47 protein-coding genes (1 of these 47 running past the window's edge) are annotated in these 56,736 nt (G+C 72.3%); 15 read left to right on the top strand and 32 right to left on the bottom strand.

Going from position 1 to position 56,736, the window contains the following annotated elements:
• On the top strand, nt 1–786 hold the 3' portion of the coding sequence (gene sbnA, locus ACZ4U1_RS11925) for a 2,3-diaminopropionate biosynthesis protein SbnA (protein WP_467902422.1). Its footprint begins 234 nt before the window's first position; only the last 786 of its 1,020 coding nucleotides appear in the window; the start codon falls outside the window, past its left edge; it ends in the stop codon at nt 784–786.
• A gap of 16 nt (nt 787–802) precedes the next feature.
• On the opposite strand, the gene ACZ4U1_RS11920 is transcribed toward sbnA, so the two are convergent.
• From ACZ4U1_RS11920 to ACZ4U1_RS11880, 9 genes are all read right to left on the bottom strand, one after another.
• Nucleotides 803–1,972 (bottom strand): MFS transporter, encoded by a 1,170-nt coding sequence (locus ACZ4U1_RS11920; RefSeq protein WP_467902420.1) that lies wholly within the window; start codon nt 1,970–1,972, stop codon nt 803–805.
• Nucleotides 1,972–2,475 (bottom strand): GNAT family N-acetyltransferase, encoded by a 504-nt coding sequence (locus ACZ4U1_RS11915; RefSeq protein ID WP_467902418.1) that lies wholly within the window; start codon nt 2,473–2,475, stop codon nt 1,972–1,974. Before ACZ4U1_RS11915 ends, ACZ4U1_RS11920 begins: the two co-directional genes overlap by 1 nt.
• Nucleotides 2,472–3,650 (bottom strand): type III PLP-dependent enzyme, encoded by a 1,179-nt coding sequence (locus tag ACZ4U1_RS11910; RefSeq protein ID WP_467902416.1) that lies wholly within the window; start codon nt 3,648–3,650, stop codon nt 2,472–2,474. The genes ACZ4U1_RS11915 and ACZ4U1_RS11910 overlap by 4 nt, the downstream gene beginning before the upstream one ends.
• Entirely contained in the window at nt 3,647–4,936 is a 1,290-nt protein-coding gene (locus ACZ4U1_RS11905; protein WP_467902414.1) for a DUF6271 family protein, read from the bottom strand. The genes ACZ4U1_RS11910 and ACZ4U1_RS11905 overlap by 4 nt, the downstream gene beginning before the upstream one ends.
• On the bottom strand, nt 4,933–5,964 hold the full coding sequence (locus ACZ4U1_RS11900) for a phytanoyl-CoA dioxygenase family protein (protein WP_467902412.1): 1,032 nt from the start codon (nt 5,962–5,964) through the stop codon (nt 4,933–4,935). The genes ACZ4U1_RS11905 and ACZ4U1_RS11900 overlap by 4 nt, the downstream gene beginning before the upstream one ends.
• A 103-nt stretch (nt 5,965–6,067) precedes the next feature.
• Nucleotides 6,068–7,555 (bottom strand): glycoside hydrolase family 3 protein, encoded by a 1,488-nt coding sequence (locus ACZ4U1_RS11895; protein WP_467902410.1) that lies wholly within the window; start codon nt 7,553–7,555, stop codon nt 6,068–6,070.
• Between the two features lie 6 nt (nt 7,556–7,561).
• A complete protein-coding gene (locus tag ACZ4U1_RS11890; protein WP_467902408.1) occupies nt 7,562–8,392 on the bottom strand; it encodes a carbohydrate ABC transporter permease in 831 nt (276 codons plus the stop codon).
• A complete protein-coding gene (locus tag ACZ4U1_RS11885; protein ID WP_467902406.1) occupies nt 8,389–9,387 on the bottom strand; it encodes a carbohydrate ABC transporter permease in 999 nt (332 codons plus the stop codon). Before ACZ4U1_RS11885 ends, ACZ4U1_RS11890 begins: the two co-directional genes overlap by 4 nt.
• Nucleotides 9,388–9,465: 78 nt before the next feature.
• The gene (locus tag ACZ4U1_RS11880; protein ID WP_467902404.1) at nt 9,466–10,743 is read right to left on the bottom strand and encodes an extracellular solute-binding protein; all 1,278 of its coding nucleotides are present in this window, start codon (nt 10,741–10,743) and stop codon (nt 9,466–9,468) included.
• 302 nt (nt 10,744–11,045) lie between these two features.
• Here ACZ4U1_RS11880 and ACZ4U1_RS11875 point away from each other — a divergent pair, with 302 nt between their 5' ends.
• Nucleotides 11,046–11,870, top strand: coding sequence for a GntR family transcriptional regulator (locus ACZ4U1_RS11875; RefSeq protein WP_467902402.1), 825 nt, complete (start codon nt 11,046–11,048; stop codon nt 11,868–11,870).
• Here ACZ4U1_RS11875 and ACZ4U1_RS11870 read toward each other — a convergent pair.
• The 3 genes from ACZ4U1_RS11870 to ACZ4U1_RS11860 form a co-directional block, all read right to left on the bottom strand.
• Entirely contained in the window at nt 11,857–12,282 is a 426-nt protein-coding gene (locus ACZ4U1_RS11870; protein ID WP_467902400.1) for a DUF6299 family protein, read from the bottom strand. The genes ACZ4U1_RS11875 and ACZ4U1_RS11870 overlap by 14 nt on opposite strands.
• A 137-nt stretch (nt 12,283–12,419) precedes the next feature.
• Entirely contained in the window at nt 12,420–12,818 is a 399-nt protein-coding gene (locus tag ACZ4U1_RS11865; protein ID WP_467902398.1) for a RidA family protein, read from the bottom strand.
• Nucleotides 12,815–13,945 (bottom strand): acyl-CoA dehydrogenase family protein, encoded by a 1,131-nt coding sequence (locus tag ACZ4U1_RS11860; protein ID WP_467902396.1) that lies wholly within the window; start codon nt 13,943–13,945, stop codon nt 12,815–12,817. Before ACZ4U1_RS11860 ends, ACZ4U1_RS11865 begins: the two co-directional genes overlap by 4 nt.
• A gap of 193 nt (nt 13,946–14,138) precedes the next feature.
• Between ACZ4U1_RS11860 and ACZ4U1_RS11855 the strand changes: the two genes are divergently transcribed.
• The gene (locus ACZ4U1_RS11855) at nt 14,139–15,731 is read left to right on the top strand and encodes an AMP-binding protein (protein ID WP_467902394.1); all 1,593 of its coding nucleotides are present in this window, start codon (nt 14,139–14,141) and stop codon (nt 15,729–15,731) included.
• Between the two features lie 15 nt (nt 15,732–15,746).
• Nucleotides 15,747–16,559 (top strand): PaaX family transcriptional regulator, encoded by an 813-nt coding sequence (locus tag ACZ4U1_RS11850; RefSeq protein WP_467902392.1) that lies wholly within the window; start codon nt 15,747–15,749, stop codon nt 16,557–16,559.
• A 27-nt stretch (nt 16,560–16,586) separates the two neighbouring features.
• Here the strand turns inward: ACZ4U1_RS11850 and ACZ4U1_RS11845 are convergent, their stop codons facing one another.
• Nucleotides 16,587–18,851 carry a bifunctional salicylyl-CoA 5-hydroxylase/oxidoreductase gene (locus ACZ4U1_RS11845; protein WP_467902390.1) on the bottom strand — a complete coding sequence of 755 codons (2,265 nt, stop codon included), beginning with the start codon at nt 18,849–18,851 and terminating at the stop codon, nt 16,587–16,589.
• Between the two features lie 6 nt (nt 18,852–18,857).
• The gene (locus ACZ4U1_RS11840; RefSeq protein WP_467902388.1) at nt 18,858–19,685 is read right to left on the bottom strand and encodes an enoyl-CoA hydratase family protein; all 828 of its coding nucleotides are present in this window, start codon (nt 19,683–19,685) and stop codon (nt 18,858–18,860) included.
• A 295-nt stretch (nt 19,686–19,980) separates the two neighbouring features.
• Between ACZ4U1_RS11840 and ACZ4U1_RS11835 the strand changes: the two genes are divergently transcribed.
• Nucleotides 19,981–20,433 (top strand): ATP-binding protein, encoded by a 453-nt coding sequence (locus ACZ4U1_RS11835; protein WP_467902386.1) that lies wholly within the window; start codon nt 19,981–19,983, stop codon nt 20,431–20,433.
• On the opposite strand, the gene ACZ4U1_RS11830 is transcribed toward ACZ4U1_RS11835, so the two are convergent.
• The 4 genes from ACZ4U1_RS11830 to ACZ4U1_RS11815 all read right to left on the bottom strand — a co-directional run bounded on the left by ACZ4U1_RS11830 (nt 20,393) and on the right by ACZ4U1_RS11815 (nt 25,790).
• On the bottom strand, nt 20,393–21,841 hold the full coding sequence (locus tag ACZ4U1_RS11830) for an amino acid permease (protein ID WP_467902384.1): 1,449 nt from the start codon (nt 21,839–21,841) through the stop codon (nt 20,393–20,395). The genes ACZ4U1_RS11835 and ACZ4U1_RS11830 overlap by 41 nt on opposite strands.
• Nucleotides 21,842–21,951: 110 nt before the next feature.
• Nucleotides 21,952–22,974, bottom strand: a complete 1,023-nt coding sequence (gene argF / locus ACZ4U1_RS11825) for an ornithine carbamoyltransferase (protein ID WP_467902382.1) — start codon at nt 22,972–22,974, stop codon at nt 21,952–21,954.
• A 63-nt stretch (nt 22,975–23,037) separates the two neighbouring features.
• The gene (locus tag ACZ4U1_RS11820; RefSeq protein WP_467902380.1) at nt 23,038–24,261 is read right to left on the bottom strand and encodes an arginine deiminase; all 1,224 of its coding nucleotides are present in this window, start codon (nt 24,259–24,261) and stop codon (nt 23,038–23,040) included.
• A gap of 167 nt (nt 24,262–24,428) precedes the next feature.
• Nucleotides 24,429–25,790 (bottom strand): macro domain-containing protein, encoded by a 1,362-nt coding sequence (locus ACZ4U1_RS11815; RefSeq protein WP_467902378.1) that lies wholly within the window; start codon nt 25,788–25,790, stop codon nt 24,429–24,431.
• Between the two features lie 101 nt (nt 25,791–25,891).
• Here ACZ4U1_RS11815 and ACZ4U1_RS11810 point away from each other — a divergent pair, with 101 nt between their 5' ends.
• Nucleotides 25,892–26,806 (top strand): macro domain-containing protein, encoded by a 915-nt coding sequence (locus ACZ4U1_RS11810; RefSeq protein WP_467902376.1) that lies wholly within the window; start codon nt 25,892–25,894, stop codon nt 26,804–26,806.
• Between the two features lie 92 nt (nt 26,807–26,898).
• Here the strand turns inward: ACZ4U1_RS11810 and ACZ4U1_RS11805 are convergent, their stop codons facing one another.
• From ACZ4U1_RS11805 to ACZ4U1_RS11770, 8 genes are all read right to left on the bottom strand, one after another.
• On the bottom strand, nt 26,899–27,651 hold the full coding sequence (locus ACZ4U1_RS11805; RefSeq protein WP_467902375.1) for a TIR domain-containing protein: 753 nt from the start codon (nt 27,649–27,651) through the stop codon (nt 26,899–26,901).
• On the bottom strand, nt 27,648–29,186 hold the full coding sequence (locus ACZ4U1_RS11800; RefSeq protein WP_467902373.1) for a hypothetical protein: 1,539 nt from the start codon (nt 29,184–29,186) through the stop codon (nt 27,648–27,650). The genes ACZ4U1_RS11805 and ACZ4U1_RS11800 overlap by 4 nt, the downstream gene beginning before the upstream one ends.
• Nucleotides 29,187–29,205: 19 nt before the next feature.
• Nucleotides 29,206–29,796 (bottom strand): nuclear transport factor 2-like protein, encoded by a 591-nt coding sequence (locus ACZ4U1_RS11795; RefSeq protein WP_467902371.1) that lies wholly within the window; start codon nt 29,794–29,796, stop codon nt 29,206–29,208.
• 155 nt (nt 29,797–29,951) lie between these two features.
• Nucleotides 29,952–30,491, bottom strand: coding sequence for a DUF5825 family protein (locus tag ACZ4U1_RS11790; protein ID WP_467902369.1), 540 nt, complete (start codon nt 30,489–30,491; stop codon nt 29,952–29,954).
• Nucleotides 30,488–32,335 carry a RiPP maturation radical SAM C-methyltransferase gene (locus tag ACZ4U1_RS11785; protein ID WP_467902367.1) on the bottom strand — a complete coding sequence of 616 codons (1,848 nt, stop codon included), beginning with the start codon at nt 32,333–32,335 and terminating at the stop codon, nt 30,488–30,490. Before ACZ4U1_RS11785 ends, ACZ4U1_RS11790 begins: the two co-directional genes overlap by 4 nt.
• Before the next feature lie 204 nt (nt 32,336–32,539).
• A complete protein-coding gene (locus ACZ4U1_RS11780) occupies nt 32,540–35,083 on the bottom strand; it encodes a polynucleotide kinase-phosphatase (protein WP_467902365.1) in 2,544 nt (847 codons plus the stop codon).
• On the bottom strand, nt 35,080–36,537 hold the full coding sequence (locus ACZ4U1_RS11775; RefSeq protein ID WP_467902364.1) for a 3' terminal RNA ribose 2'-O-methyltransferase Hen1: 1,458 nt from the start codon (nt 36,535–36,537) through the stop codon (nt 35,080–35,082). The genes ACZ4U1_RS11780 and ACZ4U1_RS11775 overlap by 4 nt, the downstream gene beginning before the upstream one ends.
• Nucleotides 36,538–36,615: 78 nt before the next feature.
• A complete protein-coding gene (locus ACZ4U1_RS11770) occupies nt 36,616–37,557 on the bottom strand; it encodes a hypothetical protein (protein WP_467902362.1) in 942 nt (313 codons plus the stop codon).
• 161 nt (nt 37,558–37,718) lie between these two features.
• Between ACZ4U1_RS11770 and ACZ4U1_RS11765 the strand changes: the two genes are divergently transcribed.
• Nucleotides 37,719–38,675: a D-alanyl-D-alanine carboxypeptidase family protein gene (locus tag ACZ4U1_RS11765; protein WP_467902360.1), complete on the top strand. Its 957-nt coding sequence runs from the start codon at nt 37,719–37,721 to the stop codon at nt 38,673–38,675.
• On the opposite strand, the gene ACZ4U1_RS11760 is transcribed toward ACZ4U1_RS11765, so the two are convergent.
• Together ACZ4U1_RS11760 and ACZ4U1_RS11755 are read right to left on the bottom strand one after the other, a co-directional pair.
• Nucleotides 38,651–39,172: a hypothetical protein gene (locus tag ACZ4U1_RS11760; RefSeq protein WP_467902358.1), complete on the bottom strand. Its 522-nt coding sequence runs from the start codon at nt 39,170–39,172 to the stop codon at nt 38,651–38,653. The two genes, ACZ4U1_RS11765 and ACZ4U1_RS11760, sit on opposite strands and share 25 nt — an antisense overlap.
• A gap of 657 nt (nt 39,173–39,829) precedes the next feature.
• Nucleotides 39,830–40,753, bottom strand: a complete 924-nt coding sequence (locus ACZ4U1_RS11755; RefSeq protein ID WP_467902356.1) for an LLM class F420-dependent oxidoreductase — start codon at nt 40,751–40,753, stop codon at nt 39,830–39,832.
• Nucleotides 40,754–40,989: 236 nt separating this feature from the next.
• On the opposite strand from ACZ4U1_RS11755, the gene ACZ4U1_RS11750 reads away from it, so the two are divergent.
• The gene (locus tag ACZ4U1_RS11750) at nt 40,990–41,154 is read left to right on the top strand and encodes a hypothetical protein (RefSeq protein ID WP_467902354.1); all 165 of its coding nucleotides are present in this window, start codon (nt 40,990–40,992) and stop codon (nt 41,152–41,154) included.
• 374 nt (nt 41,155–41,528) lie between these two features.
• Here ACZ4U1_RS11750 and ACZ4U1_RS11745 read toward each other — a convergent pair whose 3' ends face one another.
• From ACZ4U1_RS11745 to ACZ4U1_RS11730, 4 genes are all read right to left on the bottom strand, one after another.
• A complete protein-coding gene (locus ACZ4U1_RS11745) occupies nt 41,529–42,014 on the bottom strand; it encodes a DUF6099 family protein (RefSeq protein WP_467902352.1) in 486 nt (161 codons plus the stop codon).
• A 167-nt stretch (nt 42,015–42,181) separates the two neighbouring features.
• The gene (locus ACZ4U1_RS11740; RefSeq protein WP_467902350.1) at nt 42,182–42,547 is read right to left on the bottom strand and encodes a nucleotide pyrophosphohydrolase; all 366 of its coding nucleotides are present in this window, start codon (nt 42,545–42,547) and stop codon (nt 42,182–42,184) included.
• Nucleotides 42,544–43,740, bottom strand: coding sequence for an AAA family ATPase (locus ACZ4U1_RS11735; RefSeq protein WP_467902348.1), 1,197 nt, complete (start codon nt 43,738–43,740; stop codon nt 42,544–42,546). Before ACZ4U1_RS11735 ends, ACZ4U1_RS11740 begins: the two co-directional genes overlap by 4 nt.
• Before the next feature lie 280 nt (nt 43,741–44,020).
• Entirely contained in the window at nt 44,021–44,410 is a 390-nt protein-coding gene (locus ACZ4U1_RS11730; protein ID WP_189298640.1) for a cell division protein SepF, read from the bottom strand.
• A 280-nt stretch (nt 44,411–44,690) separates the two neighbouring features.
• Between ACZ4U1_RS11730 and ACZ4U1_RS11725 the strand changes: the two genes are divergently transcribed.
• The 7 genes from ACZ4U1_RS11725 to ACZ4U1_RS11695 all read left to right on the top strand — a co-directional run bounded on the left by ACZ4U1_RS11725 (nt 44,691) and on the right by ACZ4U1_RS11695 (nt 56,554).
• On the top strand, nt 44,691–46,415 hold the full coding sequence (locus ACZ4U1_RS11725) for a hypothetical protein (protein ID WP_467902345.1): 1,725 nt from the start codon (nt 44,691–44,693) through the stop codon (nt 46,413–46,415).
• Nucleotides 46,412–46,597, top strand: a complete 186-nt coding sequence (locus tag ACZ4U1_RS11720; RefSeq protein ID WP_467902343.1) for a hypothetical protein — start codon at nt 46,412–46,414, stop codon at nt 46,595–46,597. Before ACZ4U1_RS11725 ends, ACZ4U1_RS11720 begins: the two co-directional genes overlap by 4 nt.
• A 113-nt stretch (nt 46,598–46,710) precedes the next feature.
• Entirely contained in the window at nt 46,711–48,519 is a 1,809-nt protein-coding gene (locus ACZ4U1_RS11715) for a methylmalonyl-CoA mutase family protein (RefSeq protein WP_467902341.1), read from the top strand.
• Complete coding sequence (scpA, locus tag ACZ4U1_RS11710) at nt 48,519–50,693, top strand: methylmalonyl-CoA mutase (RefSeq protein WP_467902339.1); 2,175 nt, start codon at nt 48,519–48,521, stop codon at nt 50,691–50,693. The genes ACZ4U1_RS11715 and scpA overlap by 1 nt, the downstream gene beginning before the upstream one ends.
• 7 nt (nt 50,694–50,700) lie before the next feature.
• Nucleotides 50,701–51,705, top strand: coding sequence for a methylmalonyl Co-A mutase-associated GTPase MeaB (gene meaB, locus ACZ4U1_RS11705; RefSeq protein WP_467902337.1), 1,005 nt, complete (start codon nt 50,701–50,703; stop codon nt 51,703–51,705).
• Between the two features lie 149 nt (nt 51,706–51,854).
• The gene (locus ACZ4U1_RS11700) at nt 51,855–52,223 is read left to right on the top strand and encodes an effector-associated constant component EACC1 (RefSeq protein ID WP_467902335.1); all 369 of its coding nucleotides are present in this window, start codon (nt 51,855–51,857) and stop codon (nt 52,221–52,223) included.
• On the top strand, nt 52,220–56,554 hold the full coding sequence (locus ACZ4U1_RS11695; protein ID WP_467902334.1) for a caspase, EACC1-associated type: 4,335 nt from the start codon (nt 52,220–52,222) through the stop codon (nt 56,552–56,554). The genes ACZ4U1_RS11700 and ACZ4U1_RS11695 overlap by 4 nt, the downstream gene beginning before the upstream one ends.
• The last annotated feature ends 182 nt before the right edge of the window (nt 56,555–56,736 follow it).

Genomic DNA, 56,736 nt, shown 5'->3' with positions numbered 1-56,736 from the left:
ATCGCGGCGAGCAAGGGCTACCGGTTCCTGTGCGTGACCGACTCCCGGTGCAACCTGTCGACCAAGCTGCTGATGGAAGCCCTGGGCAGCCACGTGCACGTGGTGACCGACCTGGACGCCAACGGGGGCTTCCTGGGGACGCGGCTGGAGTACGTCCGCGCGCTGTGCGCGTCCGACGACCGGTACGTGTGGCTGAGCCAGTACACCAACGCGGGGAACTGGCGGGCCCACTTCCGTACGACGGCTCCGGAGATCGCCGGCCACTTCCCGCACCTGGACGTGCTGTTCGTCGGGACGGGCACCGCGGGCACGCTGATGGGCTGCGCCCGCTACTTCCGCGAGTGGCACCGGCCGGTGCGGATCGTCGCCGTGGACAGCGTGGGCTCGGTGGCCTTCGGCGGTACGCCCGGCCGCCGGATGATCCCCGGCCTGGGCATGAGCATGCGTCCCCCGCTGCTCGACGAGTCGTACGTGGACGAGGTGGTCCGGGTGGAGGAGGCGGACACCATCCGCACCTGTCACCGCATGGCCCGCCGCGGTTTCCTGTTCGGCGGCTCCACGGGAACGGTGGTCAGCGCCGCGACGGACTGGCTGGCCCGGCACGGCACCCGCGGCCTCACCGCGGTGGCCATCGCCCCCGACCTCGGCGAGCGCTACCTCGACACCATCTACCAGACCAACTGGCTGCAGGACCTCTACGGCGAACACCTGCTCGACTCCGCCGAGGCCAGCGCGTGGCAGGAGGACTCCGCGTCCCGGGGCCCGGGGGACCGCCGCAGACGGTGACGGCACCGGCCGGGGCTCACCCGACCGGTGCCGGGGTGCGGGCCCGCCACGGGATCCGGAACGCGGTGGCCGTGACGATCAGGGCCGAGGCCGCCACCGTGGCCATGCCCACGGTCAGATCGGCCGCGCCGGCCACGAAACCGATCAGGGCGGGGCCGGCCAGCAGGCCCGTGGTGCCCATCGCGGCGACCAGGGCCAGCGCGTCCGGGCCGTGGCCGGCGGCCGCCACGTACACGCACGGGGTGACGGCGGCCGCGCCGAGGCCGACACAGGCGAAACCGAGCAGCGTGGGGACCACTCCCCCGGCGAGCAGTGCGAGGGCCAGGCCGACGGCGGCCACCGCGCTGCCCGCGCGCACCACGCGCCCGTCGCCCCAGCGGGTGCGCCAGCGGTCCGCGCACAGCCGGGCCAGCAGCATCATCACGGAGACGACCGCGATACCCAGCGGTGCGATAGTCGCGGACGCCTTGACGACGTCCTTCAGGTAGAGCGTCGACCAGTCGTTCATGGCGCCCTCGGTGATCGTGCCGAAGGCCATCGCACAGCCCATGAGAAGGGTCGTGCCGGAGGGCAGGCCGCGCCGGGTGCGCCGCTTCGGCTCGCCCGTACCGGCGGGACGCGCCTCCTCGTGCGGCAGCAGGCCCGGGCGGGCGCCGGCGAGCAGGAGCAGCAACAGGACACCGGCGACGGCGAAGTGGGCCGGGATGGCCCCGGTCACGGTGGTGGCGCCGGAGGCCAGCAGGGCGGCGGCGAGCAGCCCGCCGCTGAAGGTGGCGTGCAGCTGGGACATGGCCGTACGCCCGTGGACGCTCTCCAGCGCGGCGCCCTGCGCGTTCATGGCGACGTTGAGACAGCCGACCGCGACTCCGTCGGCGCACACCACGAGCAGCGCCGACGGGTAGTCCGGTACGACGGCCAGCGCGGCCAGGACGACGATCAGGGCGGCGGCGGAGGCGAGGGACAGCAGCCGGGAGCCGAACCGCCGCATCAGGGCGGCGACCAGCGGGAAGGAGGCCGCCGCTCCGGCCCCGCAGGCCATCAGCAGCAGACCCACCTCGCCGGCGCCCAGGTCCAGCCGGGTCTTCAGCGCGGGCAGCCGGGAGACCCAGGTGCCGTACTGGAAGCCGAGGAAGCAGAACAGTGCCGCGATCGACCACTTGGCGCGCCGGAAGGAGGGTACGGGCATCAGCTCGCCCTCCGCCGGGCGGCGACCGGTGCCGACATGTACACCGCGCCGCTGCCGTAGCCGGCCGGCACCCGCGCCTCGTGGTGGGGGCGGTAGCCGTTGGCCCGCCAGAAGCGCTCCCTGCCGGCGATCGCGATCAGCGACATGGTCGCGAAGCCCCGGGTGCGGGCCACGTCCCCGAGGTGCCGGGCCAGGCGGGTGCCCAGGCCCCGGCGCCGCAGGGGCGCGCTGACGACCAGGTCGTGCAGGTGGAGGTTGGTGGTGTGGTGGGCGACCTGTTCCGGGCGGGCGGGGTCGGGGCAGTGGAACCGCCGGTAGGGCAGGGCGAGGACATAGCCCGCGATCCGGCCGTCGAGGTCGAGGACGAAGCTGGTGCCCGCCGAGGCCCGGGACCGCAGGCCGGCCTCTCCCTCGGTCAGCGGGGTCCCCGCGTACGCCCCGGCCTCCAGGGCCGCGACCTGGGGCCAGTCGGCCTCGGTGATGCCCCGTATGAGGCCTGTCATGTCAGTGCTGTCCTTCCCGGGTGTCCTTCCCGGCCGCGCGTGCACACGCACGGCAGCGGGCGGATGCCGTTGAATCCCTGGGTCGTGTAACTGGTGGCGTAGGCACCGGCGGAGAGGATCCACACCGGGTCGCCGGAGCGGACGGACCGGGGCACCCGCACCGGGTACCGGCCGCCGCCGTAGGCGTCGTCGCTGTCGCAGGTGGGGCCGGCGACGATCGCGGGGACGTACTCCTCCGTCTCCCGGCCGGGGAAGACCAGCGGGTGGGTCACCTGGTCCATCTCGTACAGACCGTTGAATTTGCCGACGCTCAGGTACAGCCAGCGGGTACGCCCGCCGCCCGGCTGCGCCCGTTCGGTCAGCCGGACCACACGGGCGCGGATCACTCCGTGATCGGCGACCAGGTGACGGCCCGGCTCCAGCACGAAGTCGAGGGGGGCGGCGGCCGACGCGTTCAGGCGTTCCATGCCCTCGCGGAGCACGGTGAGGATCTTGTCGAGGGGCGGTTCGAGAGGGGTGCCGTGCCGGTCCTGGTAACCGAGCGCGGGCAGCCCGCCGCCGAGGTTCACATGGTCGGGTACGATCCCCCGCCCGGCCAGCGCCGTCAGCGTCCCGGCGAGCGTGTCGAGGGCCTGCTGCCAGGCCTCGCCGGTCATCTGCTGCGAGCCGACGTGCACGGACAGGCCCGCCGGGGCGAGGCCGGCCGCGCGGGCCGCGTCCAGCACGCGGACGGCGTCGTCGGGTGCGCAGCCGAACTTGCGGTTCAGGCCCCACAGCGCGCCCTCCCCGCTGGTGGCCAGGCGGCAGAAGACCCGGGCGCGGGGCGCGTGCGCGGCGATGGCGGTGACGTCCTCGACGCTGTCGGTGGCGAAGGTGCGGACACCCAGGCGGTGGGCCTCGGCGATGTCGTGGTCCGACTTGACGGTGTTGCCGTAGTGGATGTGGTCGGGGTGGGCACCGGCGCGCAGGGCTTGCTCGATCTCGGCGGGGCTCGCCGCGTCGAATCCCGCTCCGCGCTCGGCCAGGCAGTGCAGGACCTCGTCGACGGGGCAGGCCTTGAGGGCGAAGCGGATGCGGGTTCCGGGCAGCTCGCTGAGCAGGGTGTCGTACTGGTGCTCTATGCCGGTGAGGTCGTAGACGACGCGGTCGGTGGCATGCCCCGTCGGTGCGCTCATGACCGGGCTGCCTTGATCAGTTCCGGCCAGGACTCGGTCAGGTGGGCGAAGTCCTCGATGTCCCTCTCCGCTCGGTCCAGCAGCTCGGCGCGTTCCGGGGCGAGTTGTGCCGCGAAGGACGCGTAGCGCCCGCCCAGTTTGCGGTACGCCGTGTCGATCCGGTCCAGTCGCCAGATGTTCTCGGCGCGGTCCAGGCCGGTGCTCTCCCGGAGGATCTCCACGATCCGGTCGGGCCGGACCCGCTGCCGGGCGTCCAGCAGCCCGGCGCCCTCGGCGGCCATCCGGTCGTAGACGTGGTGGAAGTACAGCATCGACAGCAGGAACTTCACGAACCGTCGCTGGTAGGCCGGGAAGCCGGTGTCGGTGCGGCGTTCGGGGGTGTGGAAGTTCTCGATGTGGCGGTTGTGGAGGATGCCGGGCAGGCCCGCGTCGTGGACGAGGTGGAGGAGGAAGTAGTCGCTGCCGATGGTGTCGGTGGCCGGCGGGAGCGGGATCCGTTCGTACACCGCGCGGTCGAAGGCGATGTTGCACATGTCGACGCGCATCGGGTCGACCACGGTGAGGGTCGAGTGGTCCCCGGTGAAGGGTGCGGTGCCCGCTCCGGTGAACGACTCCTCGACCAGGGCGCGCTTGCGGTCCTCGGGCCAGTCGGCGCGGGCCCAGAGGCTGACCACGTCGTGGTGGACCCCTTCGTCCAGGCGCCGTATCTCCCCGATGTCCACGGAGAGTTCGCCGATGAAGGAGGCTCCCGCGAGGGAGACCGGGCGGTGGGCCAGTGCCGGGGGGAGGTCGGTGCGGGTGACGGCGGCCGAGGCCTCGGCGGCGGGCCGGCCGAGCCACGGCAGCTCGTGGTGGACGGGGAACACCGGGCGTCCGGCGTGGAGTTGGTAGGTGCTGTCGGAGTCGCGGCGGTGCACCGAGTCGCAGCCGAGGGCGGCGGCCAGCAGGAAGGCGCGGTTGGTGCAGGCGCCGTAGGAGACGGCGGGCGGGAGCATGAGGTGCAGCAGGCGCTCGGGGTCGGGCAGGCCCGCCTTCCGGATGGCCCGGCGCAGGAAGTCCCGCTGGGCTTCCTCGTCGAGGTGATGGACGGTCACGCCCCGGTGTGCGGGCAGGGCGGCGATCGCGCGGGTGTGCCCGGCCCGGGCGGCGGCGTCGGCGGAGTCCAGGATCAGCAGCTGGACATCGGCGCCTAAGTGCCCGGCGGCGTACGCGGCTTCGGCGTGCAGGGCGGTGATGGTGGCGGAGCAGGCCCGGTTGGTGGGCAGGGTGAGGCAGACGCGGTTCACCGGGCACCTTCCGCGGCGGCCCAGGAGTCGAGGCCGAGCAGCCTGCGCCCCAGGGCGTTCAGTTCGGCGGGGCCGTAGCGCAGGGCTTCGGGCGTGCGGGCGTCGCCGAGGAGGGTGGCGTTCCAGTCGGGGGTGGCGAGGGTGCGCCAGGAGTCCACGCGGGAGTCGCGCAGGGCCGTGTGCTCCTCCAGCGCGGGCATCATCGACAGGTACTGGACGGCTCGGACAGCGTTGTCGGAGAGGTTGGGTGCCACGCCGTGCGCGAGCAGTCCGTTGAAGATCAGCAGGTCGCCGGCCTGGAGGTCGGGGCGGATCACCGGGAACTCGGCGCGGTCGACGGCGGGCCGGACCGGGTCGCGGCCGGGCGGCTGGGCGACGCGCCACTCCTCGAAGCGGCGGAAGAGTTCGGGTGCGCACTGGAAGCCGCCGAGTTCGGGGCGGGTGTCGGTGAGCGCGATGATGCCCTGGACGCGCTGCGGCAGCACGGCGAGGGTGGTGTCGACGTCCCAGTGCAGCTCGATGTCGAAGCCCTCGTCGGTGGGTTCGATCAGCGAGCGGGAACGGGTGCGGACGTTGGGCGGGTTGAGGTTGAGGCGGTCCAGGGTGACCCACAGTTCGGGGCTGTCCCAGACGTCCACGAAGGCGTCGTGGACGCGCTGCGTCTGCCGGCTGTCCCACAGGAGCTGGTGGTGGTAGGCCTCGACGAAGCCGTAGATGTAGAGGTGCCGGTCGAGTTCGGAGCGGAACTCGGGTTCCTCGTACCAGGTGTCGGGGCGGTCGGGGTCGAGTCCCTGGAACTCCCAGGCGAAGTCCAGCAGGGCCTTGGCCTCGCCGGGGGCGATGGCCTCGCGTACGACGACGTAGCCGTACGTCTGCCAGAAGGTGAAGTCCTCTTCGGTCAGGACCCTGAGCGGCTGGCTCTTCTCGAGGTCGCGCAGGGGGGTCGGGGCGAGGTAGGTCTCGCCGTCGGCGCTGAAGTAGGGGCGGGCGGTCGCCGCGCGGTGGAGGTGGGGGTGGGGCGTCTGCATGCGATTCCTCTGGAACTGGAACACGAGGTCCGGTCGAGGTCCGGGAAAAGAGCAAGATCGAGCGGGCCGCCCGCACCCGCGGGCGGCCGGTGGACCCGTGGGGTCAGCCCGCGACGACGGCCTCGGCCGCCGCCACCCCGCACACGCGGGCGGCGCCGTAGGTGGCGATGTGCAGGGCGCCGCGCGGCGGGGCCTGCGGCAGGCCCATCTCGACCACGACGGTGTCGGGCCGGGCGGCGAGCAGGGCGGAGAGCGCGGAGCGCATCCAGTCGTGCCGGTGCTCGTCGCGGACGACGGCGACGATCCGGCGCCCGCCGGCCGCGGCGAGGACGGCGGCACCGGCGCCCTCGCCGGTGAAGGAGCCGGAGGCGCTGCCGGGCAGCAGCCTTTCCAGCTCGGCGGCGACACCCCAGGGGGTCTGGTCGCCGACGGCGATGTTCGGGGCCGGGTTGAACTGGGCGACGTACAGCGGTTCGGTGACCGGTGCGGCGGCGCCCGCGCGGGTCACGGTCAGCGCGCGGCGGGCCGCGACCAGGCCGATCTCCGGGTCGGCCGGGGTCCTCGCCGCGTCGCCGCGGGCCGCGGCGGTCCAGGCGGCCAGGTCACGCACGCGGGCCGCGGCGTCGGCGAGCCGTTCCTCGGGCAGTTCCCCGGAGCGTACGGCGGCCACGAGGGCGTCCCGGAGCTTCAGCACGGTGCCCTCGTCGCACAGTCCGCCGCCCACGCAGATGGCGTCGGCGCCGGCCGCGATGGCGAGGACCACGCCGTGCTCCAGGCCGTAGGTGCCGGAGATCGCGCGCATCTCCATGCCGTCGGTGACGATCAGGCCCTGGTAGCCGAGTTCGCCGCGCAGCAGTTCGGTGAGGACGCGCCGGGACAGGGTGCCGGGGCGGTCCGGGTCGAGGGCCGGGACGAGGATGTGCGCGCTCATGACGGCCCGGGTGCCGGCGGCGATCGCCGCGCGGAAGGGGGGCAGTTCGCGCTCGTAGAGGGTGTCGGCGTCGACGTCGATGCGGGGTACGGCGTGGTGGGAGTCGACGTTGGTGTCCCCGTGCCCGGGGAAGTGCTTGGTGCAGGCGGCGACGCCGGTGGACTGCAGGCCCTCCACCCAGGCGGCGGTGTGCCGGGCGACCAGGTCGGGGCTCGCGCCGAAGGAGCGGACGCCGATCACGGGGTTGTCCGGGTTGGCGTTGACGTCGGCGGAGGGTGCCCAGTCGAAGGTGACCCCGCAGGCGGCCAGGCGCCGGCCCAGCTCGCGGGAGACGGCCCGGGTGAGGTCGGGGTCGTCCACGGCGCCGAGGGCGTGGTTGCCGGGGAAGGAGGAGCCGGTGCGCACGTCGAGGCGGGTGACGTCGCCGCTCTCCTCGTCGATGGCGACCAGCAGGTCCTCGCGTTCGGCGCGCAGCTGCGTGGTGAGCGCGGTGACCTGGTCCTCGCTGACGACGTTGCGGCCGAACAGGGCGACGGAGGCGAGGCCCTCGCCGAGGCGGCGGCGCACCCAGTCGGGCGCGGTGGTGCCGTCGAATCCAGGCTGCAGTACGGCGAGGGCGTTCCGGGTGAGGGTGTCAGGGCCGGTGGCGATGGTGGTCATCGGGCGTCATCCCTTCACGGCGCCGTCGGTCAGACCGCTGACAGCCTTGCGTTGCAGGAAGATGAAGAGGATCAGGATGGGCAGCGCGAACAGGGACGAGGCGGCCATGGTGGCGCCCCAGTCGTCGCCGAAGGCGGTCTGGAACTGGGACAGCCACAGCGGCAGGGTCTGCTTCTCGACGTCCTTGTTGAGGATCAGGACGAGCGGGAACTCGTTCCAGGCGGTGATGAAGCCGAACAGCGAGGTCGCCATCAGGCCGGGCGCGAGCAGCGGGAAGATCACCTTGACGAAGGCCTGGATGCGGGTGCACCCGTCGACCATCGCCGACTCCTCCAGCTCCTTGGGCACGGCGGCGACGTAGCCGCGCAGGGTCAGGATGGTCAGCGGGAGCACCATCATCGTGTAGAAGACGGTGAGCGGGACCAGGCTGTCCAGCATGTCGTTGTCGCGGACGATCATGTAGATGGCGATGATCATGACCTCCCAGGGGGCCATCTGCGCCAGCATGAAGGTCACGATGAGACCGCGCCGCCCCTTGAACCGCATCCGCGCGAGGGCGAAGGCCGCGAACAGGGCGATGACGAGCGAGAACAGCACCGACAGGGCCGTGACGGTGACGGAGTTGAGGACCAGGGTCCAGAAGTGGTCGGCGTCGACCGCCTTCTTGAAGTGGGCGAGGGTGGCGTCCGTCGGGAACCACACCGGGTCGTCGGCGATGATGTCGCCGGTCGGCTTGAAGGCCGTCGCGAACATCCAGTAGACGGGGAACGCGAAGCCGGCGAAGAGGACGACGGCGGTCGCGTTGGGCCAGATACGGCCGAAGAGCGAGCGCTTCACAGCTCGTCCTCCTCTTGCTTGAGCACCATGCGCAGGTAGTACGAGGTGATGGCGAGCAGGACCAGGATGGTCAGGAAGGAGATCGCCGCGCCGAGCCCGAAGTGCTGGTTGCCGACGCCCTCGACGTAGGCGTAGATCGGCAGGGTCTCGGTGAGGTGGTCGGGGCCGCCCTCGTTCATGGCGAAGATCTGCGCGAACGCCTTGAACACCCAGATGACCTCGAGGAACGTCGTTGCGTACAGGAACGGCCGCAGGAAGGGCAGGGTCACCGAGGTGAAGCTCTTCCACGCGCCGGCGCCGTCCAGGGAGGCGGCCTCGTACAGTTCCCTGGGGATCGTGGTGGTGGCCGCGTAGAGGTTGATCGCCACGAAGGGTATGGACTGCCAGACGATCAGCAGGGTGACCACGGCGAAGGTGGAGAACTGGGTCTCCAGCCAGTTGTGCTCGGCCATCGAGTGCCAGCCGAGCTTGTCCAGGACCCAGTTGACGACGCCGAAGCGCTGCGCGAACAGCCACTGGTAGACGGTGGTGGCCGCGATGACCGGCATGGCCCAGGCGAGGACGAGGCCCACCAGGAGCAGCAGCCGCATCTTCTTGCCGAGGCGGGCCAGCAGCAGCCCGACCAGGGTGCCGATCACCATGATCAGTACGACGTTGGCGGCGGTGAAGACGACGGAGCGCTCGACGACGCGCCAGAAGTCCCCGCCGCTGAGCACCTCCCGGTAGTTGTCGACGCCGTTCCACTCGGTGAGGTGCTGGATGAGCTGGCGCGGGTTGAGGTTCTGGAACGACAGCATGCCGTTCTTGACCAGGGGCCAGCCGAGCAGCACCACGGTGGCCAGCAGCGCGGGCAGCAGGAGCAGGTAGGGGGTGGCGCCTTGGCGCCGGGACGGGGTGCCGGTGGTGCGGCGGTCACCGCGCGGCGGGGCCGGCACCCGGGCCTTGCGGACAGCGGGCTCCCCGGCCGTGTCCGTGCCTTCGGTCTGCACTGACATGAGTTGCCATCTCTTCCGTGGCCGTACGGACGACACAGATGAGCCGGGGGCGCGAGCGCGGCGCCCCCGGCGCGGTCATCAGTTCTGCTGGGCCAGGCGCTTGTTGATCTCGTCCTCGACCTGCTTGGCGGCGTCCGCGGGGGACTTACCGTTCAGCACGGCCGTCATGTACGACTTGATCGGGTTCGGGTTGTTCTCGACCGCACCCCACTCGGGGATCAGCGGGGTGGTGCCACCGACGGCGGCACCCGGAGCGGCGGCCTCGGCGACGGCGTTGCCCTTGAGGTTGGACTCCAGGGACTGCTTGTTCGGGATGACACCGTTGAGCTTGGCCAGCTCGCCCTCGTACTGGTCGGACAGGGCGATCTTCAGGAACTCCTTGGCCAGGGCCTGCTTCTTGCTGCCCTGGGCGACGGCGAGGTTGGAGCCGCCGAGGAAGACGCCCTCGGGCTTGTCGGCGGTCTCGCCCGGGATGGTGAAGTAGCCGAGGTCCTTCTCGATGGACTTGTTGGCCTGCACGGCCGTGCCGGCCTCCCAGCCCATGCCGATGAACGCGCCGGTCTTGCCCTTGGCGAAGACCTCGGCCTGCTGCGGGGTGGCCTCGTCCTTGTCCTTGGGGGCCTTGGAGTAGGAGGCGTACTTCTTGTAGATCTCCATGGCCTTGGCCACCTTGGGGTCGCCGAGGTTGGAGACGTACGTGTCGCCCTGCTTCTTCACCAGGTCGGCGCCCTGTCCGATGGTCAGGCCGTCGAAGAAGTACCAGTTCTGGCCGGGCAGGTAGATCGGCTCGGCGTCGGTCTTCTTGTCGATGGTCTGAAGGTCCTTGAAGAACTCGTCCCGGGTCTTCGGGGTGTCCTTGATGCCGGCCTCGGCCCAGATCTTCTTGTTGTAGATGACCACGCGGTTGGCGAAGTACCAGGGGGCCGCGTACTGCTTGCCGTCGTAGACGGAGGACTGCGAGACCGACGGCGTCCAGTCGGCGCCGATCTCCTCCTTCAGGTCGCTCAGGTCGGCGAGGCCGCCGGTGGCCGCGTAGGCCGGGGTCTGGGTGTTGCCGACCTCCAGCACGTCCGGCGGGGTGGACTCGGAGAGGGCGGTGGTGATCTTCTGCTGGATCCCGTCCCATTTCTGCGTCTCGAACTTCAGCTTCGCGCCGGTCTTCTTCTCGAACGCGGCCGTGACGTCCTTGACCCACTGGTCCGGCGTGGAGCCGTCCATCGCCCAGACCGTCAGGGTCTGGCCCTTGAAGCTGTCCGGTCCCGCGTTCTTGCCCTCGTCGCCGTCGTCGCCGCCGCACGCCGACACGGAGACCATCATGCCCGCGATCACGATCGCGGCCGCAAGCTTGCGCTTCACGCCACCCTCCTCAGGGATGCCTCTAACCCCCCACGCCCTCGGCGGTGACCTGCGTACGACGCTGTTGCACGTAGGGCTCGGGACCTGGCCACTAATGGTGTAGACCAGTACGGTGGAGCTTGGCCTAGACCTTTTGGAGTGTCAAGGGTGGTTCGGAAAGCCGGTCCCGGCCGTTACGAGAAAGTCACCGGAGCGCGTCCGTCCGCATTACGTCCGTTTCGCCCGGACCGTTCAGTTGGACTAGACCATACGGGAGTTGGTCGCTATAACGGGAGACCGTCGACACAGCCGGGAAGGCAGGCATGACCACCGACGTCAGCAGCGCCCAGCCGCACAGGGGGGCGTCCGGCCGCACCGCGCGCGTGCCGAAGTACTACCGGATCAAACAGCAGCTGCTCACCATGGCCGAGGCGCTGCAGCCCGGTTCGGCCATGCCCGCGGAACGCCTGCTCGCCGTCCGGTTCGACACCTCGCGGACCACCGTCCGGCAGGCGCTCCAGGAACTCGTCGGCGAGGGCCGGCTCGACCGGATCCAGGGCAAGGGCACCTTCGTCGCCCAGCCCAAGCTGTACCGCACCCTTCAACTCACCTCCCACACCGAGGACATGCGCGCGCAGGGACTTACGCCCGCCTCGCAGATGCTGGACATCGGGGAGGTGCCCGCGGACGAGAAGCTGGCGGGCCTGCTCGGCATCGGGATCGGCGAGAAGGTGCTGCGCATCGAGCGGCTGCGGCTGGCCAGCGGCGACCCGATGGCCATCGAGACGACCCACCTGTCCGTACGCCGCTTCCCCGGCCTGCGCCGGTCCCTCGCCACGTACCCCTCGCTCTACACGGCGCTCGCCGAGGTGTACGGCGTCCATCTCGCCGAGGCCGACGAGACGATCGAGACCTCGCTGTCCACCCCGCGCGAGGCGCAGTTGCTCGCCACCGACGTGGGCCTGCCGATGCTGCTGCTGTCCCGGCACTCACGGGACGCGCAGGGCACCCCGGTGGAGTGGGTCCGCTCGGTGTACCGGGGCTCCCGCTACAAGTTCGTGGCCGCCCTGCGCCGGCCGGGCACCCGGATGGTCCGGCGGAGAGCGGCCCCGCCGGACCGGGACGGGCTCGGCGTCACTCCTGCGTGAGCGTGATGTCCTGGTTGCTCACCGCGTGGAAGGCGGGCAGCAGGATGATGCCCGAGGAGCGCAGCTCCGTGAGGGTGGCCTCCACATGCGCCGCCCCCGCCTTCACCGCCTCCCCCGAGACCTTGCCGGTGTTCTCCCAGCGGTGCTCGGCGCCGTCGCAGCGGGCGGCGCCGCCCCCGATGCCGTGCTTGAGGCGGGCGTCGCCCTGGCTGAGCGAGGAGCTGACGAACACCGGTCCGCTGCCGCCGGTGCAGCGGTAGGTGCCGGAGAGCGTCACCGTGCCGTCGGGCGCGATCCGGCCGACCGGGTCGACGGTGATCAGCTCGGTGGGGTCGGCGCAGGCCGGGGCGACGGCGGCGCACAGCAGGGCCGCGGCGCCGAGGGCCGAGGCGACGACGGGGCGTACGGGCATGGGGTTCCTCCCGGGTCCAGGGGTTCGAGGGCTTCCACTGGTACCGGGCGGCCGGGCACGCGGGCGTGACCGTCACCCCATCGGTGGCGCGTCATGAAACCGAACGGGCCAGGTCACGCGGGGTGCGGCAGCAGAATCTAGGGCAGTACGGCGAACCCGTCCAGTTCCACCAGCGCCCGCTCGTCCCACAGCCGCACGACCTCCATGACGGCCATCGCGGGGTAGTCGCGGCCCGCCGACTCCTGCCAGATCCGGCCCAGTTGCCGTGCGTGGGCGCGGTACGCGGCGACGTCGGTGGCGTAGACGGTGACCCGGGCGAGGTCCGCGGGGGTGCCGCCGGCCGCGCGCAGGGCGGTGAGGAGGTTGCCGAGGGCCCGCTCGAACTGCTCGGGCAGCGTCTCGCCGGTGATCTTGCCGTCGGTGTCGAGGGCGGTCTGGCCCGCGAGGAAGACCACGCGGGAGCCGGCCGCGACCACGGCGTGCGTGAAGCCCGTGGGCGGGGACAGCTCGGGCGGGTTGACGCGCTCGGTCGTCACCGGTCCTCCTTCTGGGCCGTGGCGTACAACTCCTTGGCGATGATGCCCCGTTGGACCTCGCTGGCGCCCTCGTAGATGCGGGGCGCGCGCACCTCGCGGTAGAGGTGTTCGAGGAGGTGGCCGCGGCGCAGGGCGCGGGCGCCGTGCAGCTGGACGGCGGTGTCGACGACGTACTGCGCGGTCTCCGTGGCGAGCAGCTTGGCCATCGCGGCGCGCCGGGGGACGTCGGGGGCTCCCGCGTCGTACGCCGCAGCCGCCGCGTAGACCATCAGCCGGGCCGCCTCGGTGCGCAGGGCCATCTCGGCGACCTGGTGGGACACCGCCTGAAGGTCCATCAGCCTGCCGTGGAAAGCCTCGCGCCGACTGGTGTGGCCGACGGTGGCGTCCAGCGCGGCCTGGGCCATGCCGACCGCGAAGGCGCCGACGCTGGGACGGAAGAGGTTGAGGGTGCCCATGGCGACGGCGAAGCCGCGGTCGGGCTCGCCGAGCAGGTCGGCGGGGGTGACGGGCACGGCGTCGAAGTCGAGGGCGCCGATGGGGTGCGGCGAGATCATCTCCAGTGGGCTGCCGGTGAGTCCGGGCCGGTCGGCGGGGACCAGGAAGGCGGTCACACCGCGGGCCCCGGCGCCGGGTGTGGTGCGGGCGAAGACGGTGTAGAAGTCGGCCTCGGGGGCGTTGGAGATCCAGCACTTGGCGCCGGTGAGCCGCCAGCCGTCGCCGTCGGGCTCGGCGGCGAGGGACAGTGCCGCCGCGTCCGACCCGGCGCCGGGCTCGCTCAGCGCGAAGGCGGCGACCGCGCCGCCGTCGGCGACCCGGGGCAGCCAGCGTTCGCGCTGCTCCGGGGTGCCGTGGGCGTGCACCGGGTGGGCGCCCAGGCCCTGCAGGGCGAGGGCGGTCTCGGCCTCTGTACAGGCCTGCGCGAGGGACTCCCGCATCAGGCACAGGTCCAGCGCACCGGAGTCGAAGAGCCGCGCGAGCAGGCCCAGTCGGCCGAGTTCGGCGAGGAGCGGCCGGTTGACACGGCCGGGTGCGCCGCGCTCGGCGAGCGGGCGCAGGCGTTCGGCGGCCAGCTCGCGCAGCTCGGCGCACCAGGCGGTCTGCTCCGGGCCGAGTGAGAATGCGGACACAGCCGTCCTCCCTCCGGGGGCACCTCCGGGGCGGGTCCCCCCTTGCCTTCCCTACCCGCCCACCGACGTTATCGCGCACAGTTGACTGCCGTCACCAACACGATACGCTCGATGCGCGAGCCCACCAGGAAGCCCGTTCGGACATCCGTCCCGGACGTCCCGGACCTCTGTCACGGCAAGGGGGCGGACCGCCATGCATCTCTCGGCCCACGTGGACACGTTCGCGCGCGACCATCTGCCCCCGCCGCACGAGTGGCCCGAGCTGCGGTTCGACCTGCCGGAGCTGCGGTACCCCGACCGGCTGAACTGCGCCGCGGAGCTCCTCGACCACGCCGATGCCGCCCGCCCGGTGTTCCGCACCCCGGACGGTCCCGTCTGGACGTACGGCGAACTGCGCGCCCGGGTCGACCGGATCGCGCACGTGCTCACCGGCTCCCTGGGCGTGGTCCCGGGCAACCGGGTGCTGCTGCGCGGCCCCACCACGCCCTGGCTCGCCGCCTGCTGGCTGGCGGTGCTGAAGGCGGGCGCGGTCGCGGTCACCGTGCTCGCCCAGCAGCGCCCGCACGAGCTGGCGACCATGTGCGAGATGGCCCGGGTGGGGCACGCGCTGTGCGACATCCGGGCGGTGGACGACCTGGCGAAGGCCGCGATACCCGGGCTGCGCATCACGACGTACGGCGGTGACACACCTGACGACCTCCTGCACCGCCCGGCGCCCGCCGGCCCCTACCCGGCGGTGGACACCGCGTCCGACGACGTCGCCCTGATCGCGTTCACCTCCGGCACCACGGGTCGCCCGAAAGGGTGCATGCACTTCCACCGGGATGTGCTGGCAACAGCCGACACCTTCTCGCGGCATGTGTTGCGCCCCCATGGGGACGATGTGTTCGCCGGCAGTCCCCCGCTCGGCTTCACCTTCGGCCTCGGCGGACTGGTGATCTTCCCGATGCGGGCCGGGGCCAGCACGCTCCTCCTGGAACACGCGGGCCCCCGGCAGCTGCTCCCCGCGATCGCCGAGCACCGCGTCTCGGTCCTCTTCACCGCACCGACCGCCTACCGCGCCATGCTGGACGATCTGGACGGGTACGACATCTCGGCCCTCAGGCGCTGTGTGTCGGCCGGCGAGAACCTGCCCGCGGCCACCTGGCGGGCCTGGCACGACCGCACCGGCCTCGGCATCATCAACGGCATCGGCGCGACCGAGCTGCTGCACATCTTCATCTCCGCCGCCGACGAGCACATACGGCCCGGAAGCACGGGCCTGCCGGTGCCGGGCTGGCAGGCCCGTGTCCAGGACGCCGACGGCAAGCCGGTGCCCGACGGCGAGCCCGGCCTGCTCGCCGTACGCGGCCCGGTCGGCTGCCGCTACCTCGCCGATCCGCGGCAGCGGGAGTACGTCCAGGGCGGCTGGAACATCACCGGCGACACCTACGTCCGCGACGCCGACGGCTACTTCCGCTACGTGGCCCGCGCCGACGACATGATCATCTCGGCCGGGTACAACATCGCGGGCCCGGAGGTGGAGGAGGCGCTGCTGCGCCACCCGGACGTGGCCGAGACGGCGGTCGTCGGCCGGCCCGACGAGACCCGGGGCCAGATCGCGGTGGCCTACACGGTGCTGCGCGCCGGGGCCCGGCCCGACCCGGAGGCGCTGCGCGCGTTCCTCACCCGTGAGCTGGCCCCGTACAAGTGCCCGCGCGCCTTCGTCTTCCTCGACGCGCTGCCGCGGACCGCCACCGGCAAGCTCCAGCGGTTCCGGCTGCGCACCGAAGGTGACCAGCAGTGATGCCGACGACCTAAAATGATCAACGTGTCCGAGCAGCACGCCCCCAGGTCCCTCATCGTCACGCTCTACGGCGCGTACGGCCGCTTCATGCCCGGCCCGGTGCCCGTCGCCGAGCTGATCCGGCTCCTGGCCGCGGTCGGGGTGGACGCGCCCTCCGTACGCTCCTCGGTGTCCCGGCTCAAACGGCGCGGGCTGCTGCTGCCGGCCCGCACGGGGTCCGGCGCGGCCGGGTACGAACTCTCCGCCGAGGCACGCCAGTTGCTGGACGACGGCGACCGGCGCATCTACGCGGGCTCGCCCGTGGCCGACGAGGGCTGGGTGCTCGCGGTGTTCTCGGTCCCCGAGTCGGAGCGGCAGAAGCGGCACGTGCTGCGCTCCCGGCTGGCCGGCCTGGGCTTCGGCACGGCGGCCCCGGGGGTGTGGATCGCCCCGGCCCGCCTGTACGAGGAGACGGAGCACACCCTGCGCCGGCTGCGCCTGGATCCGTACGTCGACTTCTTCCGCGGCGAGCACCTGGGCTTCGCGGCCACGGCCGAGGCGGTGGCCCGCTGGTGGGACCTGGCGGCGATCGCCAAGGAGCACGAGCGCTTCCTGGACGTGCACGCGCCGGTCCTGCACGCCTGGGAGCAGCGCACCGACACCCCGCCCGAGGAGGCCTACCACGACTACCTCCTCGCCCTGGACTCCTGGCGCCACCTCCCCTACACCGACCCGGGCCTGCCCACCCACCTGCTGCCCCCCGGCTGGCCCGGCGTCCGCTCGGCGGAGGTCTTCCGGGGCCTGCACGAGCGGCTGCGCGAGGCGGGCGCCCGGTTCGCGGGGCTGTGACGCCCCTGACCGGCGGGACGGCGGGCCTCAGCCGCTGAGGGAGAGCCGGGGCTTGGGGGCGTCGGTGCGTCCGGTCCGCGGCGGCCGGCTGCCCGCGCGGTAGGGCGCGGGCCAGAGCGCGCCCGGGCCCTCGTAGCCCTGCTCGGCCGCCGCGTGCAGGGTCCAGTGCGGGTCGTACAGGTGCGGCCGGGCCAGCGCGCACAGGTCCGTACGGCCGGCGAGGATCAGCGAGTTGACGTCGTCCCAGGAGGAGATCGCGCCGACCGCGATCACCGGGACGCGGACCTCGTGCCGTATCCGGTCGGCGAACGGCGTCTGGTACGACCGCCCGAACTCCGGTTGCTCCTCGGCCACCACCTGCCCGGTGGAGACGTCGATGGCGTCGGCGCCGTGCGCGACGAAGGCGCGGGCGATCTCGACGGCGTCCTCGGCACTCGTCCCGCCCTCCGCCCAGTCGGTGGCCGAGATCCGCACGGTCATCGGCCGCTCGACCGGCCACACCCCGCGTACGGCGTCGAAGACCTCCAGCGGGAAGCGCAGGCGCCGCTCCAGCGAGCCGCCGTAGGCGTCGGTGCGCCGGTTGGTGAGCGGGGAGAGGAAGCCGGAGAGCAGGTAGCCGTGGGCGCAGTGCAGTTCGAGCAGGTCGAAGCCGGCCCGGGCGGCCCGCCAGGCCGCGGCCGCGAACTGCTCGCGGATGTCGGTGAGCTGGGCGCGGGAGAGTTCACGCGGGATCTGGCTGCCCGGCCTGTACGGCAGCGGTGAGGCGGCGACGAGGGGCCAGTTGCCGGTGGGCAGCGGCTCGTCGATGCCCTCCCACATCAGTTTCGTGGAGCCCTTGCGGCCGGAGTGCCCGAGCTGGACGCCGATCGCGGTGCCCGGAGCCTGCCGGTGCACGAAGTCGGTGACGCGCCGCCACGCCTCGGCCTGCCGGCCGGTGTAGAGGCCGGCGCAGCCGGGGGTGATGCGGCCCTGCTCGCTGACGCACACCATCTCGGTCATCACCAGGCCCGCCCCGCCGAGGGCGCGGGCGCCCAGGTGGACGAGGTGGAAGTCGCCGGGGACGCCGTCGGTGGCGGAGTACATGTCCATCGGCGACACGACGACCCGGTTGCGCAGGGTCAGTCCGCGCAGCCGGAACGGCGTGAACATCGGGGGCGTGCCGGGCGGGCAGCCGAACTCGCGCTCCACGGCCTCGGTGAAGCGGGCGTCGCGCAGCCGCAGGTTGCCGTGGGTGACGCGGCGGCTGCGGGTGAGCAGGTTGAAGGCGAACTGGCGGGGCGGCTGGCGGAGGTACAGCCGCAGGTTCTCGAACCACTCCAGGCTGGCGCGGGCGGCCCGCTGGGTCGAGGCGACGACGGGCTTGCGTTCTTCCTCGTAGGCCGCCAACGCGCTGGGTATGTCCGGCTGTTCGCGCAGGCAGGCGGCGAGGGCGAGGGCGTCCTCCACGGCGAGCTTGGTGCCGGAGCCGATGGAGAAGTGGGCGGTGTGGGCGGCGTCGCCGAGGAGGACGACGTTGCCGTGCGACCAGCGGTCGCTGACCACCGTGCGGAAGGTGGTCCAGACCGAGTTGTTCGAGCGCAGGGGGCGGCCGCGGAGCGCCTCGGAGAAGACCTTGGCACAGCGTTCTATCGACTCCTGCGGGGTGACGTCGTATCCCGCCGCCCGCCAGACCTCCTCGCGCATCTCGATGATCACCGTGGAGGCGTCGGCCGCGTAGGGGTAGCCGTGCAGTTGCATCACGCCGTGCTCGGTCTCGGCGATCTCGAAGCGGAAGGCGTCGAAGGCGAAGTCGGCGGCGAGCCAGATATAGCGGCAGTGGTGTGTGGCCACATGGGGGCGGAAGACATTGGCGTGGCTCTCTCGGGTGGTGCTGTGCACACCGTCGGCGGCGACGACCAGATCGTGGTCCGCCGCGAGCCGGCCGAGGTCCGGCGCCTCGGTGGAGAACCGCAGCTCCACGCCGAGGGAGCGGCAGCGTTCGTGCAGGATGGCCAGGAGCCGGTGCCGGCCCAGCGCGGCGAAACCGTGTCCGCCGGAGCGGTGCCGTACGCCCCGGTGCACTATGTCGATGTCGTCCCAGCGGACGAAGTCCCGCTGGAGAGCCTCGTAGACGACGGGATCGGCGTGTTCGATGCCGCCGAGGGTCTCGTCGGACAGGACCACGCCGAAGCCGAAGGTCTCGTCGGGGGCGTTGCGTTCCCAGACGGTGATCTCCCTGGCGGGGTCGAGCCGTTTCAGCAGGGCGGCGGCGTAGAGCCCGCCGGGACCGCCGCCGATGATCGCCACGCGCATGGTCCGTCACCTGCCCCGCCACTTCGGCGGGCGCTTCTCCGTGAAGGCCGCGTGGAACTCGGCGTAGTCCTCGCCGTTCATCAGCAGGGCCTGGGTGGAGGCGTCCAGTTCCACCGAGGCCGCCAGGGGCATGTCCAGTTCGGCCGTGAGCAGGGCCTTCGTCTGGGCGTGGGCCAGGGCCGGGCCCTCGGCCAGGCGGTGGGCCAGTTCGGCAGCGGCCTCGTCGGCCCGGCCCTCCTGCGCCAGCTCGCTGATCAGGCCGATGCGCTCGGCCTCGGGGGCCCGGACCGGGTCGCCGAGCATGAGCAGGCGGGTGGCGTGGCCGAGGCCGACCACCCGGGGCAGCAGATAGGCCGCGCCCATGTCGCCGCCGGACAGGCCGACCCGGGTGAAGAGGAAGGCGAAGCGGGCCGAGGGGTCCGCGATCCGGAAGTCGGCCGCCAGGGCGAGGACGGCGCCGGCGCCCGCGGCCACCCCGTGCACCGCGGCGATCACCGGGAACGGGCACTCCCGGATCGCCCGGACGACCTGGCCGGTCATCCGGTTGAAGTCGAGCAGCTGGGCGGTGTCCATGGCCAGCGTGGCGCCGATGATCTCGTCGACGTCGCCGCCGGAGCAGAAGCCGCGGCCCTCGCCGGCCAGCACCAGGGCGCGTACCGCGCGCTCCCGGGACAGTTCGGCGAGCAGGTCCCGCAGGTCGGCGTAGGCACCGAAGGTGAGGGCGTTGAGTTTCTCGGGCCGGGCGAGGGTGACGGTGGCCACCCCGTCGGCGATCCGGACCCGCAGGTGCTCCCAGTCGGCGGTGCGGGCGGCGGAACCGGTGAAGGGACTCATGACGTGCGGCCTCCTAGCGCGGCGGTGCCGTACGTTGCACTGTCCCACGAAGTTATCACTTGTTTGTGACTGTCGTCACGGGTGCGCGACAGAGGGGCGTTGATCGTCCGGCTTCCGTCGCCTCGGTCACCGGTTGTCGACAGCGGGGTAACAGTGGGCCGGGAAGGGCGAGGCGGACCCTCCGGCTGGGTAGGCCGCCGGTACCGGGACGGGGGGTCCCGGGCGCAGCCCGCCGCCGGTCCGCGGTGGCCGGGCCCGTACCATTCCTACAGTCGAAAGCAGGACAGCCTGCTCCATGAACGGACTCGCCTTGCACGAACGCCCCGCCGAATCGGCCTCCTGGCGCATCGCGCTGCCGCACACCACCGCGGCGGTGCCGGTGGCGCGTGCCCTGGTGCGCACGGCTCTCACCGAGGTGGAGCACGCGGCCGACTGCGACACGGCGGAGCTGCTGACCGCCGAGCTGGTGGCGAACGCGGTGGAGCACACCGCCGGGCGCGGCCCGATCGAGCTGGTGGTGGAGCTGGCGCCGACCGGCTGCCAGGTGGAGGTGCACGACCCGGACCCGGCGCCGCCCGGCCATCTGACCCGGCCGGTGATCGAGGAGCCCGACGTCTGGCAGGAGGGCGGGCGCGGTCTGCTGCTGATCCGCGCCCTCAGCTCCTCCTGCGGTCACCGCCCCACCCCGTCGGGCAAGGCGGTGTGGTTCAGACTGCCTGCGGTTCCCGCTCAGCGGCGGCCGGCGTGACCTCGTCCGGCGCGGCCGTGGCGAGCGTGGAGTGCCGGCGGCCGTAGGCGCCGTAGACCAGCAGGCCCACCGCGAGGAACACGGCGAACTGCACCCAGGTCTGCCAGCCCGTCTCGTACATCAGGTACAGGCAGAAGGCGACGCCGAGCAGCGGGGCCACCGGGTAGAGCGGCACCCGGAAGCTGCGGGCGAGGCCCGGTTCGCGGCGGCGCAGGGCGATCACCGCGATGTTGACGACGGCCATGATGGCCAGCGTGCCGATGGTGCACAGGTTCATCACGGCGTCGAGGGAGGCGAAGGCCGCCGGGACCGCGAAGACGACCGCCACGATCAGCGTGCCGGCGACCGGCGTGGACGTCCGCGGGGAGACCTTCTCGAAGACGCGCGGGATCAGGCCGTCCCGGGACATCGACATCAGGATGCGGGTCTGGCCGTACATCACCGCGAGGACGACCGAGGCGATGGCGACGACCGCGCCGAAGGCGATGACACCGCCGCCGACGGCCGAGCCGGTGACCTCGTTGACCACGTACGACAGGGCGGCGGGGCGGCCGGCGACCTGGTCGCCGCCGATGGCGCCGATCGCGGCGAGCGCGACCGCGCAGTACAGCAGGGTGACCAGGCCCATGCAGACGAGGATCGCGACCGGGATGTCCCGGCGCGGGTTCTTCGCCTCCTCGCCGGCGGTGGTGATCGCGTCGAAGCCGATGTAGGAGAAGAACGCGGCGGTGGTGCCCGCGCCGATGCCGCCGAGTCCGGCCGGGGAGAACGGGGTGAGGTTGCCGTCCTTGAAGGCGCTGTAGCCGATGACGCAGAAGGCGAGCAGGATCGCCAGCTTCACGGCGGCCATGGCGGCCGTGGCCCGGGCGCTCTCGCGCACCCCGCGCACCAGCAGCACGGAGGCCATGGCGATGACGAGCACGGCGGGCAGGTTGACGACACCGCCGTCGCCGGGGCCCACGGACAGGGCGGCCGGGAGCTGGAGGCCGGTGAGGCTGTGCAGCAGCTCGTTGACGTACTCGCTCCAGCCGACCGCGACGGCCGAGATGGAGATGCCGTACTCCAGCAGCAGGCACCAGCCGACGAGGAAGGCGGTGGACTCGCCGAGGCCGGCGTAGGCGAAGGAGTACGAGGAACCGGAGACCGGGATCGCGCCGCCCAGCTCGGCGAAGGAGAGGGCGGTGAAGACGCAGGTGATCGCGGCGAGGACGAAGGAGACGACGACGGCCGGTCCGGCCTGGGCGACGGAGTCGGAGAGGCCGACGAAGATGCCGGTGCCGACGATGGCGCCGACGCCGAAGCAGATGAGCTGGAAGAGGCCCATGGTGCGCTTCAGGCCGTGTCCCTCGCGGTCGGCTCCGGATTCGGCGACGAGCAGGTGCGGGGACTTGATGCGGGGAGCGGGCATGCGGGTGGTGCTCGTTTCTGGTGGTGCGGGCGCCCGTCGTAGGGGCGCGGCGGCGGCCACGGAAGGGGTGGTTCCGGACCGCCGGTCAGGATAAGGCCTGGTGAGGCGGGTCAGGCAAGGCTTTCCCGGGCGAGTGTGGCCACCAGCACCGCCTTGATGGTGTGCAGGCGGTTCTCGGCCTCGTCGAAGACGACGGAGTGGGCGGACTCGAAGACCTCGTCCGTCACCTCCAGCGAGGTGAGGCCGTGGGTCTCGTGGATCTGCCGGCCCACGGTGGTGCCGAGGTCGTGGAAGGCCGGCAGGCAGTGCAGGAACTTCACGTCCGGGTTGCCGGTGGCGCGCAGGACGTCCATGGTCACGGCGTAGGGGGTCAGGGCCGCGATCCGCTCGTCCCACACCTCCATCGGCTCGCCCATGGAGACCCAGACGTCGGTGGCGACGAAGTCGGCGCCCGCGACGCCCTCGGCGACGTCGTCGGTGAGCGTGACGCGGGCGCCGCTGGAGGCGGCGAGCGCCTGGGCGCGGTCGACGATCTCCGGGGCGGGCCAGTAGGTCTTCGGGGCGACGATCCGTACGTCCATGCCGAGCAGGGCGCCGGTGACCAGGTAGGAGTTGCCCATGTTGAAGCGGGCGTCGCCGAGGTAGGCGAAGGAGATCTTCCGCAGCGGCTTGGTGCTGTGCTCGGTCATGGTGAGCACGTCGGCGAGCATCTGGGTGGGGTGCCAGTCGTCGGTGAGGCCGTTGTAGACGGGCACGCCGGCGTGCGCGGCCAGCTCCTCGACCTTGGCCTGGCTGTCGCCGCGGTACTCGATGGCGTCGAACATCCGGCCGAGCACGCGGGCGGTGTCCTTGACCGACTCCTTGTGCCCGATCTGCGAGCCGACGGGGTCGAGGTAGGTGGTGTGGGCGCCCTGGTCGGCCGCGGCGACCTCGAACGCGCAGCGGGTGCGCGTCGAGGTCTTCTCGAAGACCAGCGCGATGTTCCTGCCCCGCAGGTACCGGGTCTCGGTCCCGGCCTTCTTGGCGGCCTTCAGCTCGGCGGCCAGCTCGACCAGGCCGCGGAACTCCTCCTCGGTGAAGTCCAGCTCCTTGAGGAAGTGGCGGCCGGCGAGGGCGGTCGGGACTGTCGCCATGGCGGGGCGCTCCAGAGGTCTGACTACAGGGGACGGTGGAAGTCTATACGACCCTTAACATTTCTATACAGCGTCTCGCTGGACGGGACAGCTCATGCACCGCGGACCGCCCCGGCCCCGGCCCAGCTCGCTGCCCGGGATCTCGATCACCTCGATGCCCTGCTTGCGCAGATGCGTGTTGGTGGTGGAGTTCCGCTCGTAGGCGACGACGACACCGGGCTCGACGGCAAGGACGTTACAGCCGTCGTCCCACTGCTCGCGTTCGGCCGCGTGCACGTCCTGGGTGGCGGTCAGCACCCGGATCTCGCCCAGGCCGAGCGCGGCGGCGATCGCGCGGTGCATGTGCTCCGGGGGGTGGTCGGTGACCTTCAGCTCGCGCTCGCCGACACCCGGTTCGATGGTGTACGAGCGGAGCATGCCGAGGCCCGCGTACTGGGTGAAGGTGTCGCCGTCGACCATGGTCATCACCGTGTCGAGATGCATGAGGGCACGTCGCTTGGGCATGTCGAGCGCGACGATCGTGCGTGCCGAGCCGGCCGCGAACAGCTTGTGCGCCAGCATCTCCACGGCCTGCGGGGTGGTGCGCTCGCTCATGCCGATCAGCACGGCGCCGTTGCCGATCACCAGGACGTCACCGCCCTCGATGGTGGAGGGGTAGTCGGCCTGTCCCCGGGACCAGACGTGGAACGTTTCGTCACGGAACAGCGGGTGGTGGCGGTAGATCGCCTCGAAGTGGACGGTCTCCCGCTGCCGGGCGGGCCAGCGCATGGCGTTGATGGAGACGCCGTCGTAGATCCACGCCGAGGTGTCACGGGTGAACAGGTGGTTGGGCAGCGGGCGGAGCAGGAAGTCGTCCAGCTCCATGACGTGGAAGCGGACCGAGGTCGGTTCCGCGTGGGCGGCCAGGAACTCCCGCTTGGTCATGCCGCCCACCAGGGCCTCGGCCAGCTCCCCCGGGGTCATCCGGTCGAAGGCGGCGCGCAGGTGGTCGGTGGCGAGGGGACCGTACTCCTTCTCGTCGAAGACCCGGTCCAGGACCAGGGTGCGGGCCTCGGGGAGCGCCAGGGCCTCGGCGAGCAGGTCCCCGAAGAGGTGGACCTCGACCCCGCGGTCGCGCAGTACGTCGGCGAACCCGTCGTGCTCGGCGCGCGCCCGGCGCACCCAGAGCACGTCGTCGAAGAGCAGGGCGTCCTTGTTGCTGGGGGTGAGCCTTTTGAGCTCAAGATCCGGCCGGTGCAGGATGACGCGGCGCAGCCGCCCGGCCTCGGAGTCGACATGGAATCCCATGCCTCCATCCTGACCACCGGGGCCGGGCTTCACCCGCCGCTCGGCGGTTTCCGCGCCCCCGAGTTCTCGTACTCCTGACGGCGATCACGTGCACCGGAAGCGTTCCGGAAGCGGGCGGAGGCTGTCGGCGGAAGCGGCCGCGGGTCTTTGCTGGGGGCGTGAACAGATCAACCGATGCCGGTCGGCGGCAGTGCCGGCCGCCGCTCGTCCACCCGCCGCAGGAAGGCCTCGACCGCCGCCAGGTCGGTCCGCTCCAGTTCGTCGGCGCGGATGACGACGCGCAGCTCGGGGCAGACGGCGGGATCCTGGCCGAGGCTCCGGGTGAAGGTCTCCACGATCAGCAGCAGCAGCTGGGTGCGGTCGAGTTCGACCAGGCGGGACAGGCCCGCGCCGATCAGCGGTATCGCCACCGGTTTGAACAGTCCGTGCCGGGCGACCGACGGCCACAGGCGTTCCAGGCTCAGCCGCAGGTCCGCCGGGGCGGACCGGGCCCGCAGGTCGTTGCCCAGCCGGGAGTAGGCGAGGGCGAAGACCCGGCGTTTGCCGACGGGGACCGCCACCGCCGTACCGATCGGATAGCGGGTGCGCCGGCCGCGCCGCTTCGCCCGGACGCTCTCCGTGGCCAGCGGGGTGACGTCCTTCAGCCCGCGGCGCAGGGCGGCGTCCAGCAGCCGGTGCCGGGCGTCGAAGAGGCGGTCGACCAGCTGGCCCTGCACACTCTCCCGGCTGATCACGACGTCGTCGGTGAAGGTGTCGAAGGTGTCGGAGAAGCCCACGACCAGGTTGGCGTCCTCCTGGTCGAACAGGTCGCCGCGCAGCACGACGACGTCCACCCGCAGCCCGCGCAGGGTGTGGCGCAGCAGTTCGTCGCCGTGCCGCTCGCGCAGCCGGGCGTTCAGCCGGGCCAGGGTGGCGGCGGCCTCGGGGTCGTCGGGCCGTTCCCGGGCCGTCTGCTCGGCCACCGGAAGGGCGAGGTCGTAGCGGCCCAGCGCGGTGTGGCCGGCGATCAGTTCGCGCAGCGCGGTCTCCCTGAGCCGGTTCAGCCGCCGCACCGGTGCGCTCGCGAACTCCTCGTCCTGCGCCTCGGCCAGCGGCCGGCCGCGCCAGAGCCGCAGGGCGTCCGTGAGCAGCCGGACGGCCGAGGCCGGTGCCGCGTGCAGCGCGTCGCCCACCAGGCGGGTGAACTCGGCGCTGTCCAGTTCCTCCTCGGACAGGTCCAGCCGGTAGGTGCTCTCCGCCCCGCGCGCGGTCGGAAGCTGTCCGGTGCGGACGATCCGGGTGCCGTGGCCCGGCCCGGCCCGGTCGAAGGCGCGCCGCAGCTCCAGGATGCGCTTCTGCACCTCGTTGCGGTTGCGCAGGTCCTGGTGGGGCAGTTCCACGGTGTGCTGCCAGACGTCCCGGTACAGCCGGCGCGCGGTCACGGCCTCGCCCTCGGCGGCGACCAGGCGGACCAGGAGACGCGCCGTGAGCGGGGTGAGGCGTACCGGAGTGCCGTTCACGTCCAGCCGGACCGGACCCAGGACGCTCACGCGGACGCACGGTGGCCGGGTCTGCACGCGCCTCGCCCCCTCCGCCGCGTGACGTCCCGTCATCTGTGCGGTCAGCGTACCAAGGTGCCCTGGAGGGAAGCATGCGGTTGACCGGCCCGCGCCCGTCCTCCCGTGCCGCCCGGCGCCGGCTCCCGCGGTCGTGGCGCGGGCGGCGGGTGTTCACGGGCAGTGTGCTGGCGGCCTTCGGCGGGGTGTCGGCCGTCGTGCAGTTCGCCGGCCAGCTGTTCCCGGGCGTCGTGTCCCGGCCCGGGCCGGTGCTGGCCGCTTCGGTGGCCCTGTGCCTGGCCTGGGGGCTGGTCCGGGCGCGTCCGCAGGCCGCCGTGCGGCAGGAGTTCGGGCGCCCCGGCATGACGGTGGTGGTCGAGGAGGGTGACCTGTTCGAGCAGCCCGGGCATCTGGTGGTGGGGTTCACCGACACCTTCGACACCCTCGTGGACGACGGTGTCGTCATCAACGACGGCAGTGTGCAGGGGCAGTTGCTCGCCCGCCGGTACGCGGGGGACGCCGGCCGGCTGGACGCGGAGCTGGCCGCGGCGCTGGAAGGGGTGGCTCCGGTGGCGTGGGAGAGCCCGCGGGACAAGCCGCGGGGCAAGCGGGCGCGGTATCCGATCGGGACGGTCGCCGTCCTCGGCACCCGGCCCGACCTGGTCTTCGGCGTCGCCTACAGCCGGATGGGCAACGACTGCGTCGCCTCGTCCGGGGTCGAGGACCTCTGGCTGGGCCTCGGCCGGCTGTGGGACGCGGTCCGCCGGCACGGCCAGCTGGAGCGCCTCACCATGCCGCTCACCGGTGCGGGGCTCGCCCGGCTGCACGACCTGGACGAGGACAGCCTGCTGCGGCTGATCCTGCTGTCGTTCGTCGTGCACTCCTGGGAGCGGCGGGTCTGCCGCGAGCTGCGGGTGCTGATCCGTCCCGGTGACCTGGGGCGGATCGACCTGCCGGAGACCGGCGCGTTCCTGGCCGGCCTGGCGGCGGGCGCCCGGCGCCACACCTGACCCCGCCACCGGCGGTACGCCGCTGAGCGGTACGGGCCCCTCCCCCGGCCGTGGACGACCACCGGGCCCGTACCGCGGTTCAGCGGGGCGCTTCAGCGGGCCGGCGGTGTTCCCCGTCCGCCGCGGCCGTACGCGGACAGATGGCGGTACGGCCAGGTCTGGAGCCAGTCGGAGCGGGTGTCGTCCACCGTGCAGCCCGCCAGCCTCAGCCGTTGGGCGATCTTGCGCAGGGCGGTCTCCGAGCCGTCGAACTTGATGACGTTCCTGCCCGCGATGTCGGCGATGGGCCGCAGCGCGCCGACCTCCACCATCAGCGTGCGCTCCGGGTAGGCCATCAGCACCATGCCCAGCTCGATCAGCACGTTCGGCCGGGGCTGCCCGGTCGGCTCGGTCTCGTACGGCTGCTCGGCCGCGCCGTGCAGGTCCGGGTGGAGGTGGGCGAGGTCGTCCGGGGTGAGCAGCACGAGGGCCGCCTGGGCCTGCTCGGGGGCCTTCGCGACGACCTCGCCGAGGAAGGGTGCCGTCTTGCCGGTGGCCCGGACCAGGTCCTCCCACTCCAGCGGGCGCAGATCGAGCAGGCGCAGCAGGTCGAACATCTTCACCCGCACCTCCTCGTCCCGGCCGTGGACGACGAAGACGTTGCGGCGGCGGTCCGCGGAGGGGCCGGAGGGGTCCGGGTCCTGGTGGGCGCGGCCGGCGGGGGCGGGGGCGGGACGGCCGCCGTAGAAGGTCTGCGTGCCCGAGTTGGTGGTGTTGTTGTCGCCGGTGACGAAGCTGTTGTTGCTCCCGAAGTCGTTCCGGCGGCCGTAGTCGCTGCTGTTGCCGCCCGTGGGTGTGTGCGTCATGCGGATCCCGTCCCCTTGGCGCCGTCGGAGCCGCCGAAGTGGTTCTGCGTGCCCGAGTTGGTGGTGTTGTTGTTGCCGTGCACGAAGCTGTTGTTGTGCCCGTAGTTGTTGAGGATGTTCATCTGGCGGGCCTCGTGCTCCGTCAGGTCCACGTTGTGCTCGTACAGGAAGTCACGGACGATCTGCAGGAGTTGGCGCTCCACGATCTGGGTGTACTTGATCGTGTCCGTCTCCTGGAAGAAGTGGTGGAAGGTGGCGCTGGTCGCCATCTCCCGCACGCTGGTGACGGCCCCCCGGTTCAGCATGGCGTCCGCGTAGCGGCCCAGGCCGAACTCGCTGCTGTCGGCGGGCTGCGGCACCCGGATCCGGTCCTTGCGCCAGGGCAGCAGCTCGGACAGCTGGGAGCCGGCCTTGCCGCGCAGGGGCCGCGTCGCGGACCCGGACGCGCCCCTCAGGGTGTGCCAGGCGAGCTTGAGCAGCAGTCCGCCGTCCAGGGCGGCGGGAAGCCGGTCCACGAGCCGGAAGCTCTTCTTGATCGGCGCCAGGACGTACGAGTAGAACTCGGTGTGCAGGGTGTTGCCCTTGAGGTCGAAGCCCACGAACGCCGTGGTGACCAGTTCCTGGTCCCAGGATCCGACCCGGATGCACAGGTACGACCGTCCCGCGTCGTAGGCGTCCTCCCGGTCGCCGTCGAGCTGGTCCAGGGTCGGCTCCGTCACCCCGCGGAGCGTCGTGACGGCCGTGCTGAAGGTGCTCTCCTCGACGGCGAGCCCGTCGATCCTCTCCTCCGGCCGGGTCTGGTCGCGCAGCCGGGCGGCCATGTGGTCGGCGACGTAGTCGGTCATCTCCTCGACGGTGAAGGGGATGACCTCCTTCCGCTTCGGCTCCAGGCCGTTCGTGCCGGGGGCCGTGGGCGCGCCCGGCGCACGCTGTCCGTCGAACACGGTGAGCGGCGCACCGATCAGCAGTTCGGCGTTGGCCCAGCGGCGCACCTGATTGCCCGCGCCCACGAAGGGTTTGTAGCCGCCGTAGCGGACCACGGTGCCGTCGGAGGCCTGCTCCCGCTTGATCTTGCTCACGAGGCCGGGCGTCAGCTCGGGGTGCTCGGGGTACGCGCCGTCGAACCCGCGCGTCCCGTCCGGGCTGCCGGTGCCCGGCCGCAGCCGGCTGACCAGCAGCTGGAGGGTGACGAGGCGCCGGAAGTACGCGGTGGCCCACAGCAGCCACAGCAGCACGAGCGCCGCCGTGAACCCGTTCAGGAAGCCGACGGCCGTGAGCACGTAGGTGAGGACCACGCCCGCCGCGAGGACGGCCAGCCGCACGCGCTGCAGCCGGCGCGCCGCCAGGGCGTGCGCGAGCACGGGGACCGCGTCGTACCCGTACGACGGTGCGACCACCCGGTACCGGCGGGTCAGCAGCTCGCGGATGACGGCGGCGCGGTACACCGGGTCGAAGTAGGTGCCGGCGCACAGCAGCCGGGTGGCGTCGCTCGCGGCGTTCGGCGGAGCGGTGACGGTGACGGTGTCGGTCGACATGGTGGTTGCTCCGCTCTGCTCAGCCGGCCGGGGTCATCGAGGCCTGGGTGATGGTCCCGTCGACCACGGTGTACCGGCCGCTGTACGACTTCTGCGTGCCGTCGGTCTGGACGGCGAGGAGGTTCACCGCGACCGTGTCGCCGTCGACCGAGGTGATGGTGACGTCGTCCCGCTCGGTGGTGGCGAAGCCCGCCGCGAACGAGCCGTAGGACGCGTCGAGGTTCTTGCCGCCCAGTTCCCAGGCCTTGTCGTAGTCGCGCCGGTTGATCGCGTCGAAGAACGCGGTCACCGTGTCGGCGGGACCGGACGTGCCGTACGTCGTCTCCCCGGTGGTCTCCGTCCCGTACGAGGGGTACGCGTCCGTGGACTCCGTCCCGTACGACGGGTACACCGACGGGTACGTGTCCGGCGTCTCCGTGCCGAAGGGGGGCGCCGAGGGCATCGTGCCGTACCCCGGCGGGATGCCGTCGCTGTCGTCGTCCGAGGCCAGGTGGGACACGACGGCTATGAGCAGGATCAGCAGAAGGGGGATGCCGGCGATGAGCAGTGCGTGCGTGCGCTCCTGTCCGCCGGCGGGTAACAGGCTCGGCGGCTCGTAGGTGCCGTTCATGGTTCCTCGCAACTCCCAGCAGACCGCCGGGGTCTCGCTTGTGCCGTCGGTATGACGACAGTCACTCTGCCCGACATCCGTCGGCCGGGAGCTGGTTTCGCGCTTCCGATGCGCTTCCGATCCCGCCGGGGCCCGGCCGTGCCCGCCGGGCGGGCTCAGATCGCGGTGCAGGGCACGGGCCACCGCCGGATGCGCGGGGGCAGGGTCACCGCCCAGCCGCCGCCGGCGAGGACCAGCCGCTCGGCGGTGAGCAGCGCGAGCGCCTCCCGCTCGACCGGGTCCAGCGCGGCCACGGGGGTCGGCTCCAGGAGCCGGAGGAACGTGCCGAGCAGGCCGGGGTGGTCCAGGGTGAGCCGGACGGCCGTGCCCGGCTGCCTGCGGTCCAGGACGGTGACGAAGTCCGGGCCGCGCCGGTGGTAGAGGGCGCCGTGGGTGTGGTCCGTCCGCCAGGCCGCCAGCGTGCCGGGGTCCGCGGGGAGTTCGGCGGGCGGCGGCAGATGGCGCAGGACGGCGGGGTCGTACGACGGTGTGCCGGTCGCCCGCCAGCTCACGCGCAGGCCGTGGCTCTGGCACTCGCGCAGGAACCGCACCGCTTCCGCCGTCGCGCGCCCCGCCCCGCTCAGGTCCAGGGGTACGGCGGCCTCGACCCGGCGCCCGGTGCGCCGGTGCGGCACGCTGCCGGGCAGCCCGCTCATCCGGCCCCCTCGGGCAGCCGGACCGGCTCGCCCCAGGTCGGCAGGGACACACAGGTGGCGCCGTCACGGAACAACAGGCCCAGCTCGACGGCGTGGTGGACCCAGGACTCCAGGGCCTGGACCGGCACCTCGTGGCCGTCGGCGGTCAGCAGCCGGTGCAGGGCGGGCACGGTCCGGCCGTCCTCCAGGTGGCGCAGGGCAGCGGCCCGCCAGCCGGTGAAGCGGTGGGTGGCGGGGGGACGGCCGTGCCGGCGGTCGTGCACCAGCAGTTCGGCGCCGTCCTCCTCGAACAGCAGCCGGGAGTCCGCGTGCCCGGCCCGCCAGGCGGCCACCGCCTCCCGCAGCCGCCGCTCCACCGCGCCGCCGATCCCCGCGGGCTCGGTGTCGAACAGGTAGACGAGGTCGGCTAGTTCGTCCTCGGGGAGGTCGTAGACGTGCTGGTACATCGCGGCCGGGCGGCGCTTGCCGAAGCCGAGGTCCGGGTCGGTGAAGTGCGGGCTGAACCGCTCCAGCTGGATGCGGTGGGCGCCGCTCGGCGGCTGGAGGTGGACCAGCGCCGGGAGCTGGTCGATGACCGGCGTGTAGTCGTCGGCGCTCTCGCCGGGGAAGCCGTAGAGCAGGTTCCAGGAGCAGGTCAGGGCGTGGTTCTCGCACTCGCGCAGGGTGCGCACGTTACGGGCCCCGGTGACGCCCTTGTCCATGAGGTCCAGGACGCGGCTGCCCAGGCTCTCGATGCCGGGCTGGATGTGCACGGTGCCGGACTCGCCGAGGAGTCGGAGCTGGGCGGGGGTGAGGTTGGACTTGACCTCGTAGTGCAGCCGCAGGTCCCAGCCGCTGGCCGCCACGCGGGGCAGGAAGTCGCGGAAGTAGGCCATGTCGATGATGTTGTCGACGGTGACCACGTCGAGGATGCGGTGGCGGCGCACCAGCCGGTCGATCTCCGTCCACAGCCGCTCCCCCGGTTTGGCGCGGAAGGTCATGGCGGAACCGTTGAGCCCGCAGAAGGTGCAGTGGTGCTTCTCGCCCCACCAGCAGCCCCGGGCGCCCTCCACGACCAGCTTCGGGTGGATGTACTCCTGGACCGGGGAGGCGTCCAGGGCGGCCTGCCACTGGTCGTAGTCGGGCGAGGGGATGTCGGCCGGTGCCACCGTTCGCCGGGTTTCCGTGTTGGCCCGTGACACCGGGCCGTCCCACCAGCACAGGCCGGGGACGTCCGCGGGTGCGGTGCCGGCGTCCAGGTGGTGCAACAGGGCCGGAAAGGCGTACTCGGCCTCACCACGGACCACGTGGTCCACGAAGGGGTGGTTGCGGTGCAGGGCGTGGCCCATGGGGCCGTCGCAGTTGCTGCCGCCGAACACGACCGTCAGCCGCGGGCTTCTCCGTTTGAGTGCGCGGGCCAGGGCGAGGGAGGGGACGTTCTGCATGAAGGTGGTGGTGAACCCGACCACGTCCGGTTCGGCCGCCAGGATCTCGGTGGCGCAGGCGTCGATGAAGGGGGCCGCGTACGGGCGCATGGCCAGGGCGGTGCCGATGAAGACGCCCCGGTCGGCCGCGTAGTCCTTCAACCGGGCCGTGCCCCAGCCGGGGTCGTCGTACAGGGCGCCGGAGAAGACCCAGTCGCCGAGGCCGTGGAAGATCGCGTCGCTGCCGACCTCCACGCAGTCGCCGGGCCGCAGCCGGCCGCCGGAGTGCTCCAGCAGGAACTCCGCCCAGCGCAGCGAGCCGTGGAACTCGGTGACCTCGTCACCGGGGCGGGCCCGCCGTACGATCCGGTGGAGCAGGCCCAGTTGCAGCGAGGGCAGGTCGAGGGGGTGCCACGGCATCGTGACCAGGTGGACGCGCATGCTCAGCGGGTCGGCCGCTTCTCCAGGATCGCCGGCCGGCGGGTGGTGCTCCGCTGGTCCTCCCGGACCACGACCTTCTTGATCTCCACGCCCCACCACTCCCCTCACGGCATGCGAACACCCTTGTGCCGCACGGCTGTCCACCATATGGACAGGTGTGTGTGCGGCACAAGGGTGTCCTGTGACGGCGGGGCGGGGCCGGGGTCACAGACGCGGGTCGACCGGCTCCGACTCCAGCGCCAGCACCCCGAACACCGCCTCGTGCACCCGCCACAGCGGCTCCCCGTCGGCGAGCCGGTCCAGGGCCTCCAGGCCGAGGGCGTACTCGCGCAGCGCCAGGGAGCGCTTGTGGTTCAGGAACCGCCTGCGCAGCCGGGCGAGGTTGTCCGGCCGGGTGTACTCGGGACCGTAGATGATCCGCAGGTACTCGCGGCCCCGGCACTTGATGCCGGGCTGCACCAGCCGGCCCTCCGGGCCCCGGACCAGCGCGCCGAGCGGCTTGACGACCATGCCCTCGCCGCCCCGGCCGGTCATCTCCAGCCACCAGTCGACGCCCGCGCGGACCGACTCCGGGTCGCCGGTGTCGACGTACAGCCGCCGGGTGGTCTGCAGAAGTCCGGTGCCGTCGTGCTCCACCAGCCGGTCGATCAGGGCCAGTTGCTCGTCGTGCGGCAGCGCGGCGAGGCTGCGGCCCTGGACCGCCAGCAGCTGGAAGGGGGCCAGCCGGACCCCGTCCAGGCCCTCGGTGGTCCAGCAGTAGCGGCGGTAGGCGGCGGTGAACGCGGCGGCGTCGGCGGCGCGTTCCCGCTGCCGGTCGAGCAGGTCGCCGACGTCCGTGCCCCGTGCCGCGGCGGCCTCCAGGGCGGCCAGCGCGCCCGGGAACACCGCGCCGGAGGCGGCGCCGACGGCCGCGTACTGGCCGCGCAGCAGCCCCTGGGCCTTCAGCGACCACGGCATCAGCTCGGCGTCCAGCAGCAGCCAGTCGGTGCCGAGTTCGTCCCACAGTCCGGCGTCGGTGATCGCCGAGCGCAGCCGGCCGAGGATCTCCTCGGTGACCTGCCGGTCGTCGAAGAACGGCCGTCCGGTACGGGTGTACAGCGAGCCCGTGGGCCCGTCGACGCCGAAGCGCTTCCGTGCCGTCTCCGCGTCCCGGCACACCAGGGCCACCGCCCGGGAACCCATGTGCTTCTCCTCGCACACCACCCGCGCGACCCCGTCCCGCGCGTACTGCGCGAAGGCCTCCTCCGGGTGCTCCAGGTACCCCTCCACCTGCGAGGTCGCCGTGGGCGCCATGGTCGGCGGCAGGTACGGCAGCAGGCGCGGGTCGGTCGCGAAGCGGCTCATGACCTCCAGGGCCGCCGCCGCGTTCTCCTCCCGGACCGCCACCATGCCCGCGTGCCGGGTCTCCACCGCCCGTCGGCCGTGCACGTCCGCCAGGTCCAGCGGCCGGCCGTCGTGCCCGCCGGGCGCCTCGGTGCGCAGCGGCTTCGCCGGCTCGTACCAGACCCGCTCGGCCGGTACGTCGACCAGCTCCCGCTCGGGCCAGCGCAGCGCGGTCAGCTTGCCGCCGAAGACGGCACCGGTGTCCAGGCAGATGGTGTTGTTCAGCCATGTGGCCTCGGGTACGGGTGTGTGGCCGTAGACCACCGCGGCCCGGCCCCGGTAGTCCTCCGCCCACGGGTAGCGCACCGGCAGCCCGAACTCGTCGGTCTCGCCGGTGGTGTCGCCGTACAGGGCGTGCGAGCGGACCCGGCCGGAGGTGCGGCCGTGGTACTTCTCGGGCAGGCCGGCGTGGCAGACCACGAGCCGGCCGCCGTCCAGGACGTAGTGGCTGACCAGCCCGTCCAGGAACTGCCGGACCTCGGCCTTGAACTCCTCGCTCTCCCCCTCCATCTGCGCGATGGTCTCGGCGAGCCCGTGGGTGTGCTGGACCTTGCGGCCCTTGAGGTACCGGCCGTACTTGTTCTCGTGGTTGCCGGGGACGCACAGGGCGTTGCCGGACTTCACCATCGACATCACCCGGCGCAGTACGCCGGGGCTGTCCGGGCCGCGGTCGACCAGGTCGCCGACGAACACGGCGGTACGGCCCTCGGGGTGCACCCCGTCGGCGTAGCCCAGCTCGGCCAGCAGCGCCTCCAGTTCGGCGGAGCAGCCGTGGATGTCGCCGATGATGTCGAAGGGGCCGGTGAGGTGGGTCAGGTCGTTGAAGCGCTTCTCGGTGACGACGGTGGCGTGCTCGGCCTCCTCGACCCCGCGCAGCACGTGCACCTTGCGGAAGCCCTCACGCTCCAGGTGGCGCAGCGAGCGGCGCAGTTCGCGGATGTGCCGCTGGATGACCCGGCGGGGCATGTCCGCCCGGTCGGTACGGGCCGCGTTCCGCTCGGCGCACACCTCCTCCGGCATGTCCAGCACGATGGCGATGGGCAGCACGTCGTACTTCTTCGCCAGTTCGATCAGCTGCCGCCGGCTGTCCTGCTGCACGCTGGTGGCGTCCACGACGGTACGGCGGCCGGCGGCCAGCCGCTTGCCGGCGATGTAGTGCAGGACGTCGAAGGCGTCCCGGGTCGCGCTCTGGTCGTTCTCGTCGTCGGAGACCAGGCCGCGGCAGAAGTCGGAGGAGATCACCTCGGTGGGCTTGAAGTGCCGCCGGGCGAAGGTGGACTTGCCGGAGCCGGAGGCACCGACGAGGACGACGAGGGAGAGGTCGGTGACGGGGAGGACCCGCCCCTTGTGCTGTGTCCCGGTCATGCCGCCTTCGCCTCCTTCTCGGTCCTGATCGTGAATGTCGCCATCTGGGTGGGCGGGCCCACCTCGGGGTCCTCCGGGCCGACGGGGGTGAAGGCGACCTCGTACCCGTGCCGTTCGGCGACCGTCGCCGCCCAGGTGCGGAACTCCTCGCGCGTCCACTCGAAGCGGTGGTCGCCGTGCCGGACATGGCCGGCGGGCAGGCTCTCCCAGCGGACGTTGTACTCGACGTTCGGGGTGGTCACGACGACCGTGCGCGGACGCGCGTGCCCGAACACGGCGTACTCCAGTGCGGGCAGCCGGGGCAGGTCGAGGTGCTCGATGACCTCGCTGAGCACGGCGGCGTCGTAGCCCTTGAGCCGGTTGTCGGTGTAGGCGAGGGAGCCCTGGACGAGCTTGACGCGCGAGGCCTGCCGTTCGCCCATGCGGTCCAGCTTCAGCCGCCGGGAGGCGATGGTCAGGGCGCGCATCGACACGTCGACACCGACGATCTCGGTGAACCGCACGTCCTTGAGCAGCGCCTGCACCAGCTGGCCCTGCCCGCAGCCGAGGTCGAGGACCCGCGCGGCACCACAGGCCCGCAGCGCCTCGGTGACGGCCTCCCGGCGCTGCACGGCGAGCGGGGCCGGCTTCTCCTCCGTCTCGGTCTCGGCCTCGACGGCGTTGTCGATGTCCTCGACCTCGCTGTCGTCGGCCTCCGCGAGCCGCACCAGCTCCAGCCGCTCCCTCGCCTGCCGGGTCAGCGACCAGCGGCGCGAGAGGTAGCGGCTGGTGATCAGCTTCTGCTCCGGGTGCTCGGGCAGCCAGCCCTCGCCGGCCCGCAGCAGCTTGTCGACCTCGTCGGCGGCGACCCAGTAGTGCTTGGCGTCGTCCAGCACCGGCAGCAGCACGTACAGGTGGCGCAGTGCCTCGGCGAGGGTCAGCCGGTCCGACTCCAGCAGGAGCCGGACGTACCGCGAGTCGCCCCACTCCGGGAACGCGGTGTCGAGCGGCACGGGGTCGGCGGTGACCGTCCAGCCGAGCGGTTCGAAGAGTCGTCGTACGAGGTCCGGGCCGCCTCGGGCGGGCAGTGCGGGGACCTCGACGCGCAGCGGCAGCGGGGCGGCGGCCCGCTCCGGGCGGGCGTTGCACACCCCGCGCAGGGCACTGGAGAACACGCCGCTCAGCGCCACCGCGAGCAGCGAGGAGGCCGCGTAGGGGCGGTCGTTGACGTACTGCGCGAGGGCCGCGTCCGGGGCGCCGCCGCGGCCCTTGCCCCGGCGGACCAGCGCGACCGTGTCGATCTCCAGCAGCAGGGCGGCCGTGCAGCGCTCGGCGTCCGCCTCGGGGTAGAAGACGTGCGCCGTGCCGTACGAGGTGGAGAACGCCTGTGCTTTCCCGGGGTGCTTGTGCAGCAGGTACCCCAGGTCGGTGGCCGGGTTCGCGGCCGTACCGGTGGTGGAGATCGTCAGGAACATGCTGTCGAGTCTCCTGGGTCCCGGACCCCCTGACCACCGGTTTTCCGCGGACCACCGGCTTTCCGCGGGACTCGTCGCTCAGGAGTGGTCGTCGACGATCTTCCGGGCGTTCGCCATGGCCCGCTCGTCGGCGGCCCGCCGTTCCTCCAGGGCCTTCTTGTTCTTGGTGACGGCCGTCTTCTGCGCGCGGCTCTCGACGGCGTGCACGGCCTGGATGTAGCGGGTGTCGAGTTTGCACCGCGCGTCCGCGGCGGCGGTCTTCTTCTCCTTCGCCGACGGCTGGTCGCCGCGGAACCAGTCGCTGTCCGTGGACGCCTCGTCGGGGTCGGGGTAGCGGAAGCCCTTCTCCTTCATGCAGTCCGACCACTCGCGGTCGGCCTTCTTCCAGGCGGGGTCCTTCCTCGCCTCCTTGTGCGCCTGGTACCAGTACTGGGCGGCGAGCGAGTAGTAGCCGCTGAGCTGTATGCCGCCGACCTTCGTGGGCTTGGGCTCGGGGCCGTAGATCTTCCGGAGCGCCTCGCCCATGCAGCCCTTCTTCGGGATGGGGTTGCCGTGCGCCCGGTGGCTCTCGCCGGACTCGAAGGAGCCGGTGAGGGCCGCGTACTGGTCGGCCGGCCACTCCATCGGCTGGCTGTCGGACTCGTCCCGCCGGGCGTTGTGGTAGCCGTGCTCGGCCGCGAGGTCCGGATCGTCCACCCCGTACGGGCTGTCGTCGCCGACCCTGCTGCTGCTCGCGAGGGTGCCCTGCCGGACCGGGTAGGTCGACTCGACACTCGTGATGCTGAGCGTCTTGAAGCCGGTGAACCCGAGCCGGACCATGCACTGCTTGGCGAGGATCCACTGCGCGGTGCCGGTGGCCTTTCCGCCACGGGACTCCGCGTCCGGTATGTAGGCGCTCAGCGGGAACGACTTCATGGTGTTGAGGCGGCGGGCCTCGTCGTCGGGGTCGTCGCCGCCGACGACCTGGCATGCGGACACGGCGAGCAGGCCGGTGAGAGCGAGGGGGAGGATTTTACGCACGCGGTCATACGACCAGCCGGGGATCATGCGCGCTGTGATGGAAGCCATAGTTCCGGCACATGGTGTTCACAGAAGGGTCATGTGATCTCCGTTATGGCCCCACGGGCCCGGACCTGATGGAGTGAGCCCCCGTCAACTGACCACTGACTGAAGGGGGAAGCATGACCAACGGCCAGAGCTTCGGGGTACGCCGGAGAGCCGCCGTCGCGGTGGCGGCCGGAGCCGTCCTCGGCGCGGGCGTCCTCGCGACCGCTCCCGCCCAGGCGGCCACGGCACCGTCCGCCGTCTCCGCCCCGCGCTCCGCCGCGGCGGCGCCGCAGGTGCCGGCCCAGGGCGCGTACGCCATGAACGCGGCCACCGGCAAGCAGCTGTTCGGCAAGGCGCCGGACGGACGGCTGCGGACCGGCTCCACCACGAAGATCATGACGGCTCTGGTGGTGCTGTCGCAGCGCGACGTGGACCTGAAGAAGAAGGTCAAGATCAAGAGGGAGTACACCGACTACGTCATCGATCCGGTGACGCACGTCCAGCGTTACTCCAGCGCGAGCCTGCTCCTCGGCGACTCGATGTCGGTGGGCGACCTGCTGTACGGCCTGCTGCTCCCGTCGGGCTGCGACGCGGCCTACGCGCTGGCGGACACCTACGGCACGGGCTCGACGACGGCCCAGCGCACCAAGTCGTTCATCGGCAAGATGAACAGCAAGGCGCGTGAACTGGGCCTGAAGAACACCCACTTCGATTCCTTCGACGGGGTGTCCAACGGGAAGAACTACTCCTCGCCGCGGGACCTGGCCAAGCTGGCCCAGGTCGCGCTGAAGAACAAGACGTTCAAGAAGGTCGTCGGCACCAAGGTCTACGACGACATGAAGTCGTACCGGCCCGGCGGCGGCACGCACGCCATGAAGCCGTGGAACAACTCCAACAAGCTCCTGTCCTCGTACCGGGGCGCGATCGGCGTGAAGACCGGCTCCGGGCCGGAGGCGAAGTTCTGCCTGGTGTTCGCCGCGACGCGCGGTTCCAAGACGGTCGTGGGGACCCTCCTCGCGGACACCTCACCGGACCAGCGCTTCAAGGACGCGACGAAGATCCTCGACTACGGCTTCAGCCGGCTCGGCTGACCGGGGTGGGCACCGGCCGCTGTGCCCCGGCGGCGTTCGGACATCGCTCCGGCCGTCACGCCGAGCAGCACGGCGGCCAGGCCCAGGACCACGACGGACGTGTTCAGCCAGAAGTAGACGGGGCTGCTCGGGTGGGTGCTGCCGTCGGCGAGGACACAGTCGAAACGGAGCGGCACGAAGGAGCCCCGCTGGCCGACGAGCACGCCGGGCGGGAAGTCGTCGCGGCACTCGTGGGCCGGTGTGGAATCGGCGCCGGAAGACGACTCGTGCACGGAGAGCCCGACCGCTCCGGCGCCCAGCAGGTAGAGCATCACGGCGGCCCAGCCCGCCATCCACGCCGACCAGCGCACCAGGTCGAGCCGCCAGTCCGGGCGCCGGCCCGGCAGGGCCACGGACAGGATCTTGACGATCAGGGCGATCACCCAGACGGGAATCGCGAGCCATACCGGGATGCTGAGCAGCGCCAGGAAGGAGCCGAGCGGGGAATCGTCGTCCATCGTGCGATCCCAGCAGGACCGCCCGGCCGGGGCCGTGGCGGAAGCCACAGTTCCAGTCACAGCCTCGTCACGGCCGGGCGGGTGGGTCGCGGGGTGGTTGGGCCTTGGGCGGGTGGGGCGCCGGGGGGGAGATGGGCCTTGGGCGGCTGAGTCGCCGAGTGGTTGGGTGGTGAGTCGCCGGGTGGTTGGGCGGTGAGTCGCCGGGCGGTTGGGCGGTCGGTCGCCGGGCGGATGAGCCGTCAAGCGGATGGGCCACCGGGCGGACGGGCGGCCGACCATCAGACGGATGCCCCACCAGGCAGATGGGCCACCGGTCCTCCCGGCGGATGAGCCGTCAAGCAGATGAGCCACCAGGCGGACGGGCGGCCGACCATCAGACGGATGCCCCACCAGGCAGATGGACCACCGATCCGCCCGGCGGATGAGCCGTCAAGCAGATGAGCCACCAGGCGGACGGGCGGACGACCATCAGACGGCTGCGCCACCAGGCAGATGGACCACCGGTCCGCCCGGCGGATGAGCCGTCAAGCAGATGAGCCACCGGGCGGACAGGCAGCCCGACCGTCAGACGGATGTGCCGCCGGGCGGACGGGCGGACGACCGTCAGGCGGGTGGTCCCCGGGCCGGCGGGCGTCAAGCGGTCGGGGCGCCGGGTGGTTACGACAGCTGTGACTGGACCTGGGCGGAGATCAGCTCCAGGTGGTCCAGGTCTCCGAGGTCCAGGATCTGGAGGTAGATCCGCCGGGAACCGATCTCGGCGTACCGGCCGATCTTGTCGACGACCTCCGCCGGGGAACCGGCCAGCCCGTTGGCCTTCAGCTCGTCCACCTCACGGCCGATCGCGGCGGCGCGCCGGGCCACCTCCTGGTCGTCCTTGCCGACGCAGACGACGAGCGCGTTGGAGTACGTCAGCTCGTCCGCGTCACGGCCCGCCTCCACCGCCGCGTCCCGCACCCGGCCGAACTGCCGCGCGCTGTCCTCGACCGAGGCGAACGGGATGTTGAACTCGTCGGCGTACCGGGCGGCCAGCCGCGGGGTACGGGTCGCGCCGTGGCCGCCGATGAGCACCGGGACCTTCTTCTGGGCGGGCTTGGGCAGCGCAGGCGAGTCGGTGAGGTCGTAGTAGGTGCCGTGGAAGTCGAAGGTCTTGCCGACCTCGGTCGCCCACAGCCCGGTGACGATCGCGAGCTGCTCCTCCAGCCGCGCGAACTTCTCCTTCGGGAACGGGATGCCGTACGCCTTGTGCTCCTCCTCGAACCAGCCCGCGCCGAGGCCGAGTTCGACCCGGCCGCCGGACATCTGGTCGACCTGGGCGACCTGGATGGCGAGCACGCCGGGCAGGCGGAAGGTGCCGGCGGTCATCAGGGTGCCGAGGCGGATGCGCTTGGTCTCCCGGGCCAGGCCGGCCAGGGTGATCCAGGCGTCCGTGGGGCCGGGCAGCCCGTCGACGCTGCCCATCCGGAGGTAATGGTCCGAGCGGAAGAAGGCGTCGAACCCGAGGTCCTCGGTGGCCTTCGCCACGGTGAGCAGGGTGTCGTAGGTAGCCCCCTGCTGGGGCTCGGTGAAGATTCGAAGGTCCATACACCTATCCTGCACGGCGCCGGCCGCGTCAACCGCTCCGGTACCGCCCGGCACGGGCTTGCCCGGTCGGGTGAAATTCGTCCACCGTGCGCGCGGGGCTCGCTCCGGGCCAGTGACCGGCCCCGGCGGTGATCGTTGGGCCGTCGGAGCCGGACCGTCCGGCGCCCGCGCCGGACGGTGTCCGCCGTCGCGCGTCACCGCGCCGGCCCGGCCGGGCCGGGGGCGAGGAGGCCGTCATGTCCGAAGAGTCCGTTGCCCAGCAGGGAGGCACCGCCGGCCGGCCGAAGGGGTTGCTGGAGCAGATGGAGGAGCTGATGGCGGCACTGAACGCGGACCTGTCGGCCCTGGCGGACCTGCAGGCGGGGGCGGCGGCGCGGGGGGCGGCCGACGAGACGGACTGACACCGTGGGGCCGGGCGGAGACGCCCCTGGGGGCGGCCGGTTCGTGGGCGGTCAGGGTGTCGGGCTGCGGGCTGCGCTCGGCGGGCCGCCCGCGCCACCGGGTGACCGACGGGTGGCCGCTGGGTGGATGCCGGGTGGCCGCCGATGAGGGTGCGCGGCGGTCGCCGGCGGGCGGGCGGATGGCCACGGGCACGCTCACACACTGAGTGATCCGGGCGGTCGGGCGGCGGCACCGTCAGATGGCGGGGCGGGCGGTCGGGCGGTCAGCACGCCCAGCCCGCACGCGCACGCGCACGCGAGCTGTCGGTGCCACCGCACCCGCCTCTCACATCCGCGCCGCTTCAGCTGTCGCTCGCTCGCGGAGGAGCCGCCCTTCACACCCCGGAGGGGCTGTCCTGGGCGTCCTCCGATAACACCTCCTCCCGGGCCGCCAGTTTGCGCAGCATCTCCAGGACGCGGTCGCGGGACTCGTCGGCCGCGTCGATGGCCTCCATGCACTGCCAGTACGTCGTCTCGTCGGCCGCGGAGCTGGCCATGCCGACCAGGGCTATGCCGACCTCGCCGAGCAGGCCGCCGAGGCAGAGCAGGGTCTCGCGGGCGTCGTCCAGCCGGGTGAGCTGAGCGGCACGCAGGTCGCCTGGGTCGAGTTCGGGCGGGTCCAGGACCCCGCAGCCCCGGCCCGCCAGCTCGGTCAGCCCCAGCGCCTCGCCCCGCAGCTCCGGCGGGCCGGAGACCGCGAGCCGGCTCCCGATCGCCTGTGCCAGGGCCTGTGCCTGCCAGACCTCCGCCATCATCTCCGCCGTGTCGACGCCGCACGCCAGGGCCCGCCTGCTCGTGAGGATGAGCCGTACCGCATCCATGCGATGCCCCCGTCCCTCCGCCGCGCCATCTCGCACGGCCGCCTGAACTCCCTTGTCCACTACCCAGAGTGAGGGTCGATGGGGCGAAAAGCCAGAGGAAGACGGAAATCTGTGGACAACAATTCGGATTCGACGGCCGATTTGACCACGGAGAGTAATAACGGAGTTCAGCACTCCGGCTGTTGCTCCCCACCTCGGCCCTCCGCGCCCGGAAGCGGGAACCGGCGTTCGTTGCGGTCGATCTTGGCGGCCAGGGCGGCCAGCGGGTCGATGCCGAGGACCTCGCAGAGCTGGAGCAGGTAGGCCAGGACGTCGGCGACCTCGTCGGTGACGCGGTGCGCGGTGCCGGGGTCGTCCATCACCCGGGCGGACTCCTCCGGCGTCAGCCACTGGAAGATCTCGACCAGTTCGGAGGCCTCCACCGAGAGGGCGGCGACGAGGTTCTTGGGCGTGTGGTAGGGCTGCCAGTTCCGCGCGGCGGCGAACTCGGCCAGCCGGCGCTGGAGTCGGGCCAGGTCGGGGTGTTCCGTCACGGGTCCAGGTGTACCACCGTGACGCCCGGGGTCCCGGCGGCCCATGAGGCGTCCTGCACCGCGGCCACGCAGCGGATGTGTCCGCGCTCGCCCATCCGGGCGGCCGTCCGCAGCAGCTCCAGGCGCTGACGGGGATCGAGGCCGCGGTCGAAGCCGTCGGCGAGGACGGTGAGGGTCCGCAGGGCGTCGGGCACCTCGCCCGGGGCGTCGAGGTCCAGCACGCCCGGACCGGTCAGCAGCACCAGCGTCAGCGCGAGGTAGCGCAGCTCGCCGTCGCCGAGCCGGGCGAGTTCGGTACGGAAGCCGTCGCCGCGGTCGAGCAGCGCCCGTACCGTGCCGTCGGCCAGCGGCTCGGCGACCAGGTCGGTCACCGGGCCGGCGCAGCCCGCGTGCAGCGCCTCGACCAGCAGACCGTGCCGCCGGCCGCACTCGGCGCGCGTGCGCCACAGGACGTCGGCGAGGTTGTCGCAGCCGGGCAGCAGGCGGCCGGAGCCGGTGGGCACGGGGACGCGCATGTACTCGGGGCGGGGGTCGCAGGGGAAGACGGAGCGCAGGGCGACGACCATCTGCTCGGCCGCGGCGAGCACATGGCGCTGGCCGTCCGTCTTGCCGGCCACCCGCAGCGGGAGCAGGGCCGTACCGAGGCGGTCGTCGGGGAGCGGGGCGCGGGTCACGGGGGCGGAGCCGGCGGTGTGCCAGGCGGCCTGGACGGTCCGGCGGCCGGGGTCGCGCAGTGCGGTCTCCAGCAGGACGACACCGCGCGCGGTCAGCCGCTCGCCCACGATCCGCAGGTCCGGTTCGGCCTGTACGGCGATGTCGAGCCGGACCGGGCCCTCGGCGCCGTCGGCCGTGCAGCCGATGCGGAAGCCCCGCCGCCGTTCGGCGTCGGGACGGGCGCGCTCGGGCACGCGGGCGAGGGGGTCCGGGAACGCCTCGACGAGGGAGGCGCCGCCGCCGAGCCGGGCCAGCGCCTCGTAGGCGGCGAGCGCGGTCGTCTTGCCGGATCCGCTGGGCCCCGCGAACACCGTGACCGGCCCCAGCGGGAACCCGGCCCGCCGGTGCCCGGCGAAGGCCGACAGCCGCAGCTCGGTGATCCGCGACCGGATATCGGGAGGCGGACGGAACTGCGCGGGAACGGTGCCGACAGACGCGTCGGCCTCCGGCGGCTCAGCGGACACGGAGGACACGGCCATAACGCCGGACGCTAGGCCTCCGCGCGCACGACAAACCGTTTCACCGGCGGGACGTTCCTACGATCGGGGGACGTCCGGGTCACCCCGTGGACCGACCCCACCGCACAAGCGCCCCTCCCGATGGCACCGAGGGCAGCGGCCGTATGCCGGACTCGCGGGGTCCGGCGCGGGACCAGCGGCCGTACGCCGGACTCGCCGGGGCCTGTCGGCACGCGACGGAACGCGCCGAGAGCGGAGCGCCGGCACCTGAACGCAACCGGCAGCCACACCGCCCGCGCCGTCATCCTCCCGAGATCCCCGCCCCCTCCATCAAGCCGCTGACCTCCGTGCCGGGCGGGGTGAGGAGGAAGACGTTGCGGTCCACGCGGTGCATCCCGCTGCCCAGGCCGAAGACGACGCCGGTGCTGAAGTCGAGGACGCGCTTGGCGACGTCGCCCTCCGCGCCGGAGAGGTCCAGCAGGACCGGCACTCCGGCCATCAGGGTCTCGGCGACCTCGCGGGCGTCCGCGAAGACGTTGACGCGCAGGACCACGAACCGGCGCCGGGTCTCGGTCTCGGCGTCGGGCAGCGAGCGGTGGTTCACCGCGGACGGCCAGGCGTCCCGGCCCCGCAGCGGCACGACCTGGGCGAGCCCTTCCCACTGTTCATCGGTGACGTCGTAACGGCTCACCGGCTCCCCCCGACCTGACTCGCACTCAATCCCTGCACCAGCCAATTCTTACGCCAAGTCACCCGTTCGGCCCAACAACGACACGGTCCGCGACCGGGGCGGACGGGCCTCCCGGGGATGAGACGGGAGCATATATCCGGTATTCGGCTGGTTCTTACCGGGCTCATACCCGACTCTTCACCGGCCTCCCTGCCCCGCTCACCCGTCACCGTTAGCGTCCCGTGCCGTGCACTTGGCAGAAACACAGCAGGTGACACCCGGTCGGCGGACATCGTCGGCGGTGTCCGCCGCCCCGGGGGCCCGTGCGGAGGTGCCGGACGGCCCCGCGCACTGGCACCGCGTGCTGACGCTCCTCGCCGACGTGAGCCTGTTCATCGGCACCCGGTCGGTGTGGACCCAGGCGGCCACGCACCGGCTGGTCCTCGCGGGGGTCATCTCGGTCTGCTACGCCGTGATCCTGGCGACCGGCGTGCTCGCGCTCACGGTCCGCCGGACCCGCTCGCTGGCCCGCCTGGACCTGGTGGTGCTGGCGACCGCGGTCACCCTCACCCTGTGCGCCTGGGCGCTGAACCACGCCGGCGGCGACGAGGCGGCCCTCACCGCCCAGGCCGCGCGGGAACTCGTCGCCGGCCACCCGGTGTACGGGCAGCCGTGGCCCTGGCTGTTCCACGCCAAGGGCGTCGCGCTGACGCCGACCATGGACGGCGGGTACGACTTCACGTACGGCTATCCCCCGCTGGCCCCGCTGCTCACCGCCCCGCTGCTGTGGCTGGGCCACGGGGGCGCCCCGGCGACGGCGGCGGCGACGGGCGCGCTGGTCGTGGGCGCGGTGGTGCTGTGGCGGCTGCTGCCGGTGCCGTGGCGCTCTGCGGCGACGATGGTCTGCCTGGGCTTCGGCTTCCTGCCGATGTACGCCCGGCAGGGCTATCCCGCGATCATCGGCCTGGCGCTGCTGATGCCGGTGGTGGTGCGCTGGCCCCGGCTGGGCGCGCGCGGCCGGCTGGGCGCGGCCGGGGTCGCGCGGGCCGCGTGCCTGGGCGCCGCGTGCGCCGCCCAGCAACTGCCGTGGTTCGTCACGCCCTTCCTGCTGGCCGGGATCTACTCGGTGCGGCGCGGCGAGCTGGGCGGGCGGGCGGCGGCGCGGGTGACCTCGCGGATCGCGGGGGTCGCGGTGCTGACCTGGTCGCTGGTCAACGTGTACGTCGCGGTGCGCGCGCCCGGGCCCTGGCTGCGGGGCATCGCCCTGCCGCTGACCCAGGGCGCGGTGCCGCACGGCCAGGGCCTGGTGGACGTCTCGCTGTACTTCACCCACGGCAGCGACCGGCTGGACTGGTACGGCCACGCCGGCGTGCTGCTCGCCGCCGCGCTGCCGGCGGTGTTCACGCTGTTCGTCCGGCGGCTCGGGCCGGCCGCGACCGTGCTGCCGTGGTGCGCCTTCTATCTGGCGACGCGGTCCCAGGACGGCTACTACCTGATGATGACCCCGCTGTGGCTGGCGTCGGCGGTCACCGCGCCGCTGCCGGAGTTCGCCCACGCCTGGCAGCCGCGCCCCCGCCCGCTGACCGGCCCGCGCCGCCGGCCGGCGCTGGCCGCGACCGTCGTGGCGCTGGTGACGCCCGCGCTGGTGAGCGCGGTCCTGGCGGCGTCGGGGACCCCGCCGCTGCGGATGGACGTCACGGCGGCCCGGCACTCCTCGGCGCGGACCCTGACCCGGCTGACCCTGCGGGTCGCCAACACGGGCGGTGTCGCGCTGACCCCGCACTACATGCTCACCACCGGCCAGGGCATGAGCCGGTACTGGTCGCTGGTACGTGGCCCGGCCACGCTTGCCGCGCACAGCACGGCCACCGTCGAGCTCCGGGCGCCCTCGGGCGCCTTCACGGTGCCCGTGAAGAGGGGCACCCGGCTGCGGCTGCGCGCCTTCACCGGGAGCCCGCAGACGCTGTCCACCCGGGACGTGCGACGGGCGGAACTGGGTCTCCAGGGTCAGCGCGCCGGCGCGTGAGGCGGTCGGTACCGCGCGCGGCGAAGGTGATCCCCGGGGTACAAAAAGGGACAACAGGTAGACGCGAGACCTCGGCGCGGCTCGCCGGCACCGTCCGCCAGGCCCTCGCCGACTCCATGGGTCCCGAGCAGCGCGCGGCCTGGTACGCCCTCGTACCGGACCTGGAGGGCGAGGCCCGCTGAGCCTCCGGACGGGCTCCCCGGTACCGGAGCGGCACAGGTCACAACCGCAAGAAGAGAAACCTCACAGCCTCCGCTGCGCCTAGGCTTCAGCGGCCTGCCCTAGCATCCGACCCATGACGGTCCTGCCTGACGACGGGCTCTCACTGGCCGCCGAGTTCCCTGACGCGACACATGAGCAGTGGCAACGCCTGGTCGAGGGCGTACTGCGCAAGTCGGGCAAGGAACTTACCGGCGCGGCAGCTGAGGACGCCCTGTCCACGACGCTGGAGGACGGGCTGCGCACCCGGCCCCTGTACACCGCGCGCGACGGCGCGCCCGACCCCGGCCTGCCGGGCTTCGCCCCCTTCGTGCGGGGCAGCCGCCCGGAGGGCACCATCACGAACGGCTGGGACGTACGGCAGCGGCACACGGCACTCGCCGACGGCACGGACGGCGCCGTGCTCGCCGACCTGGAGAACGGCGGCACCTCCCTCTGGCTGGTGCTGGGCGAGGGCGGCATCCCCGTCTCCGAGCTGGGCCGCGCCCTCGACGGCGTCTACCTCGACCTGGCGCCCGTCGTCCTCGACGCCGGCCGCGACACCGAGCAGGCCGCCGAGGCCCTGCTGCGGCTGTACGCCGAGAAGGGCGTGGACGCGCGGTCCGTACGCGGCAACCTGGGCGGCGACCCGCTCGGGTACGAGGCCCGCACCGGCACCCCGCTCGGCTTCGCGCCGTACGCCGCGCTGGCCGCGCGGTGCGCCGAGGGGTACCCGGGGCTGCGCGCGCTGACCGTGGACGCGCTGCCGTACCACGAGGCGGGCGGCTCGGCCGCGCAGGAGCTGGGCGCCGCGCTGGCCACCGGCGTGGCCTACCTGCGGGAGCTGACCGAGGCCGGGCTGACGGTCGAACAGGCCGCCGGACAGCTGGAGTTCCGCTACGCCGCCACCGCCGACCAGTTCCTCACCATCGCCAAGCTGCGGGCGGCCCGCCGGCTGTGGGCCCGGGTCACCGAGGTCTGCGGATCGCCCGGTGCGCAGGTGCAGCACGTGGTGACCTCGCCGGTGATGATGAGCCGCCGCGACCCGTGGGTGAACATGCTCCGCACGACGGTCGCGACGCTCGCCGCGGGGGTGGGCGGCGCCGACTCGGTGACCGTGCTGCCCTTCGACCACGCGCTCGGGCTGCCCGACGCGTTCGCCCGGCGGATCGCCCGCAACACCTCGACCATCCTGATCGAGGAGTCCCACCTGGCCCGGGTCATCGACCCGGCGGGCGGCTCCTGGTACGTCGAGCGGCTGACGGCCGAACTCGCCGAGGCGGCCTGGCAGTTCTTCCGGTCCATCGAGCGGGACGGCGGCCAGGCGGCCGTCCTGCGCTCGGGCCGGCTGCGCACCGATCTCGCGACGACCTGGGCGGAGCGCTCCAAGCGGCTCGCCAAGCGGCGTGAACCCATCACCGGGGTCAGCGAGTTCCCGCTGCTGGCCGAGAAGCCGGTGGAGCGCGAGGCGGCGCCCGAGCCGCCGTCCGGCGGTCTGCCGCGCGTACGCCGCGACGAGGCGTACGAGGAGCTGCGCGCCCGCTCCGACGCCCATCTGGCGGCGACCGGCGCCCGGCCCCGGATCTTCCTCGCCACGATCGGCTCCGCCGCCGAGTACACCGCCCGCGCGACCTTCGCCGCGAACCTCTTCCAGGCCGGCGGCATCGAACCGGTCACCGAGGGCGGTTTCGAGGACAGCGGCGCGACGGAGGCCGTGCTGTGCTCCAGCGACGCGCTCTACGCCGAACAGGCCGAGGAGACCGCGAAGTCGCTGCGCGCGGCCGGTGCCCGGCATGTGTTCCTGGCGGGCCGGGGCGACTACTCCGGCATCGACTCGTACGTCTTCGCGGGCTGTGACGCCGTGGATGTGCTGTCCGCGACCCTCGACCGCATGGGAGTGTCCTGATGGGAATCCCCGACTTCTCCGGCATCGAGCTGGGGACCCCGGTCGCCGACGCCACCGACGGCGAGTGGCGTGCGGCCCTGAAGCGGGCCACCGGCGGCGCCGAGCCGCTGTGGGAGACCCCGGAGGGCATCGGGGTCAAGCCGCTGTACACCGGCCGTGACCTGGAGGGCCTGGACTTCCTGGGCACCTACCCGGGGATCGCGCCGTACCTGCGCGGCCCGTACCCGACGATGTACGTCAACCAGCCCTGGACGATCCGCCAGTACGCGGGCTTCTCCACCGCCGAGGAGTCCAACGCGTTCTACCGGCGCAACCTGGCGGCGGGCCAGAAGGGCCTGTCGGTCGCCTTCGACCTGCCCACCCACCGGGGCTACGACAGCGACCACCCGCGGGTGACCGGTGACGTCGGCATGGCGGGCGTGGCCATCGACTCGATCTACGACATGCGGCAGCTGTTCGACGGGATCCCGCTGGACAAGATGACCGTGTCGATGACGATGAACGGCGCCGTGCTGCCGGTGCTGGCGCTGTACATCGTGGCGGCGGAGGAACAGGGCGTACCGCCCGAGAAGCTGGCCGGGACCATTCAGAACGACATTCTGAAGGAGTTCATGGTCCGCAACACCTACATCTATCCGCCGAAGCCGTCGATGCGGATCATCTCCGACATCTTCGCGTACACCTCGCAGCGGATGCCCCGCTACAACTCCATCTCCATCTCCGGCTACCACATCCAGGAGGCCGGAGCCACGGCCGACCTGGAGCTGGCGTACACGCTCGCGGACGGCGTGGAGTACATCCGGGCGGGCCGCGAGGCGGGCCTGGACGTGGACGCGTTCGCGCCCCGGCTGTCGTTCTTCTGGGCGATCGGCATGAACTTCTTCATGGAGGTCGCCAAGCTGCGCGCGGCCCGCCTGCTGTGGGCGAAGCTGGTGAAGCAGTTCGACCCGAAGAACACCAAGTCGCTGTCGCTGCGCACACATTCGCAGACCTCGGGCTGGTCGCTGACCGCGCAGGACGTGTTCAACAACGTCACGCGCACCTGTGTGGAGGCGATGGCGGCGACCCAGGGCCACACCCAGTCGCTGCACACCAACGCCCTCGACGAGGCCCTGGCCCTGCCGACCGACTTCTCGGCGCGCATCGCCCGCAACACCCAGCTGCTCATCCAGCAGGAGTCGGGCACCACCCGGGTCATCGACCCGTGGGGCGGCAGCGCCTACGTGGAGCGGCTCACCTACGACCTCGCCCGCAAGGCCTGGCAGCACATCCAGGAGGTCGAGCAGGCGGGCGGCATGGCACAGGCCATCGACGCCGGCATCCCCAAGCTGCGCGTGGAGGAGGCGGCGGCCCGCACCCAGGCCCGCATCGACTCCGGCCGGCAGCCGGTGATCGGCGTGAACAAGTACCGGGTCGAGACCGACGAGGCGATCGAGGTCCTCAAGGTCGACAACTCCTCCGTGCGCGCCCAGCAGATCGAGAAGCTGCGGCGGCTGCGCGAGGAGCGGGACGAGGTCGCGTGCCGGGACGCGCTGGACGCACTGACCCGGGCCGCCGACGGCAACGACAACCTGCTGGAGCTGGCCGTGCGCGCGGCCCGCGCCAAGGCGACCGTCGGCGAGATCTCCGACGCCCTGGAGAAGGTGTACGGGCGGCACGCGAGCCAGATCCGTACGATTTCCGGCGTGTACCGCAACGAAGCAGGCCAGTCCCCGTCCGTGGACCGCACCCGGGCCCTGGTGGACGCGTTCGAGGAGGCCGAGGGGCGCCGGCCGCGCATCCTGGTCGCCAAGATGGGCCAGGACGGCCACGACCGCGGCCAGAAGGTGATCGCGACCGCCTTCGCCGACCTCGGCTTCGACGTCGACGTCGGCCCGCTGTTCCAGACGCCGGAGGAGGTCGCCCGGCAGGCGGTCGAGGCGGACGTCCACGTGGTCGGCGTGTCCTCGCTGGCCGCCGGTCACCTCACCCTCGTCCCGGCGCTGCGCGAGAAGCTCGCCGAGGAGGGCCGCGAGGACATCATGATCGTGGTCGGCGGGGTGATCCCGCCGCAGGACGTGCCGACCCTGCTGGAGATGGGCGCCACGGCCGTGTTCCCGCCCGGGACGGTGATCCCGGACGCGGCGTACGACCTGGTGCGGCGGCTGTCGGCCGACCTCGGCCACGAGCTGTAGGGCCGCGATGGCCCCGATCGATCTCGACACGTATGTGAAGGGTGTGCTGGACGGGAAACGGGCCCTGGTGGCCCGCGCCATCACGCTCGTCGAGTCCACCCGGCCTCAGCACCGGGCGCTGGCGCAGCAGTTGCTCACCGAGCTGCTGCCGCACAGCGGCCGGGCGCGGCGGATCGGCATCAGCGGGGTGCCCGGCGTCGGCAAGTCGACATTCATCGACGCGTTCGGCACGATGCTGACCTCGCTGGGCCACCGGGTGGCGGTCCTCGCCGTCGACCCCTCCTCCACCCGCACGGGCGGCTCCATCCTCGGCGACAAGACGCGGATGGAGCGCCTGGCGGTCGACCCGGCGGCCTTCGTCCGGCCCTCCCCCAGCGCGGGCACGCTGGGCGGGGTCGCGAAGGCCACCCGGGAGTCGATGGTGGTGATGGAGGCGGCGGGTTACGACGTGATCCTCGTGGAGACCGTCGGCGTCGGCCAGTCCGAGACGACGGTCGCCGAGATGGTCGACTCCTTCCTGCTGCTGACACTGGCCCGCACCGGCGACCAGTTGCAGGGCATCAAGAAGGGCGTGCTGGAGCTGGCCGACGTGATCGCCGTCAACAAGGCCGACGGCCCGCACGAGCGCGACGCCCGTGCCGCCGCCCGCGAGTTGGCGGGCGCGCTGCGCCTGATGCACGGCAAGGACGCGTTCTGGACTCCGCCGGTGCTGCACTGCAGCGCCCGCGAGTCGACCGGCCTCGACACGGTGTGGGAGCGCCTCGAACAGCACCGGTTGCTGCTCGACTCCACCGGCCGGCTCGCCGCCAAGCGCCGCGACCAGCAGGTCGGCTGGACCTGGGCGATGGTCCGCGACGAACTCCTCGGCCGCCTGCACTCCGACCCCGCGGTCCGCGCGACCGCCCCGGACCTCGAACAGCAGGTCAGGGACGGCCGCCTGACGGCGACGCTGGCGGCGGAACGGATCCTGGCGGCGTTCGAGGGCCGTACGCCGCCCGCGTCCGGCAGCTGAGCGGGTCGGGCCCGCCGCGTCGGTGGACGTGGCGGGCCTGTCGCGGGGGCGGTGGTCCTGAGCGGGTTTGGCGCAAACTGCTCCTGGTGACCGCTGCCATGGTTAAGATCCCGGAAGTTGACGCACAGTCATAGTCCGGGGGGCGGGGAATGAGGATTCGCATTCTGGCGGACGGCGACGAGGAGTCGCTCGTGGACCTCCAGTCATGGCTGTCGGCCGATCCGGGTACGGCCCGACTGGGCGTCGCCACGGTCTCGGGCGACGGTCCCACGATGAATGCGCTGGAGGCACTGGACATCGTCCTGGGACATGGGGTGGACATGGCCAACTTCGCCCTCGCCTACGCGTCATGGCGTTCCGTCAAGCGTGATGAGCAGTCCGCCCCGGCCGACGGTGGGGCGGGAGCGCGCATCCTGGTGCACGGGGACAGCACGGTGGACATCGGCCACCTCACCCCCGAGGAACTGGCCGACCTGCTGCGCCGCCTGAACGGCACCGGCACGGGGACGGACGCGTGACGCCGGACGCCGGCCGTTCCCGTGCGGTCGTCTTCGGCGTCCACGACTTCCGCGACCTGCCCCGGCTGGAGGGTGTCCGCCACAACGTGCCCGCCCTGCGGGAGCTGCTCACCAGCGCCGACGTCGGGGGGCTGGCGGAAGGGGACTGCACCGTCGTACCGCACGACGGGACGCCGCAGCAACTGCTGGACGCCCTGCACGACGCCGCGCAGGAGGCGACCGATCTGCTGCTGGTCTACTACGCCGGACACGGCCACTTCGGCGGCCGCGACCGCCAGTTCCTGCTCGCCACCAGCAACTCCAGCGGACAGCGGCCCTACCACTCGGTCAAGTACAGCGACATCCGCGACCTGGTCGCCGGCTCCCCCGCACAGCGCAAAGTGGTCGTCATCGACTGCTGCTTCAGCGGCCGGGCGCTGTCCATGTCGGACGAGCAGACCCCGACCCAGCTGGACACGGAGATCACCGGCGCCTGCGTGCTGACCTCGGCCGCCGAGACGGAGCGTTCGCTGTGCCTGCCGGACGGAAGCGTCTTCACCCTGGAGCTGACCAAGCTGCTGCGCGAGGGACTCAGCGGCGAGCTGACCGGCGGGCGCCTGGGCGAACACCTCCCCGAGCTCACCATGATCGACGTCTTCAACGCCCTGCACACCAGGCTGCACGGCAGGATGGTCGACGGCCACCGCGTACCCCAGCCCAGGATGAGCACCCGCGACCTCGGTCACCAGATCGTCCTCGGCCGGAACCGGGCCTACACGGGTCCGCCGACGGGCGGTGCGGAGGGTGCCTCGGAGGAACACCCGTGGGTGACGGCGACGCGCGACCACCCCTTGTGGAACTACGTCACCGACGAACGCGGGCTGCTCTCGTTGCGCGACACCGCCACCGCGCTCGTCGCCCGGGCGGCCGCCGCGTCGGAAGAGGACGGTGAGGTGCTCGGCGGTGACCCGTGGCGCTCCCCGGCCTTCACCGACAGGGTGGCCGAGTGGACCGACAGCCTGCTGCTCGACAGCAGCCTGCGTCCGGACGAACTGGAGCTGTCCGCCGCCGAGGTGTTCCTCCTCGTCACGCACCCCTACCTGCACGCGGCCTTCTGGCGGCAGAACGCAAGTCGCTTCAGCTCGATCGGGCCGACGGTGCTGGCCGAGGCCCAGAGCTCCGCGCCGGCCCGGCGGAGTTACGACCTCTTCCTGCGCAAGAACCACCCCCGGCTGGTACGACGCGCCCTGCGCAGCAACGACCCACGGGCCGCCGAGGCCATCGGCTGGTGGCTGTTCCACCGGTGGCTCGTCCTGGAACCGAGGCTGTACGACCCCTCAGCCGCGGAGACTCTGCTCGACCACCTCGCCGTGCCTCTGGGGGAACACTCACCCCGGGAACGCAGGCTCGTCGAGGACGTCCTCGATCCCCGCCTGATCTCCCGGCTGTTGCGCGCCCCCCAGCTCACCGGACCGCCCGAGCGGGCCGACGCGATGCCGCGCAGCGTGGGAGTGGCGGAGACCGCCCAGCGTGTCAGGGCGCACCAGCTCGCGGAACTCCTGCGCATCGCCCACCTCTTCGCGATCGACCCGGTCGCCCTGCCGGAGGTGCTGGTGGATCACGTGGGCATCGGCTACGCCGTCGATCTCCTGGAACTGCACAGCACCCTGGACCGCTTGCGGTGGGAGGCGAACGGACGGACCCGGATGCTGAGCGCCATGTGCCACCATCTCGCCGTCGAACTCGGCCTGCGCCAGCACGCGGCCACCCTCGACACCCTGCTGGCCCGCATCGACATCCGCAGCGGCGACGGAGAACGGCCCGCCCTGCTGCGCAACCTCCCCCTGCACGTCACCGCCGAGCAGGTGACACCCGCCGCCGACGCGAGCGGCCGCTGGGCCTACGAGTCGACCGAGCTGCGTTTCCGGCTGGCCGACGACCGGATCCAGGAACTGCTGATGGGCGAGCAACTCTACGGGGATCCCGCGCTCGCCATCCGGGAGCTGTACCAGAACGCTCTCGACGCGTGCCGCTACCGCGGGGCACGCACCGAGTACCTCGGTGTCACCCGCGGTCAGCGAATGTCGTACCAGGGCGCGATCACCTTCAGCCAGGGGGTGGACGAGCAAGGCCCGTACCTGGAATGCCGTGACAACGGCATCGGCATGGGCGAGGCGGAGCTCCGGGACGTCTTCTCCCACGCGGGCATGAGCTTCGCGGACATGCCGGAGTACATCGAGGAGAAGGCGCGCTGGGAGGAGCACGGCATCTCCATGCACCCCAACAGCCAGTTCGGCGTCGGGGTGCTCAGCTACTTCATGCTGGCCGACGACATCACCGTGACGACCTGCCGGCTCACCCCTGACGGCTTGCCGGGCGAGCACCTGCGCGTCGAGATCGCCGGGCCCGGCTCCCTTTTCCGCATCCAGCGCCTGGAACGCTGTCCCGACGCCTACACCAGCGTGCGCCTGCGGTTCCGCTCGTCCGACGTCACCTCGTGCGTCGACGTACTGCGCCGCATCCTGTGGATCTCCGAGTGCGAGGTCACGGCGAGCGACGACCGGGGGGAGAAGGAGGTCTGGAAGCCGAACGTCCTCGGCGACAGTGCGCCCCTGGACGCAGCCGACCCCTACGACCCGAGCGCCGAGCGAAACCCGGACGCCGTCGTGGTGGAAACCTCGACCCCCGCGGTGTGGTGGTGCAGCACCAGGGGCGCGGTCCTGGCCGACGGCCTGTGGGCCGGGGAACACCGCTTCGGGGCCGTGGTCAATCTGTCGGGCAAGGACACCCCACGCCTCACGGTGGACCGGCGGCGGATCATCGACGTGGACACCGCCGAGACCGAGCGGTTGCTGCGCCAAGAGATCCCCAGCCTCCTGGCCGCCGGGGATGCCGTCTTCCGGCACGACTGGCTGGCGTACGTGCTGAAGGAAAGCCCTGAACTCGCCGACGAGATCTTCGCCGAAGCGGTGCGGGTCGGTTTCACACCGTGGCGGATCGCGGGGCGGGAGGTGGACATCAGGAAGAGCGGGTACTACCCACCGGACGACCACATGGTCGACTCATCACCGCACGGTAGATGGGTCAGTCCGTCCGGTACGCCGGCGACGGTCGACGAATTCCGGATCGAGGCTCTGACCGACGCGGGCTTCTTCCCGGGTTTCGTCGTCAGCCGGCCGTCGGGCCGGGCCCTCCCCGTGCCGTCGGACATCTATGCTCTGGTGCCGCAGTGGGACCCGGCCAGGCGGATCCCGCTCTGGGGAGAGTCAGCGGTCTGGTACGACTCCGCGGTGAGCATCGGGCTGATAGCCCGGGCCGCCGGTAGGACGGGGTGGTCGTTCCAAGAGGTCATCGCTCGTCTTGAACGACTCGGTCTATCGGCCCCCGCCACATCGGTGACCCGCCTCGAGCCCGACGATCTCCGCATCATCAGCGAGCGTTTGTCCATCGACTCATCCTGGCTGGATCCCGGCGATCCCGTGCACCCGGCTCACGTCCTCGAAGCCGCGGACGTGACCGGACACAGCCCCGAGCACGTCGTCAGCCGTCTGACCGAACTCGGCTATCGCGTGGCCACGGATCCGATGCCGCGACCGGAACCCCACGACCGGCTCATACTCAGTCTCGACCTGGACCGGCAGCAGCCCTGGCTCGACCTGGAGAGCCAGGTCAGCAGCGCTCACCTGGTGCTGGCCGCCGGCAGGACGGGGCTGTCCACCGAGGAGGTCGCCGCTCGCCTCAGGCAGTTCGGCTTCTCGACCCCCACCACACCTGTGTCCTCACTCGAACCCGACGATCTCCGCATCGTGAGCGTGAACGCCACAGGAAGAGAGCCCTGGCTCGACCCCGCCCGGCCAGTGCACCCGGCGCACGTCATCCTGGCCGCGGCTACGACCGGTCACAGCGCCGACCACGTCATCGGCCGCCTGACCGAACTCGGCTACCACATGGGCATGCTCCCGACACCTCTGCACGAACCCGGCGATCTGCGGATCCTCAGCAAGGACTGCACCGAGCAGGCGCCTTGGCTGGACCCCGGTACGGCGGTTCACCCCGCGCAGATCGTGAGGGCCGCCTGTGTCACCGGGCGCACGATCGACTACGTCACCTCGCGTCTCGCCCAGTTCGGATTCCGCACCGCCAGTCAGGCGCCGCCCACGGAACCGGACGACATTCGCATCCTCAGCCGCGATCTGGACGGGGAACCACCCTGGGTCGACTACGACCAGCCGGTCGAGCCCCCTCACATCCAGCGCGCCGCCGAAGCGACGAACCGGTCCCCCCAAGCCGTTCTCGCCCGGCTGGAAGAACTGTCCTTCAGGCTGCACGACGCGGTGGCACTGATTTTCTGAGGCCCTGCAAGCTTGACGGACGTGCGGTGGTGGGGGGGGGGGGGGGGGGGGGGGGGGGGGGGGGGGGGGGGGGGGGGGGGGGGGGGGGGGGGGGGGGGGGGGGGGGGGGGGGGGAGGGGGGGTGGGGGGGGGGGGGGGGGGGGGGCGTAACACGGATCGACGAGGTCGCCAGGGGCGTTCCG

The sequence above is a fragment of the Streptomyces sp. NPDC028928 genome (assembly GCF_055564915.1).
The sequence above is the reverse complement of the archived record's forward strand: the minus strand, read 5'-3'. Positions and strand labels throughout refer to the sequence as shown.

What these genes read in the sequence shown, in the direction of transcription:
- ACZ4U1_RS11850 (WP_467902392.1), top strand. Translation starts at nt 15,747, where the DNA reads ATGATCAACGTGTCCGAGCAGCACGCCCCCAGGTCCCTCATCGTCACG.
- ACZ4U1_RS11920 (WP_467902420.1), bottom strand. Translation starts at nt 1,972, where the DNA reads ATGCCCGTACCCTCCTTCCGGCGCGCCAAGTGGTCGATCGCGGCACTG.
- ACZ4U1_RS11750 (WP_467902354.1), top strand. Translation starts at nt 40,990, where the DNA reads ATGTCCGAAGAGTCCGTTGCCCAGCAGGGAGGCACCGCCGGCCGGCCG.
- ACZ4U1_RS11780 (WP_467902365.1), bottom strand. Translation starts at nt 35,083, where the DNA reads ATGACCGGGACACAGCACAAGGGGCGGGTCCTCCCCGTCACCGACCTC.
- ACZ4U1_RS11895 (WP_467902410.1), bottom strand. Translation starts at nt 7,555, where the DNA reads ATGACCACCATCGCCACCGGCCCTGACACCCTCACCCGGAACGCCCTC.
- ACZ4U1_RS11735 (WP_467902348.1), bottom strand. Translation starts at nt 43,740, where the DNA reads ATGGCCGTGTCCTCCGTGTCCGCTGAGCCGCCGGAGGCCGACGCGTCT.
- ACZ4U1_RS11885 (WP_467902406.1), bottom strand. Translation starts at nt 9,387, where the DNA reads ATGTCAGTGCAGACCGAAGGCACGGACACGGCCGGGGAGCCCGCTGTC.
- ACZ4U1_RS11760 (WP_467902358.1), bottom strand. Translation starts at nt 39,172, where the DNA reads ATGGACGACGATTCCCCGCTCGGCTCCTTCCTGGCGCTGCTCAGCATC.
- ACZ4U1_RS11870 (WP_467902400.1), bottom strand. Translation starts at nt 12,282, where the DNA reads ATGCCCGTACGCCCCGTCGTCGCCTCGGCCCTCGGCGCCGCGGCCCTG.
- argF (WP_467902382.1), bottom strand. Translation starts at nt 22,974, where the DNA reads ATGGCGACAGTCCCGACCGCCCTCGCCGGCCGCCACTTCCTCAAGGAG.
- ACZ4U1_RS11845 (WP_467902390.1), bottom strand. Translation starts at nt 18,851, where the DNA reads ATGCGCGTGGCGATCATCGGCGGCGGTCCCGGCGGGCTCTACGCCGCC.
- ACZ4U1_RS11900 (WP_467902412.1), bottom strand. Translation starts at nt 5,964, where the DNA reads ATGCAGACGCCCCACCCCCACCTCCACCGCGCGGCGACCGCCCGCCCC.
- ACZ4U1_RS11795 (WP_467902371.1), bottom strand. Translation starts at nt 29,796, where the DNA reads ATGAACGGCACCTACGAGCCGCCGAGCCTGTTACCCGCCGGCGGACAG.
- ACZ4U1_RS11820 (WP_467902380.1), bottom strand. Translation starts at nt 24,261, where the DNA reads ATGGGATTCCATGTCGACTCCGAGGCCGGGCGGCTGCGCCGCGTCATC.
- ACZ4U1_RS11715 (WP_467902341.1), top strand. Translation starts at nt 46,711, where the DNA reads ATGACGGTCCTGCCTGACGACGGGCTCTCACTGGCCGCCGAGTTCCCT.
- ACZ4U1_RS11810 (WP_467902376.1), top strand. Translation starts at nt 25,892, where the DNA reads ATGCGGTTGACCGGCCCGCGCCCGTCCTCCCGTGCCGCCCGGCGCCGG.
- ACZ4U1_RS11830 (WP_467902384.1), bottom strand. Translation starts at nt 21,841, where the DNA reads ATGCCCGCTCCCCGCATCAAGTCCCCGCACCTGCTCGTCGCCGAATCC.
- ACZ4U1_RS11765 (WP_467902360.1), top strand. Translation starts at nt 37,719, where the DNA reads ATGACCAACGGCCAGAGCTTCGGGGTACGCCGGAGAGCCGCCGTCGCG.
- ACZ4U1_RS11910 (WP_467902416.1), bottom strand. Translation starts at nt 3,650, where the DNA reads ATGAGCGCACCGACGGGGCATGCCACCGACCGCGTCGTCTACGACCTC.
- ACZ4U1_RS11805 (WP_467902375.1), bottom strand. Translation starts at nt 27,651, where the DNA reads ATGACGCACACACCCACGGGCGGCAACAGCAGCGACTACGGCCGCCGG.
- ACZ4U1_RS11855 (WP_467902394.1), top strand. Translation starts at nt 14,139, where the DNA reads ATGCATCTCTCGGCCCACGTGGACACGTTCGCGCGCGACCATCTGCCC.
- ACZ4U1_RS11800 (WP_467902373.1), bottom strand. Translation starts at nt 29,186, where the DNA reads ATGTCGACCGACACCGTCACCGTCACCGCTCCGCCGAACGCCGCGAGC.
- scpA (WP_467902339.1), top strand. Translation starts at nt 48,519, where the DNA reads ATGGGAATCCCCGACTTCTCCGGCATCGAGCTGGGGACCCCGGTCGCC.
- ACZ4U1_RS11915 (WP_467902418.1), bottom strand. Translation starts at nt 2,475, where the DNA reads ATGACAGGCCTCATACGGGGCATCACCGAGGCCGACTGGCCCCAGGTC.
- ACZ4U1_RS11835 (WP_467902386.1), top strand. Translation starts at nt 19,981, where the DNA reads ATGAACGGACTCGCCTTGCACGAACGCCCCGCCGAATCGGCCTCCTGG.
- ACZ4U1_RS11755 (WP_467902356.1), bottom strand. Translation starts at nt 40,753, where the DNA reads ATGGACCTTCGAATCTTCACCGAGCCCCAGCAGGGGGCTACCTACGAC.
- ACZ4U1_RS11840 (WP_467902388.1), bottom strand. Translation starts at nt 19,685, where the DNA reads ATGAGTCCCTTCACCGGTTCCGCCGCCCGCACCGCCGACTGGGAGCAC.
- meaB (WP_467902337.1), top strand. Translation starts at nt 50,701, where the DNA reads ATGGCCCCGATCGATCTCGACACGTATGTGAAGGGTGTGCTGGACGGG.
- ACZ4U1_RS11745 (WP_467902352.1), bottom strand. Translation starts at nt 42,014, where the DNA reads ATGGATGCGGTACGGCTCATCCTCACGAGCAGGCGGGCCCTGGCGTGC.
- ACZ4U1_RS11790 (WP_467902369.1), bottom strand. Translation starts at nt 30,491, where the DNA reads ATGAGCGGGCTGCCCGGCAGCGTGCCGCACCGGCGCACCGGGCGCCGG.
- ACZ4U1_RS11775 (WP_467902364.1), bottom strand. Translation starts at nt 36,537, where the DNA reads ATGTTCCTGACGATCTCCACCACCGGTACGGCCGCGAACCCGGCCACC.
- ACZ4U1_RS11700 (WP_467902335.1), top strand. Translation starts at nt 51,855, where the DNA reads ATGAGGATTCGCATTCTGGCGGACGGCGACGAGGAGTCGCTCGTGGAC.
- ACZ4U1_RS11785 (WP_467902367.1), bottom strand. Translation starts at nt 32,335, where the DNA reads ATGCGCGTCCACCTGGTCACGATGCCGTGGCACCCCCTCGACCTGCCC.
- ACZ4U1_RS11875 (WP_467902402.1), top strand. Translation starts at nt 11,046, where the DNA reads ATGACCACCGACGTCAGCAGCGCCCAGCCGCACAGGGGGGCGTCCGGC.